This window comes from Frigoribacterium sp. Leaf263 (genome assembly GCF_001422285.1).
Lineage (GTDB): Bacteria > Actinomycetota > Actinomycetes > Actinomycetales > Microbacteriaceae > Frigoribacterium.
This window is the reverse complement of sequence record NZ_LMMO01000008.1, coordinates 1-56147: the sequence shown is the minus strand read 5'-3', so window position 1 is coordinate 56147 and position 56147 is coordinate 1. Positions and strand designations below refer to the sequence as shown.

Sequence of the window (56147 nt, the reverse complement as noted above, 5' to 3'; positions counted from 1 at the left end):
GCAGCGCGGCGATCGACCGCCGCAGCAGCGTCTCGTCGTCGGCCAGCAGCACGCGGATCATGCGCGCCGTCCGGTCGTCGGCGCCGTCGATCGCGAGACCGAGGAGGCGCGGGGCGTCGAGTCCGGCCGCGTCGCCCCGGCGCCCTCCGCCCGAGCCTCGAGTCGGAACACGCCGTCGTGGTGACTGGTGGTCACCGCTCCCCCGATCGCGGCGAAGCGCTCACCGAGGCGGGCGAGTCCGCTGAGCACGCGCGGGGCCTCGGCGGCCCCGTCGTTCTCGATCATCACCGAGTCCGGACGGATCCGGATCGTCGCGTGCTCGGCCTGGGCGTGGCGCAGCATGTTCGTCGTCGCCTCGCGGACGGCGTGCCCGAAGAGGTCGTCGGCGGCGTGACCCCGCGGCGGAGCGCCGTCGACGACGAGGTCGATGCCCGCGGCGCGGATCAGCTCGGTCGAGTTCGCCAGCTCGCCGGCGAGCGTCAGGGCCCGCTCGCCGTACGCGAGCCGGCGGGTCTCGGCGATCGTCTGCACGATCAGCTGCTCGGCCTCGCGGAGGTGGCGCCGCGCCTCGTCCGGGTCGCGGTCGAGCGTCTTGGCGGCGAGCTGCAGCTGCAGTCGGCTGACGTGCAGGGCCTGACCCTGGATGTCGTGCAGGTCCACCGAGAAGCGGTATCGCTCTCGCACGACGGCCAGCTCGGCCGTCGTCTCGCGGGCGGCCTCGATCTCGAGGTAGAGGTCGAACCCGTATCGGTTCAGCCGGTAGACGAGGTAGATCGCCGCCATCGTCACGACGACGACCGCGATCGAGACCGACAGGACGACGGGTCGCCCGCCGGTGGCCGGGACGAGCAGCGGCGCCACCGCGACACCCATGGCGGCGACGAGCCACCGCCACGAGGTGAAGGGCGGGGTCGTGGTCACGAGACCGACCGAGACGCCGAAGAAGAGCAGGAGCGTCGGATTCTGCCCTTCGAGGTGGGCCGCCCACCAGAGGGCGGCGGACGACGTGAGCGACAGGGCCGCGAGCCACCACGGGGCCCCGCGCTCCCAGAAGACCGAGTGCGCTGCCACCGCGATCGAGACCGCGATGACTCCGACGACCAGCCGCACCGGCGCCCCCTCGGTCGTCAGCGCCGCGACGGAGAAGACGGCCAGGAACGCCACGAGAGACACGAACGACCCGGTGACGTACCGCCGCATCCGCGTCAGCGCGGGGAGGCGGTCGGGGGTGCGGCGGGGCATGGGTCCACGGTAGCGACAGCCCCCGACGCCCGTCAGCACGCGATGTCATGCCCCGACGTGACGGATGTCACACCCGGGTGGTGGCACGGTGGCACTACCGGGCGTGCGCCCGCCCCGGCATCGTCGAGGTCATGACGAACTCCACCGACACCACGCCCCGGCCCGCCGTGACGCACGACCCCCGTGACGGGTCGGACGTCGTGATCTCGACCACCGGTCTGACCTGCACGTACGGCGACTTCACGGCCGTCGACGGCGTCGACCTCACGGTGCGGCGCGGCGAGCTCTACGCTCTGCTCGGCACGAACGGCGCCGGCAAGACGACCACCCTCGAGGTGCTCGAGGGCCACCGGGTGGCCGACGGCGGCGCCGTCGAGGTGCTCGGAGGCGACCCGACCGACCGCTCCCGCACGCGACGCCGCCTCGGCATGATGCTGCAGGACAGCGGCCTGGCCCCCGAGCTCACGGTCCGCGAGAGCGTGCTGCTCACGGGCGCGATCTCGGGCCGCGACGACGACGTCGACCGCGTGCTCGGTCTCGTCGGCATCGACCACAAGGCGCGTTCGCGCGTCGCCCAGCTCTCGGGGGGCGAGCGCCGTCGCGTCGACTTCGCGGCCGCCGTCTGGGGCACCCCCGAGCTGGTCTTCCTCGACGAGCCGACCACGGGGCTCGACCCGGCGGCCCGCGACGCCCTCTGGGACGTCGTCACCGAGCTGCGGGAGGCGGGGGTCACCTTCGTGCTGACCACGCACTACCTCGAGGAGGCCGCCGACAACGCCGACCGGATCGGGCTGATGCACGCGGGCACGATCCGCCGCGAGGGCACCGTGGCCGATCTCACCGCCGGCAGCACGACCAGCATCCGCTTCGTCGCCCCCGGACCGCTCGACGAGCTCCCCCTGCGGGTCGCCCGCACCGAGAACGACCTCGTCGTCGTCGAGACCGACGCCCCGCAGCGCGATCTCACCCGGCTGCTGACCTGGGCGGCCGAGGCCGATCGGCCTCTGGAGCGGCTGACGGTGCACCAGTCGGGACTCGACGAGGTGTTCCGCGAGCTGAGCCGCGCCTCCTAGGCCCCCGATCCGACCGACCCTCTCGAAAGGACCACTCATGACCACCGCCACCGCCCCTCGTCCGTCCGAGTCCCCGGCCACGCCGGCGCGTCGCTCGGGCCCGCTCGCCATCGCCGTCGCCGAGCTGCGGATGCTCGTCCGCAATCGCACCGTCGCGCTCTGCGCCCTGCTCCTGCCGCTCGCCTTCGGAGCGCTGACCTTCGCCGTCGGCAGCTACGGCACGGGGGGCATGCTGGCCGGCGTGCAGATCATCGGCATGCTCGGACTCGGCGTCTACGTCACGGCGACGACGACCCTCGCCGCCCGGCGGCAGTCGCTCCACCTCAAGCGGCTGCGCAGCGGCTCCGTCTCGGACGCGGGCATCATCGGCGGGCTCGTGCTGCCGGTCGTCGCCGTCAGCCTCGCGCAGCTCGTCATCGTGCTCGGGGTGCTGGCGATCGAGGAGCCGCCCGTGAACCCCGGTCTGCTCATCGTCGCCGTGCTCGTCGCCGAGGTGATGTTCGCCGCGTTCGCCCTCGCCACGGCCGGATTCAGCACGTCGCCCGAGCACGCCCAGTACACGACGATGCCGATCTACCTCATCACCCTCGGCGTCGCCATCTGGTGGACGATCACCGGCGCCGACGATCTGCTCTGGCTCAAGCGGATCCTGCCGGGCGGTGGCCTGATGGAGCTCATCGTCCTCGCCTGGAACGGTGGCGACCTCGGGCTGCTGCCCGTGCTGCTCGCCCCGACGCTGCTCTGGGCGGCCGTGGCCGTCGCGGGCGCGGTGCGGTTCTTCCGCTGGGAGCCCCGCCACTGACGCTCCGCCGGGGTTCGGGTCGAGCGTCGGCGCCGCACCTGAGCGGGGCCGGCCGGCCTAGTCCCGGGGACGCGCCACGGCGGGCACCCCGACCGCGATCGAGCCGGGCGGCACGTCCCTCGTGACGACGGCGTTGGCGCCGACGATGCTGCCCGCACCCACCGTGACGCCGCCGAGCACGGCGGCCCCGGCGCCGATCATCACGCCGTCGGCGAGGGTGGGGTGACGACGGCCGAGCGCGCCTCCGCGGCCCTTGCCCCCGAGGGTCACGCCGTGGAACAGCGTGCAGTCGTCACCGACCACCGCGGTCTCGCCGATCACGACGCCCATGCCGTGATCGATGAACAGGCGGCGGCCGAGTCTCGCCCCCGGGTGTATCTCGACCCCGGTCAGCGTGCGGCTCAGCTGCGACACGACCCGGGCGAGGGTGCGGGCGCCGAGGAGGCGCGGCGCACCCTCCGCACGCCACAGCCGCGAGGTCACGCGGTGCGCCCACACCGCGTGCAGCCCCGAGTAGACGAGGGCGGTCTCGAGGCGCCCCCTGGCCGCGGGGTCGCGCCGGCGGACGGTCTCGAGGTCCTCCCGCAGGCGGGCGACCAGGCGCATGCTAGGCGCCTGCGAGGTCCTGGAAGAGCACCGTCGACAGGTAGCGCTCGCCCGTGTCGCAGACGATCGCGACGATGCGCTTGCCGGCGTTCTCGGGGCGCTTGGCGATCTCGAGGGCTGCGTGCATGATCGCGCCCGACGAGATGCCCGAGAGGATCCCCTCGTGCGTCGCCAGGTCGCGGGCGACGCGCAGAGCGTCGTCGAGCTGCACCGGGAACACCTCGTCGATCTGCGAGCGGTCGAGCACCTCGGGCACGAAGTTCGCGCCGATGCCCTGGATCTTGTGCGGGCCGGCCTTGCCCTCGCTGAGCAGCGGCGAGTCGGCGGGCTCGACGGCGACGACCTGCACGCCGGGCACCTGCTCGTGCAGCACGCGGCCGACACCCGTGATGGTGCCGCCGGTGCCGACGCCGGCGACGAAGAAGTCGATGCGGCCGTCGGTGTCGCGGAGGATCTCGGGCGCCGTCGTCGTGCGGTGGATCTCGGCGTTCGCCTCGGTCTCGAACTGCTGGGCCCAGATCGCGTTCTCGGTCTCGTCGACGATCTGCTTCGCGCGCTCGACGGCTCCCCGCATGCCCTCGGGCCCGGGGGTCAGCACGATCTCCGCGCCGTAGGCCTTCATGACCGTGCGGCGTTCGACGCTCATCGTCTCGGGCATGGTGACGATGACCTTGTAGCCGCGAGCCGCGCCGACGAGGGCGAGCGAGATGCCGGTGTTGCCGCTCGATCCCTCGACGATCGTGCCGCCGGGCTTCAGCGCGCCCGACTTCTCGGCCGCGTCGACGATGGCGACGCCGAGGCGGTCCTTGACGCTGGCGCCGGGGTTGTAGAACTCGAGCTTGGCGAGGACGTCGGCTCCGCCCTCGCCGGCGAGGCGGTTGATCTTGACGAGGGGCGTGTCGCCGAAGGCGGACGTGATGTCGGCGTGGATTCCGGGCATGAGAGTCTCTTCCGTGAGCGGTGTCTGTGCGTTCGAATCGAACCCTCATCCTAGGTCGGCCCCCTGTGCCGCCGCCCCGCCGAAACGCCACCGATTCGACAACCCGCCACGTGATCTCGTGGCGGGTTGTCGAAGATGTGGCGTCGTGACGACGTCTAGGCGCCGCGCCGCAGGGCGACGGCAGACGCGTGGGAGACGATCGTGCCCGGAGAGAGTCCAGCCAGGAGCGCTCGCAGGGTGACGAGATGACGCGCGGTCGAATCGAAGCGAGCCCGATCCTCAGCCATGACGAAGGCCCCTTGGCAGACCCTCTGAGCCAGTCCGCGCCGAGCATCGCGCCTCAGCGCCTCGGCCTCGCGGCTCCTGCTGCCGAGCGCCGCCGCGAAGATGATGGAGGAGAAGATCCGGCCGACCATGACATCCACCGTGTCCGACGTCGATGCGCGATCCGCACCTCCTCGGCTCCGCTGTGGACAGGCAGACGGCGTCGCGGTCTGGGGAGGGAGAACCGGCACGCAATCCGCCACGGAATCGACACGCCGCCAGCGGATCCGGTGGCGGCGTGTTGAATCGGTGGCGGATCGCCCTGGCGTCGAGGGCGCGGGCGCGGGTGTGCGCGGGCGGGCGTTACGCGCCGGTCACCTTGCCGGGGTTGAACACCCGCCCCGGGTCGGCGGAGTCGAAGAGCCCCTGCATGACGGCGACGCCCTCGGGCGAGACGTCCTGGGACATCCACGGCTGGTGCTCCAGGCCGACGCCGTGGTGGTGGCTGACGGTCGCGCCGGTGTCGATGAACGCCTGCTGGATGGCGTGCTTGACGACGTCGTACTCGGCCTCGGCGTCGGAGCCGTGCTCGAAGGCGAACGTGAAGTACAGGCACGCCCCCGAGTGATACGAGTGCGACAGGTGGCCCATGATCCAGCCCTGCTTGCCGATCTGGTCGAAGGCCTGGTTGGCGGCGGCGTACACGCGGGACGAGACGTCGCGCAGCTTCGACCAGGGGGCGGCGGTCTCGCTGACGTCCGCCGCGCCTCCGTGGTCCATGAAGAAGTCGCGGAGGTAGGGCGTGTCGAACTTCTTCTGGTCGTAGAGCTTGCCCGGGCCGGTGCCGACGCTCATGCCGCGGTTCGCCTTGACGATGTTCGCGACCGTCTTCTGCGTGCGTGCGACGTGCTCGGGGCTGCCCTCGTAGCCGATGAACGACAGGCACATCGCGTCGACGTCCCAGCCCTTCGCCTTGAGCAGGGTCGGCAGCAGATCGGTGATCTTCTGCGAGATGCCCTTGCCGGGCTTCGAGGTCGCGAACGAGAAGGCGGTCTCGTGCGCGTCGCTGACGCGGGTCACCGAGGGGTGCGCGTCGCTCTCGGCGATCGCCTGCATGGCGGCGAGGCCGTCGTGCCACGACGGGAAGAGGTAGGCCAGGATCTCGCGCTTCTCGGGCAGGCGGTGCACCTGGGCGGTCACCTCGGTGATGACGCCGAGGCGCCCCTCCGAGCCGATGATCATCTCGCGGAGCGACGGCCCCGTCGAGGCGCTCGGCACGGCGCGGATCGCGAGCACGCCGCCGGGGCGCACGACGCGCAGCCCCTTGGTGATGTCGGCGATGTCGCCGTACTTGTCGCTCTGCATGCCCGACGAGCGGGTGGCGACCCAGCCGCCCATGGTCGAGTGGGTGAAGCTGTCGGGGAAGTGCCCGAGGGTCCAGCCGCGGGCGTTGAGCTGCGCCTCGAGGTCGGGGCCCTGGCCGCCGGCCTGGATGCGGGCGAGACCGCTGTCTTCGTCGATGTCGAGCACCCGGTCGAGACGACCCATGTCGAGCGAGATGACGGTGCGGGTCTCGGTGGTGATCGGCTCGAGGCTGCCGACGATGTTGCTGCCGCCGCCGAAGGGGATCAGCACGAGATCGGACGCGACGGCGAGGTCGACGATGCTCTGCACCTCGGCCTCGTCGGCCGGGTAGACCACGACGTCGGGCACGCGCTCGAGGATCCCGGCGCGGATGCGGATGAGATCGCGGATGCTCTTGCCGTAGGTGTGGACGACGCGGTCGTGGTCGTCGGTGGCGACGGCCCCGGGTCCGACGATCTGCTCGAGCGACTCGACGACCTCGGGGGCGGCGATCGAGGCCGGGACGACGAGGTCCGCGAAGTCGAGACCGGTGTCGTGCCCCTCCGACAGCTCGACGCCGACGATCTTCTTGACGAACGGCGCGAAAGCGGGCTTGTCGTGGTGGTGGAAGGCGACGCCCTCGACGCCCCAGCCCCACCACTTCATGTGCTTCACGGCTGCGACGGTGTCGCTCTTCTGCTGCTGGACGTCGGTCACCGATGTGCTCCTTCGGACGGGTTGTCAGGCCCCAGGATACGGGCCGTGTTGGCGTCGCGGAGACGCATGACCTCGGCGCGGACGCGCGTCGAGAAGGCCGCGCTGCTCTCGCCCTCGAGCGGCAGCATGGGGTCGCCGAACGCGACCCCGACCGGCAGCCGGCCGGGTCTCGGCCAGTTCGAGCCGCGGGGGTGGGCGATGTTCGCGCCGATCAGCGCGAGGGGCACGACGGGCACGCCGCAGGCCGAGGCGAGGGCGGCGGCGCCGGGCTTGAAGTGCCCCACCGCGCCGTCCTTCGAGCGGGTCCCCTCGGGGAACACGAGCACGGGGTAGCCGCGCTGCAGCAGCGACTTGGCGCTGACCGTCGGGTGCCCGGCGCGTCCCCTCGCCGCGGCACGGGCGGCGGCGCGGCGTCGGGCCGAGCTCTGCGGCGTCGAGCCGGCCGAGGCCCCCTCCGAGGAGGCGCGGGTCGCGTCGGCCGCGGAGGCCGGCGCCCCCGAGCCCCGCTGCACCGGGAACGCGTTGAAGAACAGCTCCGTCAGCTGGCGGCGCCACGGCACGTCGAAGAAGTAGTCGGCCGCCGCGCCCGTCGCCAGGTACCGGGCGAGTCGCCGAGGGAGGGCCCCCAGGATGAGCGGGGCGTCGAGGTGGCTCGAGTGGTTCGCGACGACCACGAACCCGCCGGAGAGACCGTCGAGGCGGTCGCGGTCGATGACGGTGACGTCGGTGATCGACCAGATGGTGGGCTTGAGCACCATGCGCTGGGCGACGTAGCGCGCCATGGCGTGCCGGCGCGAGCTGAACCGGTCGCGGGCGTCGGTGGCGACGTCGCCGGCACGCTGGGCGACGGCGTCGAGGCGGGGGTGCTCCCGCTTGTCTCGGGGAGTCACTGCTCGACGGGCTTCCGCCGACTCGACGAGATGCGTCCCGAGGCGGCGCGGACGGCGCTCCGCGGAGCGTGCCTCACCAACCAGAACAGCACCCGGTACCGAACCGTGGGCATGGAGACCACCTTGCCTTCGTCGACGTCGCGCAGACACGCGGTCACGAGGTGTTCGGCGCTGAGCCACAACGCGTTGGGTATCGACGACGACCGGATGCCGGCGCGCTGATGGAACTCCGTCCGCACCCAGCCGGGCAGCAGGGTCGTCACGCCCACGCCCGTGCCCTTCAGCTCGACCGACAGGCTCTCGCCGAACGACGTGGCCCACGCCTTGATCGCGCTGTAGCCGCCCATGGTCATGAAGCCCGCGGTGCTCGACACGATCACGATGCGACCACGGCCCCGGAGGCGCATGGCCCGTGCCCCGGCGCCCGAGAGCACCAGCACGGCGCGGCACATGACCTCGAACGCCGCGTCGTGCGCGGCGACGTCGGTCGAGGACAACGGGGTGTGCACGCCGAAGCCGGCGTTGTTGACGAGGAGGTCGATGGGCGCCGAGGCGTCTTCGAGGCGGGCCGCGACGCGGTCGACGTCGGCGCGGTCGCCGAGGTCGGCCTGGAGGACCTCGACGCGCCGTCCGAGCGCGCGCAGCTCGGCCGCCGAGGAGTCGAGTCGCGAGAGGTCTCGAGCGACCAGGACGATGTCCCAGCCGCGCGAGGCGAGTTGGCGGGCGAATTCGGCTCCGATGCCGGATGTGCCCCCGGTGACGAGCGCTGTTGCCATGCCGCTTACGATACGGTCTGTAGGGCTCGCAGCGTGCATCGTGCCCGAACCACCACACGAGAGCGTCACGAGAGGATCGCAGGTCTTGAGCACCCGCAGTGACCCCTACGACTCCACCGACTTCGACATCCGCGAGTTCACCCTCACGGCGCAGGGCGCGTTCCGCGACGAGCTGGAGCTCGACTCCTTCGCGACGACGCCCCTCGACGACGACTCACTGCGCCTCCTGCGTCATCTCGGCCGCCTCGAGAGCGCCACGATGGAGCACCTGCGCAACCTGCTCGTGACCGCGACGCACAAGGACGCCCGGGTGACGGCGTTCCTCGTCACATGGGCCTTCGAGAAGTTCTGGATCGCCGACGCGATCGACGCCGTGCTCCAGGCGCACGGGCTCCCCCGCCTGAAGGAGGTCGACGAGGGCCCCCGGCGGCACAGCGCCTCCGACGCCGTCGAGCGCCGGGGCCCGATCACCCGGGCGATCGAGGCCATGGGCAAGGGCGTTCCGATCGTCGCGGTGCACATGACCACGGGTCTCGTCGACGAGTGGGTCCTGGGCGACGCCTACGAAGTCCTCGTCGAGCGCGCCGCCGACCCGGCCCTGTCGGCCGTCGTCGCCCGCATCCGGACCGTCAAGTCGCGTCACGAGCGCTTCTTCGACATCGAGTCGCGCTGGCGCCTCGACGACTCGCCCCGCGCGGTCAAGCAGACCCGCGCCTCCCTCGCCACCGCCGTCTGGCCGATCGGCGCCGTCGAGCGCGCCGACGCCGAGCGCACGTTCTTCGACACGATCGTCTACGGCGGGGCCGCAGGTCACGTGCGGGCCGACGCCGTCGGCGACCGCGTCGCCGGGCTCCCGGGGCTCGACCCCTCGATCGGATCCGCCGTCACACGAAAGCTCACCGCATGACCACCGCCCTGCCCTCGTCCGCTCCCGGCTCGACCGAGACGAGCCTCGGTTCGTCGCACGTGCTGCTCACGGGCGGCACGGGCTTCGTCGGACAGGCCATCCTCGAGCGTCTCCTGTCGACGCACCCCGACACGACCGTGACGCTGCTCATCCGCCCCAAGGCGGGCACCCCGGCCCTCGGTCGCCTGCGGCACCTGCTCAAGAAGCCGGTGTTCGCCACGTGGCGCGACCGCGTCGGACCGGCCGAGGTCGAGCGGGCGCTGACCGAGCGCCTCCGGGTCGTCGAGAGCGGGCTCGGATCGCTGCCCGATCTGCCCGCCGACCTCGACGTGGTCATCCACAGCGCCTCGACGGTGTCGTTCGATCCGCCGATCGACCAGGCGTTCGACACCAACGTCGGCGGCGCCGTCGGTCTGTACGAGGCCCTCGGCCGGGCCGGCGGCGACCCGCACGTCGTGCACGTCTCGACGGCCTACGTCGGCGGCATCCGCAAGGGCGTCTTCCCCGAGTCGGCGCTCACGCACGAGGTCGACTGGCGTGCCGAGTACGCCGCGGCGCGCGACGCCCGCGCGCGGGTCGAGGCCGCGTCGCGTCAACCCGAGACCCTCCGCCGGTTCCTGGCCGAGGGTCGGACGGGTCACGGCAAGACCGGCCCGCAGGCCGTCTCGACCGCAGCCGAGGAGGCGCGGGTCGCCTGGGTCGCCGCCCGTCTCGTCGACTACGGGCGCACCCGAGCCGAGACCCTCGGCTGGACGGACGTCTACACGCTGACGAAGGCCTTCGCCGAGCGCGCCGCCGAGGAGCTCTGGGCCGCGAAGGGCCACCGCCTCTCGGTCGTGCGCCCGGCCATCGTCGAGAGCGCCCTGCGCCATCCCTTCCCGGGGTGGATCGACGGCTTCAAGGTCGCCGACCCGCTGATCATGTCGTACGCCAGGGGTCTGCTGCCCGAGTTCCCCGGGGTTCCCGACAGCGTGCTCGACGTCGTGCCGGTCGACTTCGTGGTGAACGTCATCCTGGCGGTCGCGGCGAACCCGACCCGCGCCTCCTCGGAGTCCGCCGGGTCCGGCTCGGAGCCCGCCGGCGACGCGCAGTACTTCCATGTGGCGTCGGGCAACAGCAACCCGTTCCCGATCCTGCGGATGTTCGAGAACCTCAACACGTTCTTCACCGCGAACCCCCTGCCGCGCGACGAGCACACGTCGATCCCGGTGCCGACCTGGAACTTCCCGGGGGTGCGCAAGGTCGAGGGCGCCATCCGCATGAAGCAGCGCACGAACGACCTGCGCGAGAGGGTGCTCACGCGCCTGCCGTCGAACGCGCGCACCCGCAGCGCGCTGACGGCCGTGCAGACCCGCCGCGGCGATCTCGAGTCGCTGCAGAGCCTGACCGACCTCTACCGGCACTACGTGCAGTCCGAGATCATCTTCGACGACCGTCGCACCCGCGCCCTCCACGCCGGCCTGCCGGCGGGATCGCCGGCCGGCATCGGCTTCGACGTGACCGACATCGACTGGGAGGACTACTTCCAGACCGTCCACTTCCCGTCGATCACGGCGATGACGCGCGCGTTCTCGGTGCGCCCGGCGGCCGCCGGCGCGGTCGCCGACACCAAGGCGCTGCCCCGGCGCGACGACGTCGTCGCCGTCTTCGACCTCGAGGGGACCGTGCTCGACTCGAACATCGTCGAGCAGTACCTGTGGGTCCGCTCGAACGGGTTCCGCAAGGCGGCGTGGCCCGGCGAGGTCGCGAGTCTGCTGACCGGCCTGCCGGCCTATCTGCGGGCCGACGCCCGTGACCGCGGCGAGTTCATCCGATCGTTCCTGCGGCGCTACAGCGGCATGCCCGTCTCGCGGCTGCAGAACGTCGTCTCGTCGAGCGGCTACGCGGAGACGGTGCGACGGCACACCCTGCCCGACGCCCTCGCGCGGATCGCCGAGCACCGGGCCGCCGGTCACCGCACCGTGCTGGTGACCGGGTCGATCGGCACGCTCGCCGCCCCGCTCGCGTCGCTCTTCGACGAGGTCGTCGCGAGCACCATGCACTCGCGTGACGGCGTGTACACCGGGTACCTCGCGCAGCCCCCGCTCGTCGACGAGGCGCGAGCCGCCTGGCTCACGCAGTACGCGACCGAACGGGGGGTCGATCTCGCAGGTTCGTACGGATACGGTGACTCCCACGCCGACCTCGTCTGGCTCGAGCTCCTCGGCAACCCGTCAGCCGTGAACCCCGACGCCAATCTCGCACGCGAAGCGCTCCGAAGAAGATGGAGCATCCGCGACTGGACTCGTGGCGGCATCACAGCGAAAGGAGACGGAGGCAGGGCCTGACGCCCGCGCCTCCTGAACACGGCATGGCATTCGACATCGACAAGTTCGCCGCGACCAGCGAGCGGATCACGTGGGACGACCTCGACCTCGACCACTTCAAGAAGAACCCCCTGTCGGCCGATTCGCTGCGCACCCTGCGGTACATGGCCGACGTCGAGTACCACACGGTCTGCTACACCCGGGACCTGCTGACGACGCCCTCGCACAAAGAGGACGACGTGTCGACCTTCATGACGATGTGGAACCGCGAGGAGTTCTGGCACGGCGAGGCCCTCGCCGCCATCCTCGAGGTGCACGACATCAAGGTCGACTACGACCAGCTGCGGGCGAACCGCCTGAAGCTCGGCTGGCGCGACCGCCTCGACCCCGTCAAGCAGGGTCTGCTCGGCAAGTTCGTCGGCTCCGACTTCGTGGCCGTCCACATGTCGTGGGGCGCTGCCAACGAGTACTCCGCCGTCGCCGCCTACAAGCGCATGGCCGAGCTCGAGCAGGACCCGGTGCTCGCCGAGCTGCTGCGACGCATCGCCAAGCAGGAGGCGCGGCACGTGGCCTTCTACGTGTCGCAGGCCCGAGAGCGCCTGATGAAGAGCAAGAAGGCGCAGAAGCTCACGCGCTTCCTGCTCTCGAAGGTGTGGGCCCCGGTCGGGTCGTCCATCATGGAGCTCGACGACGTGAGGTTCGTCTTCGGTCAGCTGATGAGCGGCGTCGACGGTCGCAAGGCCGCCGCGAAGCTCGACCAGAACATCTCGAACCTCCCGGGGATGAGCGGGCTGACCATCTTCCAGAAGGCGCTCGACGGCCTGGGCGTGCGCGCCGACGGCGCCGCGCCGTCGGCGAACGGGTCGGTCGCCACCGCGTGAAGACGAGTCATCTGAGGCACTTCCTCGTCGCGGCCGAGGTCCTGCACTTCCCCGTGGCCGCCGACAAGCTCGGCATCTCGCGTCAGAAGCTCGAATCGTCGATCGAGGCGCTCGAGCTCGAGTTCGGGCAGCGGCTGTTCGATCGCGACGCGGCGCCCTACCGCCTGACCAAGGCCGGGCGGGCGGCGATCGAGGTGGCCGAGGCCGAGCTGGCGAGCCCGTCGACGCCACCCGCGCCTCCTGCACCCCCGGCGGGCGGCAAGGCCAAGGCGAGCAAGGGCAAGGGTCGCACCCCGGCGGTCAAGGGCCAGCCCAAGCCCTTCAAGAAGCGTCAGGGGCGCTGAGGCGCTAGCGGGCCGCGAGTCGTCCGGCCGCGTCCGACGCGTCGGAGTCGTCGCCCGGACGGATCCTCAGCTCGCGCTGCACGGCGAGGGCCAGCTCGCGCAGCAGCACCAGATCGACGCCCTCGGAGCCCCGGGGCTCGGCGTCGACGACGCAGAGGGCGCCGATGCGCACCCCGTCGTCCGTCTCGATGGGGTGCCCGGCGTAGAAGCGGATCGCCGGATGCGAGACGAAGCGGTCGTCGCGCCAGGCGTCCGGCACGACCAGGGGCCTGCCGCTGCGGATCGTGTGGGCGCAGAACGAGTCGGCCAGGGGCAGCTCGATCCGCGACGATCCCGAGACGGCCTTGTTCCAGTGCCGATCGTCGGTGATCAGAGAGAACGACGCGCCCTGCGTGCCGAGGAGGATCCTCGCCCGGTCGACGATGTCGTCGAACCTCTTCTCGGCCGGGCTGTCGAGCAGACCCAGCGCGCGGATGGCCTCCACCCGCCGCTCGTCGCTCTGCGGCGCGTGCCGGGAGGCGCGGGCGCTCCGCCCGTCGGCCAGCGCCGAGTCGACGAGCGGTGCCGCGACCTCGGCGAGCGCGGAGCCCCAGGCCTGGTACCGCCCCGCGTCGCGGGAGAGAGCGTCGGTGGCGTCCGGCATCGCGGGCGCCGGCATGACGTGCGTGGTCGGCCGGGTCGCGCAGAGCGCACGGGTCGTCTCGTTGAGAAGCGCGGCGTGCCGATCCACGAGGCCCCCGGGCACGGCGCCGAAACCGGACACGCTGCTCGGCGGCTGGATCCCGGCGACGATGATGCTCGCCGTGGGGCTCGTCACCTGCTCGACGGCGTCGAGCAGGTGAGAGAGCGATCGACGCCACTTGTGCGCCGGCAGCAGGGTGAGGGCGTCGCTCATGCCCACGACGACGACCACCACGTCGTAGCCGCAGAGCTCCCGGTCGGGGAGGTGGTCGGCGGCGTGCTCGATGGTCATGTCCGGGTCGGCGACGACGTCCACGTCGGCGCCGCGGCCGGTCAGCGTCGAGAGCCGCCGGGCGAGATGCCCGGGGATCGCGAGGTCGTGGCATCGGACGCCCCAGCCCACGGCGGGGCCGTTGCCGAAGACCAGCACGCGGTCGGGGTCGACGCCGGGGGCGTGGACGTGCGGGTCGTCGTCGGGGCGGGGCCGCATCCTGAGGTCGTCGACGACCCTGTACCGACTCCTGAGGAAGGCGCGGAGCACCCGCTGCCTGATGCTGGTCATGGTCTGATCTCCCGATCCCCAGGGCGCCCAGGGCGGTCTCGGCGCGACGAGGCGGTCTCCCTCGTCGTCTGAACGACCAACTATCCGCCGTCGCGGGGGCGGCCTCAACCCCCCGTCGGGGGCGTGGTCGATCGCGCGGCGAGGGCGGCGAGGTCGTCGCCGAGGCCTGCCAGCCGGGACTGCTTGTCGTCGCGGTAGTCGTCGTCCACGACGACCTGTCTCGCACGGACGCGGGTGACGACGGCCGAGCCGACGTCTCCCCAGGCCCGCTCGACCGCCGCCGCGACGATGCCGTCGACGTGGTCCGGGTCATCCCGCAGGGCGTCGAGACGGTCGGCGACGGTGACGTAGGCGTTCTCGCGGAACCAGAGGGTGTCGTCGTCCCCCGGCCGGTAGTCGTGCTGGTGACGGGATCGACCGCGGGCTCGGAGGGCCTTCGCCCGCTCGCCGGCGATCCGCGTGTTCTGCGCCCGCTGCTCTTCGGCGAGGCGGTGCAGGGTGCGCCGGACGGCCGCGGCCGTCTCGTCGTGGTCGAAGACCTCGTTGTCGCGCAGGGCGTGCACGACGATGCGATTGGCGACCGTGACGACGGCGGCGGCCCGGGCGATGAGGAGCGCCTCGACGACGGCCCTCTCGAGGGCGGCGGGATCGACCGGCGCCGGCGTCGGCGTCGGCGTGTCGCTGCGCTTCTTCCCCCACATCATCGCGGGACTCCCTCTCGTGGCGGTGCCTGGCTTCGTGCCGCGTCGATCGCAGACGGCGTCCTCACATTAAAGACCTCCCGTCCCGGGGCCGACGAATCGGCGCGGGACGGGAGGCTGCGGGTCGCGATGCGGGAGGCGCAGGTCGCCCTCGCGCCCTCGCCACGGGCCCTCAGGACGCGGCGGGCTCCTGCGACGCGGCGGCCGTGGTCGTCTCGCGGACGAAGTCGTCGAGATCATCGGGGGTCCGCGACGTGACGAGGGTGAAGCCCTCCTCGACGTCGGTCACGACCGAGCGGTCGGTCCAGGACCCTCCGGCGTTGCGGATGTCGGTGGTCAACGAGGCGAACGAGGTGAGCTCCTTACCCTTGACGAGGTCGGCCTCGACGAGCAGCCAGGGCCCATGGCAGATCGCCGCGATGGGGCGGCCGCTGCTCGCGAACGCGGACGCGATCGAGACGGCGCCGGCGTCCTGGCGGAGGGTGTCGGCGTTGATCGTGCCGCCGGGGACGAGCAGGAGGTCGAACTCCGAGGCGTCGACCTCCTCGATGGTGGTGTCGGGGAGGACGGACTCGCCCGGGTCCTTGTCGCCGACGAGCGTCTCGACGGGGGCGGTCGACTGCGCGGCGACGACGACGGTCGCGCCCGCGTCGCGCAACGCGCGGGTCGGGACGACGAGCTCGTCCTGCTCGACGCCGTAGTTCGTGACGATAGCGAGGACGCGACGTCCGGTGAGATCGGTGCTGGCCATGAGGACCCTCCTTCTGGCCCGTCGGGACGGGCCGGTCGACTACCCGTCCCGTCTACGCCCCGAGGCTGGGTCCGCCCTCCGCGGGCTGTCCCCCGGGGTCGACCCGCGCCTCCCGGGTCCCGTCAGCTGGCGAGCAGGGCGCGCGCGGTGCCCTCGTCGATGATCAGGTCGGTGACGAGGCCCGCGGCCAACGTGCCGCGGACGGCCGCGACCTTGGCCGTGCCGGCCACGACGCAGACGCGACGGGGCACCCGGCGGATGGTGGCGAGGTCCGGTCCGCTCCCGCGCGCGTTGAGCGCGATGTCCACCGACGAGCCGTCCTCGCGGAAGAACACCGTCGCGACGTCGCCCACCACGCGGTCGCGCTCGAGGCTCGCCTGATCGCTCTGCTCCAGGTACGCGCCCGAGTAGACGTGGCTGGGCACGAGCGCGCCGCGGGCGCCGACGCCGAAGACGACGAGGTCCATGCGCTCGTGGAGCTCGAGCACGCGCCGGGTGCTGCGTTCGCGCCACAGGGCGCGCTTCGTGGCCGGGTCGTCGAAGAACGCCGGCACCGGGAACTGCTGGATGACGGCGCCGTACGCGTGGCCGAAGCGTCGCAGGATCTCGCTGGCGTACTCGATGCCCGACGTGCGGGTGTTCGCGGCGCCGTTCAGCTGGACGACGATCGAGTTGTGGGTCGCCTTGGGCACGAGGCACCGGCTGACGGCGCTGAGCGTCGAGCCCCAGGCGACGCCGATGACCATGTTCGAGTCGACGTACGGCGTGAGCGTCCGTGCAGCGGAGAGGGCGACGCGATCGAGGCGGTCGACGTCGCTGGCCTGGTCGGGCACGGGCACGATGTGCGCCACGACGCCGAAGCGGTGCCGCAGGGCCTCGCCCACCACGGTGGCCTGATCGAGCGGCGACTTGATCTGGATGTCGACGAGTCCGGTGTCGCGAGCGGACTTCAGGAGGCGCGAGACGGACGAGCGGGACGTCCCCAGCTCGTGGGCGATCGCCTCCATCGTGAGGTCCTGCATGTAATAGAGGTGGGCGGCGCGCAGGGCGTCCTGGGTCTTGTCGGCTGAGAGCAGATCGGTCACGACGGCCTCCGTGCACGTTTGTGCAGTTACGTTGCACCCTTGGGAACATGGGTCGACGATAGACGATACCGGCGAGAGCTGCCGGCCGACATCGTCGGACACACGCAACGCGAAAGAAGCTCCCAGTGACTGCGTCAAAGAAGACTGAACCCGCACGACCCAACGTCGCCCGCATCATGGACCGCCCCACGGCCAAGGTCCTCGTCGTCGGCGGCGGCATCAACGGCATCGCGACGTTCCGGGACCTGGCGCTCCAGGGCGTGGACGTCGTGCTGGTGGAGCGCAACGACTACGCCTCCGGCGCGTCGGCCGCCTCGTCGCACATGATCCACGGCGGCATCCGCTACCTCGAGAACGGCGAGTTCCGCCTCGTCCGCGAGAGCGTCGAGGAGCGCAACGGCCTCCTCAGGATCGCGCCGCACTACGTCAAGCCGCTGCAGACGACGATGCCGATCTTCTCGACGTTCTCGGGCATCCTCAACGCGCCCCTGCGCATGCTGACCCACAAGCAGCGCTCGACGAAGGAGCGCGGTGCGCTCCTCATCAAGGTCGGCATGACCCTGTACGACTCGTTCTCGCGCGACGGCGGCTCGGTCCCCCGCCACCAGTTCCGCACGGGCAAGGCCGCGCTGAACGACATGCCCGCCCTGAACAAGGACGTCAAGTACACCGGCACCTACTACGACGCCTCGGTGCACGAGCCCGAGCGTCTCGCGCTCGACGTGCTGAAGGACGGACTCGCCGCCGGCGAGCACGCCCGCAGCGCGAACTACGTCGAGGCGATCGGCTCGCGAGACGGCGGCTTGCTGCTGCGCGACGTCGTGAGCGGCGCCGAGTTCGTCGTGACGGCCGACGTCGTCATCAACGCCTCCGGCCCCTGGACCGACCTCACCAACGCCGCGTTCGGCGGGGAGTCCGCGTACATGGGCGGCACCAAGGGCTCGCACATCGTCGTCGACAACGCCGAGCTGCTCGAGGCGACCCGCGGTCGCGAGATCTTCTTCGAGAACGACGACGGCCGCATCGTGCTCATCTACCCGCTCAAGGGCCGCGTCCTGATCGGCACGACCGACATCGACGCCGACCCGTCGCAGCCGGCCGTCTGCACCGAGGAGGAGGTCGACTACTTCTTCGACCTCGTCAAGCACGTGTTCCCGCAGATCGACGTGACGCGCGACCACATCGTCTACCGCTACTCGGGCATCCGCCCGCTGCCGCGGCACGAGGACACCGCGCCCGGGTTCGTCTCCCGGGACTACCGCATCGTCGAGACGCCCATCGCCGGCCTGCCGTCGTCGACGGTGCTCAGCCTCGTGGGCGGCAAGTGGACCACGTTCCGGGCCCTGTCGGCGCACCTGTCGACCGAGGCCACCACGCGGCTCGGCGTCACGCGGACGGTCGACACGACGGGCATGGCGATCGGCGGTGGCAAGGACTTCCCCGCCACCGACGCCGCTCGCACCACCTGGGTCGCGGCGCACGCCGACGGCCTGGACAAGGCGCAGGTCGACCGGCTGCTGACCCGCTACGGCACCCGCGCCTCCTCGGTGATCGACGTGCTGCTCGACCAGCCGTCGGAGCCCCTGGCCAGTCACCCGGAGCTGACGCGCGCCGAGATCGCGTACTTCGCCGAGCACGAGGACGCGGTGCACCTGTCGGACGTCGTCCTGCGGCGGACCAACCTCGCCTTCGTCGGCGGGGTGACCATCGAGCTCCTCTCGGAGATCGCCGACGTCCTCGGCGAGGCCCTGGGCTGGGACGCCGACCGTCACGAGTCCGAGATCGAGGCGACCCTCGAGGTGCTGCGGACGTCGCACGGCGTCGAGGTCCCCTCGCAGCACGTCCCGAGCTCGACCGGCACCCCGGCCGCCTCGTGACCCCCGCGCGTCGGGTCCCCTGAACCGGTCCGACGCGCCCCCGAGACCCACCCTCCGCGAACTCGCGGCGGGTGGGTCTCGTGCGTCCGGGCGTCGGAGGACTCGGTTAGAGTCGTTCCCACACACCTGTGATGAATGGAGCCCGCATGCCGATCCCCAGTTCGCCCCCGGCAGCCGAGCGGCAGCTGCTGCGCGACACGGTCCGGGCGCGCATCCGCGACGCCATCATCGACGGCACGCTCGAGCCCGGCGAACGCCTGCACGACGACGAGCTCATCACCTGGCTCCAGGTCTCGCGCACCCCGATCCGCGAGGCCCTCGGCGACCTGGTCCGGGCGGGCCTGGTCGAGATGGCCCCCAACCGCTACACGCGGGTGGCCACGCCGAACGCCGACGAGGCGGTCGAGGCGGTCCAGACCCTCGGCGTGCTCTACGGCGGCGCCGTCCGCCTCGCGGTCCCCCGACTCTCGGCTTCGGTGCTGAAGCAGATCACGACCGCCATCGACGGCTGCCTCGTCGATCTCGAACGCGAGGACGGCCCCGCCCTCAACGCCCACGCCGTGGCACTCTTCGCCCTGTACGTCGAGCAGTGCGGCAACAGCGCGCTCCAGCGGGTCTGCCGCGACGTCACCGACGGCCTCGCCTACAAGCTCCGCGTGCCGAACATCGTCGAGGTGCTGCAGTGGTCCGACATGCCCGAGTCGTTCCGGCTCCTCCGTCAGGCCACCATCGACCGCGACCCGATCACGGCCGAGCTCGCGGCGGAGGCGCTGCACGAACTGCCCGGGGCGAGACCCGTCCGCTGACCGGTCCGGGGCGTCCACCGCGCCGACTACTCTTGTCCCGACCGATTGGACACCACCGCCGTGACAGACATGAGCCTCCGGCTCCCGACGACCCGGTTCCGGGCCGTCTTCGCCCTGGGCCCGCGGCCCGCTGCCGCCCTCCCGGTGCCCACCACGCTCGGCAAGCCGAACCTGTACGGCGAGTTCGACGACGAGACGGGGCAGAGCACCCTCTACGTCGGGTTCGGCACCGGGCAGATCCATCTCGAGTCCGACGGCACGGGCATCGCCTTCCACTATCACGACGTCTCGGGCGACGACACCGACGTCAGCCCCTGGAACACCGCCGACACGCGCGCCCTGGTCGCGTGGTCGAGTCAGCTGCTGACCGACTTCCACCGACTGCTGCCCGCCGTGCTCGACGACGTCGACGACGCGGCCGCCTGGCATGACGCCGGCTTCGACCTCTGGGTCTGCGAGATCGAGGAGCCCACGAAGCTCGACCTGATCGAGGTCGACATCGAGGGCGAGCTGCTGACCCTCCCCTGGCTCGGCGCGGGCCACGTCGAGCACGACCACGTCGAGGAATCACCCCGCGGCGCGCGCGACGACTCCGCCGACGACGACCGCGAGCACCCCATCGCCCTCCTCTGGACCGCAGACCCCGGCACCGAGCCCGATCGCGCCATCGCCGAGGCCTGGTTGCGGCCCGGCACCGAGCAGCCCGTCACCCGGGCGCTGCCGGGCGTCGACTGGGAGGCCGTCGGCTGGCCGGCGGAAGAGGTCCTGTCGTGGCTCGAGGGCATCTACCTGAACCACCACGTGCTGCCCGACCCGGCGGGCACGATCCTCACGGGCGTGCTCGAGCGGCTCGGCGGCATCGACGGCACCGACTGACGGGCCACGGCAGGCCGGTTCGTCGCGACGCGATCCGCCCCACCCCTGCCTGAAGTCCGGAATTCGAGCCGCCGAACTTCTCTGATCAGGGCTTTCTCGCCTCTGAGGGCTCTCGGGGCATGGCAGGATCAGGACGTCCGTCGGCACCGCAGCCGCGCCTCCTCGTCTCCATCGCGCCCGGCTGCGCGAGCACGTCCGCGTGCGCCCGCTGAAAGGTCGTGCCTCCATGTCGTTCTGGACCCTCCTCCTGATCGCCGTCGGCGTCTCCGCCGACGCCTTCGCCGTGGCGCTCGGCAAGGGGCTGCACATGCGGCGCTTCTCGCTGCGCGACGCGGTCGTCATCGCCGTGACCTTCGGAGCCTTCCAGGCGGCGATGCCGCTCGTCGGCTGGCTGCTCGGGTCGGCGTTCTCGTCGTCCATCCGCGACGTCGACCACTGGGTCGCGTTCGGGCTGCTCGGACTGATCGGCGGGAAGATGCTCTACGAGGCGTTCTCGAAGAAGGCCGACGATGACGAGGACACCGACCGCCTGCGGCTCCGCGAGCTGATGGTGCTCGCCGTCGCGACCAGCATCGACGCTCTCGCCGTGGGCGTCACGCTGGCCTTCCTGCCGGTGTCGATCGGCGGCGCGGTCGCCCTCATCGGGGTGACGACCACGATCGTGGCCTTCGTCGGAGTCGTCATCGGGCGTCGCGTCGGTTCCCGCTTCGGGCGGCCCGCCGAGATCGCCGGCGGGGTTATCCTCATCCTGATCGGCCTGAACATCCTGCTCGACCATCTGGGCGTCCTCGGCTGATCCGCCCGCTCATCGTCGGCACGGCACCCCGGCCGACGCGAGCACGGCCCGCAGTCGTGCGGGCTCGCGGAGATCGGACCAGACGCAGCGCACGAAGCCGGCCACGTCGGGATGCGCCCGGATGGCGTCCTCACGCAGCCGCTCGTCGACGGCGACCTGCTCGGGCGTCCGGGGTCCGACGTGCCGACTCCGTGTGAAGCGCGCCGCCCCGTCGAACTCGAGCACGACGCCGTGCTCCGCGAACCAGAAGTCGACCCGGGGATCGAAGCTGCCGTCGGAGTGGAACCGGTGCTGGAGGACGGGCTTCGGCGCTCCGATGCGCGCGAGGACCACCCGGGCCAGACTCTCGCCGGGCGAGTCGGCGAGCGGAGAGGCGAAGGCGAGCGCGGTCAGCGCGGCCACCCGCGACCGCGCCCGGGGCCGAGCCCTGATCAGGGCCTCCACATCGGCGACGGCCACGAGATCACGCCGGAGGAGATCGTCGAGGACGACCACGGTCTCGGCATGCTGCTGCGAGAGCGCCAGATCCGCCGCGGTCCGGGTCGGCGACGTCACCGGGACGCCCGACACCAGCCACGTGTCGAGCGGATCGAGCGTCTGGGCGTGCTTGACGACGTGCGCGGTGGCCTGCGCGCGGATCCGCGCCGGATCGGTCACGTGCACGCGCGGCGGCCAGCCCCGCAGGCCCGGACACCGGTGGAGGGCCGCGGCCGTCTCGTGACTCGCGACCAGTCGTGCGCCGAGCCGGGGCATGGCCGCCAGCGCCTTGACGACGTGTCGTCGACGCGGCGTCAGACGGGTCCACTCGCCGTGGGTCACGTAGACGCCCGGGTGGACGGGACGGTAGCCCCCTGCGCCGACATGCTTCCTGAGGGCAGCGGCCTCGCGAGGCTCCATCTCGCTCACTCGATACAGGGTCGGAAACATTTCAGATGTCATGCATAGAGATTGTCCAATTGTCGCGAGCCACGCCACCGTCCCGACGCCCGGATCTCCGCTGAAACCAGGCAAAAGACGTCAAACCACCGACGGGTGCTCTCGGACCGGACGCGGACGGCGCCCCTCGGCGACTCCCGGACGACGGACGGCCCGCACCCCTGCCGACGAGACGACGAGGAGGTGCGGGCCGGGTGCCCGAGGAGGGCCTACTTCGCGAGGAACGCGAGCACGTGCTCGTTCCACTCGTCGCGGTGCGACACGGTGAGGCCGTGGGGTGCGCCCTCGATGACGACGAGCTCGCTGCCCGCGATGGCCTCGTGGGTCCGCTTGCCGCTGACCTCGAAGGGGACGATCGCGTCCGAGTCGCCGTGGATGACGAGGGTCGGAACGGTGATCTTCGTGAGGTCGTCGCGGAAGTCGGTCGTGGCGAAGGCCACGGTGCAGTCGAGGGTGCCCTTCGGCGATGCGCTCTCGGCGATGGCCAGGTTGTAGGCGAGCTGCTCGTCGCTGACCTTGGGCTTGTTGATCAGAGACGGGCTGCCGGCCGTGAAGAACATGGTCAGGAACTGCTTGAGGAACTTCGGGCGGTCGCTCGTGATGCCGTCGTGGAACCACGCTGCGAGGTCGTCGTCCACGCCGCCGTCGGGGTTGTCGGACGCCTTGTAGAGGTAGGGCGGCACGGCGCTGGCGAAGACGAGCTTCGAGATGCGGTCCTGGCCGTAGAGGCTCACGTACCGCGCGAGCTCCCCGCCGCCCATGGAGAAGCCGACGAGCGTCACGTCGGTGAGGTCGAGGGTCTCGAGGAGGGTGTTCAGGTCGGAGGCGAACGTGTCGTAGTCGTAGCCGCTCCACGGCTGAGACGACTTGCCGAATCCGCGGCGGTCGTAGGTGATGACCCGGTGACCCGCCTCGACGAGCGCGGGCACCTGCCCCTCCCAGGAGCGGCCGCTCAGCGGCCAGCCGTGGATGAGGACGACGGGCTTCCCGGTGCCCGCCTCTTCGTAGTACAGCTCGACGTCGGTGCCGGACGGGTCGGAGACGGGGAGGAGGGGCATGGGATTCCTTCGGTCGGTCGGATGAGACGTGTCTCGACCCAACACCCCGATCCTGAGGCGGGGCCGAGGCGACTCAGCGACGCCACCAGGTGTCGAACGGCGACGCCGGCACCCGGCGCTTGTGCTCGGTGGCGAGATACCGCGCCTCGATGACCTCGGCCACGTCGTCCGCCACGTCGCCGCCCTCGAGATACGCGTCGATGTCGGCGTACGTGAGCCCGAGGTTGGCCTCGTCGGTCTGACCGGGGGTCTCGTCGAGGAGGTCGGCCGTCGGCGCCTTCTCGTACAGGCGCGCAGGGGCCCCGAGGTGCGCCAGCAGCGCCTTGCCCTGTCGCTTGCTGAGGCCGGTCAACGGCACGAGGTCGACCCCGCCGTCGCCGTACTTGGTGAAGAACCCGGTGAGCGCCTCGGCCGCGTGATCGGTGCCGACCACGAGCAGCCCGCGCTCGCCCGCCAGCGCGTACTGCGCCACCATGCGGGTGCGGGCCTTGACGTTGCCCTTCGTGAAGTCGCTGAGCGCCGCCCCGGTGGCGTCGGCGTAGTCACGTGCGATGCCGTCGACGCCGTGCTGGATGTTCACCGTCACGCCCTCGGCCCCGGCGATGAAGCTCAGGGCGAGCTGGGCGTCGTCCTCGTCGGCCTGCACCTTGTAGGGCATCCGGACGGTGACGAGCTCGGCGCTGCCCCCGTCGGCGCGGACGCCCTCGACCGCGAGCTGGCAGAGCCGTCCGGCGAGCGTGCTGTCCTGGCCGCCGCTGACGGCGAGCACGAAGCCGGCGGCGCCGGTCTTCTCGAGGTAGTCGCGCAGGAACGCGACGCGCGTCTCGACCTCGGCGGCCGGGTCGATGACGGGGCGGACGGACAGCTCGGCGATGATCTCGGCCTGGAGTGCTCTCATGCCAGAACGATACCCATCGCCGCCGGAGATGGGCAGACCGGGATCCGGTGCACCGGCCGAGGAGGCGCGGGTCAGCTGGACCGGCCCAGCGCGATGAACGCCGCGGCGACGAGTCCGAGTCCGGCGACGGTCATCGCGCCGATGAGGATGGTGAAGAAGAGCTCGGTCATGGGGGCCTCCGTGCGATCGGGTCCGGGTTCGCGGACGATCCTGTCATGGGCCGCATGGTAGAACGGTGGCCGGACCACCGAGAGGCACCTGTGCAGTCGACCCGCACCTCCTTCCGTACGATGCTCGGGCTCGCCGCGATCATCGTGGCCGGCGTCGGGCTCGGGGGCTGCGCCGACTCCGCGGGCCCCGACGGACCCCGGGGCAGCGCCGGGGCGTCCGAGCTCGAGAGGCTCCTGCCGGAGCCCGGCGACGTCACCACCGCGAGCGGAGACGACGGCGGCGCCTGGGAGCTCGCGCAGGCCGCGTCGTCCGACGGCTCGCCCGCACCCTCGGAGCGCGAGTCGAGCTCCGGGTCCGGGATCGACGACGGCCTCGGCGTCTGCGCCATGGACTTCCGCAGCTTCACCGAGTCCGAGACCCTGCCTTCGGCGTCCGCCGTCTTCACGCGCGACCGGCAGCAGTTCACGACCGGCGTCGTGTCGCGCGACGACGCCGACGAGTACGTGGCGGCGCTCCGCGACGAGCTGGCGGGCTGCCCCGAGACGACGACCGCGGGGGTCAGCGGCACCGAGAGCACCTTCGCGCTGACGCCCTTCGACGAGACCCTCGCGGGCTCGGCGGGCGCCACGGACGGCGACGCGGTCTGCTTCACGTACGCCGCCTCGTTCGGCGGGGCCCCCGGCCGCGGTCACGCCTGCCAGGTCGCGCAGGGCGATCTCGTGACGCTGTCGTGGGTGCTGGCGCCGACCGACCGCGAGGCCCTCGACGCGGCCGCCTTCGCGCGCCTGGTCGACCTGTCGGTGGCGACCGCCGCCTCCTGAGGCACGCCGCGCCGTCGCGGTCCGGGTGGCGCGAGATGCGCGCACCCGCTTGACTGGGGGTCGACGACGCGCGACGCGTGTCGTCCAGGTCGAGCAGCGAGGCCCGGTCCCGTGAGCTCGACGTTCGACGACGAACGATCCGAGAGGACCCCATGGCCGCCAGCCCGGACGCCCCGCGCACCGACGACCTGACCACCCCCGTCTCCGCCAGGCGGTGGCGCATCATCGGACCCGGCCTCGTCGTCGCGGCCACCGGGATCGGGGCGGGCGACCTCGTCGCCACCCTGGTCGCGGGGTCGCGCTTCGGCTACGCGCTGGCCTGGACGGTGGTCATCGGCGTGGTCATCAAGATCGCGCTCGTCGAGGGGGCCGGCCGGTGGTCGCTGGCGACGGGGCGGACGATCTTCGAGGGCTGGCGGTCGCTCGGCCGCTGGACGAGCGTCTACTTCGGCGTGTACATCGTCGTCTGGGGCTTCGTCTACGGCGCCGCGGCCATGAGCTCGTCCGCGCTGCCGTTGCAGGCGCTGTTCCCCGAGGTCGACCTGAAGGTCTTCGCCATCGGAGCCGGGGTGCTCGGCGGCGTGATGGTCTGGTTCGGCCGGTACTCGTTCTTCGAGAAGATCATCGCGTTCTTCGTCGGTGTGATGTTCATCACCGTCGTGGGGTCGGCGATCGTGACCCTGCCCAACCTCGGCGACATCCTGGTCGGTCTCGTGCCGACCATCCCCGAGAACGGCCTGGTCGTGGCCCTCAGCGTCACCGGCGGCGTCGGCGGCACGATCACCCTCGCCGCGTACGGCTACTGGCTGCGCGAGAAGGGCTGGAACAGCCCGGGGTGGATGCGCGTCATGCGCCTCGACAACGGCGTCGCGTACGTGGTCAGCGGCGTCTTCGTGTTCTCGATGCTGGTCGTCGGCGCCGAGCTGCTGCACTCGGCCGACATCGCCCTGGCCGACGGCGAGGGCGGACTCGTGCAGCTCGCGGCCGTGCTCGGCGAGCGATACGGCACGTTCATGACGTGGTTCTTCCTGATCGGGTTCTTCGCGACGTCGTTCTCGTCGATCCTCGGGGTGTGGAACGGCGTCTCGCTGATGTTCGCCGACTTCGTGGGCGCCCTGCGCGGTCTCGACGCCGACGATCCGCGTCGCCGCATCGGCGGCACGTACTACCGGGCGTTCGTGATCTGGCTGACGGTGCCGCCGATGGCGATCCTGTTCCTCGACCGGCCCATCGGCCTCATCGTGCTCTACGGCGTGCTCGGGGCGCTCTTCATGCCGTTCCTCGCCATCACGCTGCTGTGGCTGCTGAACTCGTCTCGGACGCCCGCCGAATGGCGCAGCCGCTGGCTGAGCAACTCGATGATGACGATCTGCGCCGTGCTGTTCGTCGTGCTGGGGGTGCAGCAGCTCGTGACCGAGGTCGGCAAGTTGTTCGCCTGACCGCACGACGAGCGGAGAAGCCGAGGAGGCGCGGGTCATGTCGACCCGCGCCTCCTCCGTGTTCTGATGCGACTAGTCCGCGGTGTTGAAGCGGATGGTCTCGCTGCCGTTGGCGATGTCGGCGCGCTCGCTCGTGACCGTGAAGGTCACGGGGTCGGTGCCGACCCAGCGGCGCACGGTCCAGGAGCCGTCGTACTGCACGGTCGCGACCGACGGCGCGGCGTTCGTGCCGTCGCTGACGGAGACCTTCGACCAGGTCGTGCCGGTGCCCGTGAAGGTCACGTAGCCGGCCGCGGTGTGGCTCGCGCCGTCGAGGGGCGACGTGACGGTCAGATCACCCTGAGGCACCTGGTCCGAGAACAGACGCAGGGTCTGCTTCGTCTCGTCACCGGTGGTCGGGGTGTGGGTCACCGTGAGGGTGATGAACCCGTTGCCGAGCCACCGCGGGATGCTCCACTTGCCGCGGCTGTCGACCTCGGTCTCGAGCGGCGCCAGACCCGGCGCGGTGATCGTGACCGTGTCACCTGTCGTGCCCGTTCCCGTGAACGCGACGTTGCCCGGGGTGAACGTTCCGCCGTCGGTGTGGCTGCCGATCGTGAAGTCGCCCACGACGTCGCCCACGTTGAACTCGATCGTCTCGCTGCCGTTCGCGATGTCGGCGCGCTCGCTCGTGACCGTGAACGTCGTCGCGCTCGTTCCGACCCACCGGTTGACCGTCCACGAGCCGTCGTACTGCACGGTCGCGGTCGAGGGTGCGGTGGACGTGCCATCGCTGATCGAGATCTTCGACCAGGTCGTGCCGGTGCCGGTGAAGGTCACCCAGCCCGCCTGCTCGTGGCCCGCGCCGTCGATGGGACTCGTGACGGTCAGGTCGCCCATGGGGACCTGGTCCGAGAACAGACGGAGGGTCTGCTGCGACTCGTCACCGGTCACCGGGGTGTGAGTGACGGTGAAGGTGATGAACCCGTTGCCCAGCCACCGCGGGACGGACCACTCACCCGCGGCGTTGACCGTCGCCTCGATGGGCGCCAGACCCGGCGCCGTGAACGTGACCTTGTCACCGGTCGAGCCCTTGCCGCGGAACGTGACGTTGCCGGGGGTGAAGGTGCCGCCGTCGGTGTGACTGTCGAGGCTGAACGCCTGACCCGAGACACCGGTGTTGTACTCGATCGTCTGCGAGCCGTTCTGCACGTCGGCACGTGACGAGGTCACCGTGAAGGTCGTCTTCTCGGTGCCCACCCACCGGCGCGCCGACCAGGTGCCGTCGTACTGCACGGTCGCCGTCGTGGCGGGCACGTCCGAGCCGTCGCTGATCGACACCGTCGACCACGTCGTACCCACACCGGTGAACGTCACCCAGCCCTGCTGACCGTGCCCCGCACCCGCGGCCGGGCTCGTGACCGAGAAGTCCTGCTCGGCGACGGCATCCGAGAACAGACGGATCTTTCCGATCGTGTTCTCACCAGAGGCCGCGACCTGCGTCACCGACATCGTGTACGCGGCGTTGCCGAGGTATCGGACGGCGCTCCACGTGCCGTCCGGGCGGACCTCCGTCGAGACACCCAGGCCCGTGCTCGGCGCGACCGTCACGGTGGCACCGGGCGTGCCGGTCCCTGAGAACGTCACATCACCCGGGGTGAACGTGTCGCCATCCTCGAGGTTGTCGAGAGTCACGTCCGAGTAGTCGAGTTGCCCTGAGCCGAGACACCCGAGAACACGAAGCCCATCTCGTTGCCGGACACGTCGAACGCATCAGCGGCCGTCTCGACCTTGACGGTGTACTCGATGTCCCGGTCCGCTGCGGCGCCGATGGGGCTGTCGGTGTTGTCGAACGTCAGGGTCTTGCCGCCGTTCGAGACGACACCGCCCTTGAGGTCGTAGCCATCCCAGACCCGCCAGTCGTTCTCGGTCAGGATCTTGTACCGGCTCGCAGCGGTCGCCTGCTCGGGGAACGTGGTCCCCTCGGGTGCGGTCAGCACGACCTTCGGCGCGAAGTTCGTGTGAGCCTGGGTGTTGCGGACCATGAACTTCACATCGGAGGTCTCACCACGAACCAGCTCCGTGGCCGGGACCTCGAGCGCGGTGACGGAACCGAGTTGCCCTGAGCCGAGACACCCGAGAACACGAAGCCCATCTCGTTGCCGGACACGTCGAACGCATCAGCGGCCGTCTCGACCTTGACGGTGTACTCGTAGTCACGGTTGGCACCGACCGAGATCCCCTGGCCGGTGTTGTCGAAGGTCAGGGTCCTGCCGTCGTCCGAGACGACGCCGTTGCGCAGGACGTTCTCGTCCCAGCGACCCCAGATCTCACCATCAGGAGCATCGCGGTAACGCGACGTCGCCGTCGCCTGCTCGGGGAATGTGGTCCCCTCCGGCGCGGTCAGCACGACCTTCGGCGCGAAAATCGTGTGAGCCTGGGTGTTGCGGACGACGAACTTCACATCCGTCACGGCACCGCGCACCAACTCGATCGACGGCACCTCGAGCGCCGACACCGAACCGAAGTCACCGGGAATCGAAACAGGGGCGCCGCCCGTCGCTTCAAAGGCACCCTGAGCCGACGTTCCCGAGTAGACGAAACGCATGGTGTTCGCACTGACGTCCAGGGCGTCAGCCGTGGTCTGGACCTTGACGGTGTATTCGTAGTCGCGGTCGGCGCTGATGTTGACCGGGGCCGCACTGTTGTCGAAGGTCAGAGTCCTGCCGCCGTCCGACACGACGCCGTTGCTCAGGTCGAGACCGGCACCCGTGCCCCAGAACCCATCGGGGGCGGCACGGTAGCGAGCCGAGGCGGTCGCCTGCTCGGGGAACGTCGTCCCCTCCGGAGCGGTCAGCACGACCCTCGGGGCGAAACCGGTCTTCGCCTCGCTGTTGCGGACGACGAACGTGACGTCCGACACCTCACCGCGCTTCAACTCGACCGAGGGGACCTCGAGCGCCGACACCGAACCGAAATCGTTCGTCGTGGCCTGGCGCGTCTCACCGACCGAGGCGTCCGAGGTGCTGGCGGGGCTGGTCACGCTGACCGAGGAGGCGGGGGCCGCGACGGCACCGGGCCCGAAAGCGAGTCCCGAGACGACGGTCGCGGTGGCGAGCGCCGCAGCGCCGGCGCGCTGAGAGAGCTTTTTCTTCGACATGTGGTGTGTTGTTCCTTCTTCTGTAGTGGCCCCGAGTTCTCGGAGCGGGGAGTGGGCCGGTCTGCGGACGACCGGACGGAGGAGAGCCTTAGCGGGAACCGACCTCGATGTCGTCGGCTCCGGTGGGCACCTCGGGGGCGTCGCCGCCGTGGGTGACCGTGTTGCCGAACGACAGGTTGGTGATCGTCTCGACGGAGTCGACGTCGATGGTGTTGCCGTCGCTCTCGACGATCAGGTTCGTGACGGGGCCGAGCGTGATGGTGTTGCCGGCGCCGATGATGTCGACCGTCTCGCAGCCGTCGGGCAGTGCGAACTCGGTGTCGTTGTCGACGAAGGTCGCGACGCCGTCGATGCACTCGCCGGTCGGCTTCGGGAACTCCGTGGCCGACGCCGAGGCGGACTCCGAGGAGGCGGGGGTCGGGGTGGACTTCTCGGCCTCGGTCGTGCCGCCGGTGCAGCCGGTGAGGGTCAGCAGGGCGAGACCGATGCCGGCGGAGGTGATGAGGAGCTTGCGGCGCATGATGATCCGTTCTGTCGTGCGGCGGCGGGCCGGGCGGCACGCCGAAGGAGGGGTGGAGCGAGGAGGATGTCGAGGAGGCGCGGCGGAGGGCGCCCGAGCACTCACCGGTCGGCCCCGAGGCGGATCTCGTGGCGGCCGTTCTCGACGTCGGCTCGACCGCTGGTCACCGTGACCGTGATGGGCCCGGCCTCGATCCATCGCCGGACGGTCCACGAGCCGTCGTACTGGACGGTCGCCCCGGAGGGGGCCGCACCGGAGCCGTCGTCGATCGCGACGCGGGACCAGGTCGTGCCGCTGCCGGTGAAGGTCACCCAGCCCGCCTGCTCATGGGCGGTGCCGTCGACCGGGGTCGAGACGACCAGCTCGCCCTGCGGCACCTGGTCGGAGTAGAGCCGGAGCTGCTGCTGGGACGACTCCCCGCCCGTCGTCGTGTGGGTCGCCGTGAAGGCGATCGACCCGTTGCCCAGCCATCTCTGCAGCGACCACCGACCGGCGACGTCGACCCGCGCCTCCAGCGGGGCCAGGCCGGGTGCGGTCAGCGTGACCGTGTCGCCGGTGGAGCCGGTGCCCGAGAAGGTGATCGGACCGGGCGTGAAGGTCCCGCCGTCGGTGTGGCTGTCGAACGTGAAGGGCCGGTCGCTGACACCCGTGTTGAAGGCGACGGTCGCGGAGCCGTTCTCGACGTCCGCTCGCGACGACGTCACGGTGAACGACGTCGGCTCGGTGCCGACCCAGCGTCGCGCCGTCCACGAACCGTCGTACTGAACGGTCGCGGTCGTCGGGGCGATCTCGGAGTCGTCGGCGATCGACACCCGCGACCAGGTCGTCCCGGTGCCCGACAAGGTCACCCATCCCTGGGCCGCGTGACCATCGCCGTCCACGGGGGACGTCAGGGTGAAGTCGCCCTCGGCGACCGTGCTCGAGAACAGTCTGATCGGCCCGATCGTGTTCTCGCCCTCGCCGGAGGTGTGAGACACCGACAGCGTGTACGCGCCGTTGCCCAGGTAGCGCACGGCACGCCAGGTGCCGTCGGGTCGGACCTCGGTCGACACGGGGGCCCCCGAGGCGGGCGCGATGGTCACGGTCGCCCCGGGGAACCCGGTGCCGGTGAACTCGACCTCGCCGGGGGTGAAGCGGTCGCCGTCGACGAGGTCGTCGAGGGTGCCGTCGCGGTAGCGGTCGACGAACGTCAGAGCGGCCCGGCCGAAGACGTGGAAGTCGCCGCTGTTCGCCGTGCCGGAGTGGACGAGGCCGAGGGCGCCGAGGTCGGCGGTGCCGAAGGGGACGCGGACGACGGACTCGAACCGCAGGCGGGACCCGGCGGGCAGACGGAAGCCGCTGGTCGGGGTGTCGGCGTCGTATGTGACGGACGTCGCGTCGCTCGACAGGGCGCCGCGGGTCAGGCGCAGATAGGCCGACTCTCGCCAGTCGTCGTCGCCGGGCCGCAGGTAGGCGACCGCCCGATCATCGGCCGAGGCGAACGTCGTGCCCGCCGGCGCCGTGAGGGTGACCGTGGAGTCCATCGTCGTCAGCTCGGCGGTCGTCTCGACCTGCGCCGTCACCGTGCTGTCACGGCCCCGGGGGATCTCCGTCGACGGGAGCTCGACGATGGTGAACTCGCCGGAGGCCGCGGGGACCTCGACATCGAGCGTCGCCGTGCCGTGCACCGCGCCGCTCGGCAGGGTCTGGGTGACCACGACGGAGGTCACGCCCACCTCGAGACCCGTCAGCGTGAGCGTGTACTCGCCGGTGTCGCCGACGACGACCGACTCGTCGCCGATCGACACCGTCGACCCCGTCGAGGCGACCCCCGAGACGACCGCGGAGCGCTCGATCGCATCCACGTCGGCCGACGCGGTGATCTCCCGTTCGGGTCTCATCGCGCCGTCGAGGGCCATCGGCCGCTTGTAGGTGCCACCGTCGACGGCGTGCACGTAGGTGCCCGCACCCCGTGGTGCGATCGCCCGTGCCGTCGCGCTCGACGGCGAGAGCGCCGTCGAGAAGCCCTGTCTCTCCGTCGTGTCGGTCCACTGCCAGTCCTGCCGGGGCGAGGAGTCGCAGCTCGAGATCGTGACGGTGCCGTCACCGGGCGAGGCCTTGGTCAGACAGCGGTCCGCCTTGTCGCCGACACCATGAACCGGGCCGACCTCACCGACCGCCGGCACCGACCAGTCGTCGGCCTCGGCCTGCGCCTCGGCGAGGGCTCCGCCGCCGCCGGTGCGCATCGTGTCGGCATCGGCTCGGAGACCGAAGGCGCTCGTCTCGGTCTGGATGATCGCGAGAGGCCCGACGAGGCGGGTGGATTCGGAGGCGATGACAACGGGCGTCCGACCCGAGAGGTCGACCGGCGAGCCGCCCTCGGCGACGGCTGCGGCCGACACGTCGACGATCCCGGTGAGGACGGTCGCCGTGGCGACGGCCACGGCCGCGACACGGATCACGGTTCTGCTTCTCATGCGTTCTGGGCTCCCCTGCTGACGTGATCGACCTGACTCGATGACGATGCGTCAAATATTACCAGAGGATTTCGTATATCTAATGCTACGGGTCGTGATGCGCGACGTCACGACGTCTGCCGTTCACCTCGGAGACGCCCGCCGGGACCCGGGACGTCGCCGCGCCTCCCTACCGTCCTCGTGGGCCCACCGGCACCCCTCGTCGCATCCCCGCGACGGGCCGGGGCCCCGCACCCGAAGGATCTCGATGCTCGCCACGCGCCACCTCGCCGGAGCCGCCACCGTCGCCGCCCTCGCCCTGGGTCTCACCGCCTGCTCGGCCGCCGACGCCGGGACCTCAGGAGGCGCGGCGGGCGACACCGACGCCGCCACGGCGACCAGCGCGCAGGACCTCGGCGGCATGGACGCGCTCGTCGACGCCGCCGAGGCCGAGGGCGAGCTCAACGTGATCGCCCTCCCCGACACGTGGGCGAACTACGGGAAGATCATCGACGCGTTCGAGGACGAGTACGACATCACCGTCAACTCCGACAACCCCGACGTCTCGAGCGCCGAGGAGATCACCGCGGCGCAGAACCTGAAGGGTCAGGACGGCGCCCCCGACGTCTTCGACCTCGGCTCGGCCGTGACCCTCGCGAACCTCGACCGGTTCGCCCCGTACAAGGTGGCCACCTGGGACGACATCGCCGACGACCGCAAGGACGCCGACGGCCGGTGGGTCTACGACTACACCGGTCTGATGTCGATCGGCTACGACGCCGACGCCGTCCCCGAGCCCACGAGCCTCGACGACCTGCTCGGCGACGACTACACGGGCAAGGTCGCGCTGAACGGCGACCCGACCCAGGCCGGCGCCGCCGCCGCGGCCGTCCAGTGGGCCGCCCTGCAGGACGGCGGCAGCGTCGACGACATCACCGCCGGAGTCGACTTCTTCGGCGAGCTGAACGACGCCGGGAACTTCCTGCCGACCGACCCGACGCCCGCCACCATCGCCTCGGGCGAGACCCCGGTCGTCTTCGACTGGAGCTACAACAACCTCGCCGCCGCAGCCGACGCGGGCGGACGCGACTGGAAGACGGCCGTGCTGCCCGGCACCGCCCTGGCCAGCTACTACAACCAGGCCATCAACATCGACGCCCCGCACCCCGCGGCCGCGCGCCTCTGGCAGGAGTTCATCATGGGCGACACCGCCCAGAACCTGTACCTCGCCGCCGGCGCCTACCCCGTGCGCCTCGACGCCATGGTCGAGGCCGGCACCGTCGACCAGGCCGCCCTCGACGCCGTCGGCGAGCAGCCCGCCGACACCGTGCAGTTCACCAGCGAGCAGACCGAGGCCGCCTCGGCGGTCCTGGCCGAGCGCTGGGCAGCCGTGATCGGCTGACCGTGACGACCGTGGCGAGGAGGGCCGGGTCGACGACCCGCGCCTCCTCGACCTCCGACGGCGTCGGCTCCCCCGGGGGTCGGCGCCGTCCGCCGGCGTGGTGGGGGCTGACCCCGTTCGCCCTCTACGTGCTCGCCTTCCTGGTGCTGCCGTGCCTGCTGGCGCTCGGCACCGGCTTCGTCGACGGAGACGGCCGGTTCACCTTCGACGGCATCGCCGTGCTCGGCGAACCCGGCGTGCTGCGCGCGTTCGGCAGCTCGGCCCTCGTGTCGGGCGTGACGGCGGTGGTCGGCGCGGTGGTCGGCGCCGTCGCCTGCTGGGGCCTCACCGCCCTCCGCCCCGACGGACTCGTCCGCGGCCTCGTCGACTCGGCGGCCAGCGTGCTCGCCCAGTTCGGCGGCGTCATGCTCGCGTTCGCATTCACCGCCACCATCGGCATCCAGGGCGTCGTCACCCAGCTGCTGCTGACCCGCTTCGGCGTGGACATCTTCGCGGACGGCGTCTGGTTCTATCAGGTGCCCGGGCTCCTGCTGCCCTACATCTACTTCCAGGTGCCGCTCATGGTGATCACGTTCATGCCGGCCGTCACCGGACTGAGACCGCAATGGCAGGAGGCGGTGGCGACGCTCGGCGGCACGCGGCGGCAGCACTTCGCCCGCGTCGTGGTGCCCGTGCTCGCGCCCGCATTCGTCGGCAGCCTGCTGCTGCTGTTCGCGAACGCCTTCTCGTCGTACGCCACGGCGGCGGCGATCATCAGTCAGGGCGCCCAGATCGTGCCGCTGCAGATCCGCGCCGCGCTGGTCAGCGAGACCGTGCTCGGTCGGGAGAACGTCGCCGGAGCCCTGGCTCTCGGCATGGTCGTCGTCATGGTCGTGCTGATGTCGCTGTACTCGCTGCTGCAGCGGCGGACCGAGCGGTGGCAGCGATGACCGCGTCGTCGGCGACCGCCCGCCGTGTCGCGCTCGGCCTGATCGGGCTCGTCTTCGCCGTGCCGATCGCGGCCATGGTCGCGTTCTCTCTGCGGAGCGCCGACGGGAGCGGCCACGACCTGAACCACTGGCTCGCGATCGTCGACCCCGAGAACGAGCGCGCGTACCGCAACCTCGTCGAGGGCGTGACGAACTCGCTCGTGCTGGCCGTCGTCGCCGCCGTGCTGGTCCTCGTGCTGCTCGTGCCCGCCATGGTGCTCGTGCACCTGCGGTACCCGCGACTCGCCCGCCCGCTCGAGCTCGTGTGCCTCGTGCCGATCACCGTGCCGGCCATCGTGCTCGTCGTCGGGCTGGCCCCGGTGTACTCGGTGGTGTCACGCGTCGCCGGCTCGGGCGCCTGGACCCTCGCCCTCGCGTACGGCATCACCGTGCTGCCCTACGCCTACCGTGCCGTGCAGTCCGACCTCGCCGGCACCGACCTGCGCACCCTCACCGAGGCGGCACGCACCCTGGGCGCCGGCTGGCCCCGGATCGCCGCCCGCGTGGTCGTGCCGACCCTGCGACGGGGTCTGCTCGCCGCCGCGTTCATCACCGTCGCCGTCGTGCTCGGGGAGTTCACCATCGCGTCGCTGCTCAACCGCGTCACCCTGCAGACCGCCCTCGTGCAGGTGTCGCGGAGCGACCCGTACGCCGCGGTCATCTTCGCCCTGCTCGCGCTGGCATTCGCCTTCGTGCTGCTCGTCGTCATCGGACGCGTCGGCACGCGCGGCCCCGGTTCGTCCGTCATCTCCCCCGCACCGCTCAGGAAGGCCCGCCCGTGACCGCCACCCTCACCGCCCCTCCCCGGATCGATCGTCAGGCGGGGGCTGCGGTCGAGTTCCGCTCGGTCGTCAAGGACTTCTCCGGGCACCGCGCCCTCGACGGGATCTCGCTGTCCCTGCGACCGGGCGAGCTGGTCGCGGTGCTCGGACCGAGCGGCTGCGGCAAGACCACCGCCCTGCGCGGTCTCGCCGGCCTCGAGAGCGTGACCGGCGGCAGCATCACCATCGACGGCCACGACGTCGTCGACGTCCCCACGCACCGCCGCGACGTCGGCATGGTGTTCCAGGCGTACTCGCTCTTCCCGCACCTGACCGTGCTGCAGAACGTCGAGTTCGGCCTGCGCATGCGTCGCGTCGGCGGCGCCGAGCGCCTCGCCCGGTCGCGCGCCATGCTCGACCTCGTGGGTCTCGCCGACCTCGGCGGGCGCTACGCGCACCAGCTCTCGGGCGGCCAGCAGCAGCGGGTCGCCCTCGCCCGGGCGCTCGTCACCCGGCCCCGCGTCCTGCTGCTCGACGAGCCGCTGAGCGCCCTCGACGCGAAGGTGCGGGTGCACCTGCGCGACGAGATCCGACGCATCCAACGCGAGCTCTCGATCACGACCCTGTTCGTCACCCACGACCAGGAGGAGGCCCTCGCGGTGGCCGACCGCGTCGCCGTCATGCGGGCCGGCTCGATCGAGCAGATCGGCACCCCCGAGCAGCTCTACCGCGAGCCCGCGTCGGCGTTCGTCGCCGACTTCGTCGGGACGAGCAACCGGGTGCGGGCCGAGGTCGTCGACGGTCGCGTGCGCCTGCCGGGCTGCCGCGAGCTCGACGCCGTCGGATCGCCCGATGACGGCGCCGTCTGGGCCTGGGTCCGCCCGGAGGACGTCGTCTTCACCGACGACCCGCATGGCGTCGCGGGCGTCGTCGAGTCGGTGTCGTTCCGCGGCGCCGTCTCGCGGACGACGGTCCGCACCGGGCCGGACGCTCGGCTCGCCATCGACCATCGCCCCGAGGTCGGCCGACCGGTGGGCTCGAGCGTGCTCGTCTCGTTCGTGCCGAGCGCCGTTGCCGTCGCCCCCGTCTAGCCCGACGTCCGACCCATCGTCGAGAGGACCCCGGCGAGCCGCTCGAGCCGCCAGGCCGGGACGGGCTCGAAGGCGCGGTGCATGACGCGGAGCACGATCCCCCGGTGCTCGAGGCGATGCGTGACGACGGTGCCGCCCCGCGCCTCCTCGAGCCGCCATTCGCCCTGCTCGTCCGCCCCCGGGGCGACGAGGCGGTGGACGACCAGGGTCGGACCGACCTCGAGGTACGTGATGCGGCCTCCGACCAGGTCGCGGATGCGGATCGGGTAGGCGCGTCCCACGACGGCCGGACCAGGAGGCGCGGTGACCGACGACAGCGCCGGGTTCCAGTCCGCGACGGTGGACGCCTCGATGAGGACCCGCCGGACGACCTCGGGCGGATGCGGCATCGAACGCGAGGCCGAGTGCGCGACGGGTCTCACGAGGCAGGCCCCTGCAGCTCGACCGCCAGTCGTTCGGCCCGTCGCACACGCGAGGCGTGGTGCGGGTGGCGGTGCGGTGTCTCGAGCACCACCCTGCGCAGCTGGCCGAGCGCACGGGCGGGGTCGCCGAGACGCCGATGCGCCTCGGCGGATGCGAGCGCGGAGCGGGTCGGGTCGGAGGGATCCGTCGCGGCGACCGCGAGGTGCTCGAGCGCCCGGACCGGACCGCCGCCCAGCGCCCTCGGCATCGCGAGGCACCAGCGGCCCAGCAGGTAGTTGACGAGAGGGTGCGCCGGCGCCTCACGGCGGAGGCGCGCGAGGCGCAACCCGACCACGACGGCGGACGCGACACGCGACGGCCCGCGGCGGTTCACCGCCCGCAGCGCCGCGAGGCGGACCCGCTGGACCCGCAGCTCGAGGCCGTGACGCTCGTCGAGGCCGACCACCGTCGTCAGCATGCGGAGGCGGCGCAGCACCGACGGGGCCACGACCCCCTCGTCGCCGAGTTCGTGGACGATGGACGCGTCGACGGCGGAGGCGGCCGAGGGAGCGGCAGACGCGCGGCGGCGACGGGCGTTCTGCCCGGCCCTCTCGACGAGCGCCCCGACGATGTCGCGGCCCGACCCGGCGAGCGCCTCGGCCGCCCGGGGCTTGGGCACCGACGCGTCGACCTGGAGCGGACGACCGATGACGACATCGACCCGGCCGCGCCGGAACCACCGGTCGCCCTTGCGGAGCACGTCGGCCGTGCCGTGCAGCCCGACGGGGATGATCGGGGCGCCGTGCGCGAGGGCGAACCGGAAGGCGCCGGGCTTGAACTCCCGGAGCGGACCGCCGTCGCCGCGGGTCCCCTCCGGGTAGACGCAGAGCCCGTCGCCCGAGGTGAGCACGCGACGCACCTCGCGCAGGGTGTCGGGCGCCGGGACGTCGCGGTCGACGGGGATGCCGTACCAGGCCGTCGCCCACAGCCGGGGGAACCGTCGGGCGAAGCTCTCGCGTTTGGTCAGGAACCACACCGGCCGCCCGCGGAACGTCTGGACGACGACCTGGACGACGAAGTGATCGAAGTAGCTGGCGTGGTTCGGCACCACGACGAGCGGACCGTCGAGCGGGATGTTCTCGAGACCCTCGACGCTGCCGATCCTGCGGCGGACGATGCGCCAGACGACGGAACGCGTCGCCCCGCGGATGACTCTCAGGGCGAGCATCAGTCGCGTTCGGCCGGGGAGTCGGCGGCCTGCTCGGCCCGCAGGCGGACCAGCGCCTCGATGCTCGTCAGGACGAGACCGTGCCGGGCGGCGAACTCGCGGAGGGCGTCGAGACGGAGCATCTCGCCGTCGGGGCCGATGATCTCGACGATGACCCCGGCGGACGAGCAGCCGGCCAGCCGGGCCAGGTCGACGGAGGCCTCGGTGTGGCCGGGCCGTTCGAGCACACCGCCCGGGCGGGCCACGAGGGGGAAGACATGGCCGGGACGGGCGAGGTCGTCGGCGTGGCCCGAGACGGCCAGGTGGATGGTGGTGGCGCGCTCCGACGCCGAGATGCCCGTCGTGACGCCGTGGGCGGGGGTGCCGTCGATGGAGACGGTGAACGCGGTGGACTGGTGGTCCTCGTTCCGCTCGACCATCGGGTCGAGGCGGAGCTCGGCTGCGCGGCGCTCGTCGAGGGCGAGGCAGACGAGACCACGGCCGTGGGTGATCATGAAGTTCACGATCTGGGGTGTGACGTGATCGGCCGCGATGATCAGATCACCCTCGTTCTCGCGGTGCTCGTCGTCGACGACGACGACCATCTCGCCGCGGGCGATGGCGGCCACGGCCGCTCGGGCGTCGCTCAGCGGGGCTGTTCGTCGATCGAGCGATGCGGCGTCGGGGGTGTCGGTCTGCAGGGTCATGAGGCTCCTCGAGAGGTGATCGGTTCGGTGCCGGGCTGCGGCAGCAGCCAGAATGTCAGATTCATGACCCGACAACAAATGTCAGATCATGTATTGCATCGGGATCGCCGAATCGCTTCGTCACCCGATGCGTGATACAACATGCATGTTCCATCATCTACCGGCGTCCTTCGACGCCCGACGGGAGACCGCCATGTCACGACCGCTCAGTCCGCTCCGACGAGCACCCCGACTCGTCCTGACCGCGTGGGTGATCCTGGTCGCCGTGTTCGCCGCCCTCGCCCTCCAACTCGACGGCGCACTGTCCGGCGGCGGCTTCACGGCACCCCGGGCCGAAGCCCTCGTCACCCAGGCCGGCATCGAGCGGGACTTCGGCGACTCCCCCAACCAGGTGGTCGTCGTGCTCGACGCGGGTGAGGCCATCGGCCCCGGAGTGATCGACGACGCCTCGGCCCTCCTCCGCGAGAACGGGGCCGCGAGCGTGACCACTCCGCGCGAACGTCCGGACTACGCGTCGTCGGACGGACGGACGGTGGTGATCGCCGCGGGCTTCGACGGCGACAACACGGTGGCGCAGAATCTGACACCCGACCTGCAGGAGGCGGTCGAAGCGCTCGACGACGGGGTCGACGGGTACGTCACCGGGCAGCCCGCCCTCGACTACCAGCTCAACGCCCACTCGAAGGAGGACGCCCTCCGCGCCGAGCTGATCGTCTTCCCCGTGCTGATCATCGTCCTGCTGATCGTCTTCCGCTCGGTGGCCGCGGCGATCGTCCCCCTGCTGATCGCCGGGTCGTCCCTCGCCGTCGCGCTCGGAGTCGGCTACCTCATCGCCCGCGAGACCGACGTCTCGAACCTGTACTCGAACATCGTCTCGATGATCGGCCTCGCGGTGTCCGTCGACTACTCGTTGTTCATCGTCAAGCGATTCCGCGAGGAGCTCGACCGCGGGCTGAGCGTCCGGGACGCCGTCGACGTCGCCATGCAGCGGGCCGGGCACTCGGTGCTCTTCTCGGGCGCGGCGGTCATCGTCGCCCTCTCGGCCCTGCTCGTCCCGCGCGTCATGGCGTTCACCAGCATCGCCCTCGGCGGGATGATCGTCACCGCCGTGGCCCTCGTGCTCACCCACACCGTCCTGCCCGCCATCCTCGGGCTGCTCGGTCGTCGCATCGACTGGGGCCGCATCCCCCTCCCGACGCGAGGGCGGCGCGCCTCGACCGCGCGTCCGTCGTCGACACGCGCCACCCCTGCCCGGGCGATCTCGGCGATCGTCGCCCTCGTCGGCGTCGCGGGGCTCCTCGCCGTGTCGTCCCCGGCCCTCGGCCTGTCCCTGCAGTCCCCCGTCGCCAGCGCCACCGTCCTGCCCCCCGACGACCCGGCGCGCGTGGGTCTCGACGTGGCCGCGGCACGCATCGGCGTCGACGACCTGTTCCCGTTGCAGGTCGTCGTCTCGGCCGACACCCGCGAAGAGCTCGTCGCCGACGTGACGACGGCCACTCGCGTCCTCGAGTCGCACGACGAGGTCGCCTCCGTCACCAGCGTCGCCACGGCCGGGATCGACCCGGCCGCCCTCCCGGCGCTCCTGACCGACGGGGAGACGCCGGCCGAGCTCGGTGCGCTGTGGACGGAGGGGTCGACGGGACCGGTCGCGCGCCTCCTCGTCACCACCGACGACGGACCGGACTCGGTGGCGGCGCACGACCTCGTCCGCGAGATCCGCGCGGATCTGCCCGACGAGCTCGGCTCATCGTCGACGGTCGCGGTAGCCGGCGCCACCGCGCAGGGACTCGACTTCGACGAGACGCTGATCGGCGCCCTGCCGACGATCGCCCTGCTCGTGTTCGTCGCGACCTTCGTGCTGCTCGTCGTGGCGTTCCGCTCGGTGACGCTGGCCCTGCTGGCACTCGCGTTCAACGCCCTCGTCGTGGGCGCGAGCCTCGGCGCCCTGACGCTCGTGCAGTCGGCGACCAGCGACGTGCCGCTGAACTCGGTGACACCGGTGCTGCTCTTCGCCGTCATGTTCGGGCTGAGCATGGACTACATGGTCATCATCATCGCCCGCATCGCCGAGACGGTCGCCCGGGGCGGGGACTTCGGGTCGGCCGTCGGCGAAGGACTGCGGGCGACCCGCCCCATGATCAACAGCGCGGCGCTGATCATGATCGTGGTCTTCCTGGCGTTCATGACCGGGCAGATCAGCATCGTGCGCGAGATCGGTCTCGGACTCGCCATCGCCGTCGCGCTCGACGCCGTCGTGATCCGAACCGTCGTGCTGCCCTCGGTGCTCCGCGCCATCGGACCCCGCGTCTTCGGACAGCGCGTCCGCCGCCGATCGCAGCCGGTAATCTCGTGACGTGACATCTTCTGGCGATCATCGAGTCGTTCTGGCCCCCTCCGAGCTGCGCTACCTCGTGCTCGCCGCGCAGCGCGAGGGCAATCGGGCGGTGGCCGACGCGCTCTCGCCGGTCGGCCTGACGCCGTCGCAGGCCGAGGTCGTCGGGGTGCTCGACGACTTCGGCCCCGTGACGCTGAAGGCGCTCGGCGAGCTCATCGTCTGCGAGACCGGCAGCCCGAGTCGCATCGTCGACGCCCTCGTCCGTCGCGGTCTGGTCGCCCGCGAGACCAGCCCCGACGACCGCCGGGCCGTCGTCCTCAGCCTGACCGACGACGGCAGGGCCCTGATGCCCCACGTGCGAGCGGTGGACGCCGGGATGGACGACGCGCAGGGCCGGGCCTCGGCCGCTGATCTCGCGGGGCTCGTGACCGTCCTCCGCGGGTTCCTCGCAGGCTCCGCCAGCGCCGAGGTGCTCGACCGCCGATTCGGCGACGGACGGGTCGCCGTCGACGGCGCGGCGGAGCCCTCGACGGGCGCCCCGACGACGAGCTGACATCGCAGGGGTTGCACGTTCACCTCCGTGGTCGACAATGACCCCGTGAGCAAAAAGATCAAGACAGCCCTCAGAGATCTCATCGACGCACTCGAGAAGCATGCGGCCGTCACGGCCGAGCGCCCGACATCGTCGAAACGCGCCGGTCGAGCCACGGCCAAGGTCCGCTCGGCGGCGGCCTCCTACACGGCCATCGTCGCCGCGAAGACTGGTCAGCCGAACCCGTTCGTCGACTTCCTCGACGACGAGACCGTCGCGTCGCTCCGGGCGGAGCGCGACGCGGTCGCCCGCAAGCACGACGACAAGAGGTCGGCATCGGGCGAGACGGGCCGGGGGGAACGGGCCGACGAGAAGAAGTCGGACTCGAAGAAGTCGGACGGCAAGAAGTCCGACTCGAAGAAGTCCGACGGCAAGAAGTCCGACTCGAAGAAGTCCGATTCGAAGAAGTCGGACGCCAAGAAGTCCGACGACGAGAAGTCCGACAAGAAGAAGTCGGATGAGAAGTCGAAGAAGTCCGACGAGAAGAGGTCCGGCGCGGACTCGGACTCCGGGGCCACCTCCGCCGCCGCGTCGAAGAGCCTCCCGCCGGCCGTCTCGTCCCCGCCGTCGTCGCTCTTCGTCCCCCCGCTGCCTCACGCCGTCACCGTCGACGAGGGCGTCGCCGACGACACCGAGACCGACCCGGCACGCGATCTCACCGCGATGACGCTCGTCCAGCTGCGGGAGCTCGCCCGCGAGGCCGGATTGTCCGGGGTGTCGCGGGCGACGAAGGCCACGCTGATCGACCACCTGCACCAGGGCGCCACGCGCTGACCCGGCGACGACGGGAGGCGCGGATCCACAGGACCCGCGCCTCCTTCGTGCTCCCCGCCGTCGACTAGTCGACGCGGATCGTCATCATCCCCTGCTTGTTGCTCTGCAGCACCTGGATGGTCGTGCCCGACCCGGCGACCTCGACCGAGCCCTGCGGGTTCGACGCGTCGTAGTAGGCGAGCGGGTCGGTGTCGTCGAACATCGAGACCGCGGGCCGCGCCGGTGCCGTCAGGGTCAGCGAGGCGCCGCCGAGCTCACGGTGCAGCGTGATCGGGTCGGTCCGCTGGATGCCGAACGTCGAGTCGAAGCTCTGGATCCGGTTGCGGGCGATCGAGCCGTCCGACCAGGTGAGGGCCTTCGGGTTCGCGTCGACGGGCAGCGCCAGACCGGCACCCGGGTGCTGCGCGGTGTTGTTGTCCGACTGCGCGCTGTCCCAGTAGGTGATGCTGAGGCCGTCCTGATAAGGGAAGTGCTCGACGCGGTCGGGCTGCGACTCGAGCCAGCCGAAGTTGTACGGGCCCGTCCGCAGGGTGTCGTCGTAGCCGCCGTACTGACGGTTCTCGGCGAGGTAGAAGCGGGCGTTGCCCTTCTTGTCGAAGGGCAGCGTGACGACGACGGCCTGCGGCTTCTTCGTCGCGTGGAACGACGGGCCGATCTGGTGCGTGGACTTCGCCGCCTTCGGGCCGCCGACCGCGATCTCGTAGTCGAGCCAGCCGAGCTGCAGCTTCTCCCAGGCGCCCATCTGGTTCGGCGTCGTGCCGATCGCCCCGTCGCCGTGACCCAGCCACGAGCCCGAGCTCATCAGGGTCCAGAAGCCGGTGCCGTTCTCGCCCCCGCTCGTGTCGTACAGGTCGGGAAGACCGAGGTCGTGACCGTACTCGTGCGCGAAGACCCCGAGGCCGCCGTTCTCGGGTTCGGTCGTGTAGTCGCGCACCCAGAACTCGCTGTCGCCGATCTTCACGCCGCCGAACGGGTTGACCGCCGGGCCCGCCGTCCCCTCCGAGTCCTGACCGACCGCCCACCGGTGCGACCAGATCGCGCTCGAGTCGGCCCCCGCCTCCTCGCCTTCGCCGGCGTGGATGGCCTGGAAGTGGTCGATGTAGCCGTCGGCCTCGTCGAAGACGCCGTCGCCGTCGTAGTCGTAGCGGTCCCACCGGTCGAAGGTCTGCAGGTACTCGGTGATCTGCGCCGGGGTCCTGCCGCGGGAGATCTGGTCGTCGTACCAGGCGTCGGCGCTGTCCTGCACGAAGCGGGTCATGTCGGCCTGGCTCTCGGTCTCGCCGTAGCTCGCCGACGAGTACGGCACGGTGACCCAGTCGCTCACGTCGCCGTCGACGGTGTACCGGCCGCTCGACATCTCCTCGTAGACGCCCTTCAGCGACTCGCCCTGCGTGTCGAAGAACATGTCGAGGTAGTGGCCGCGGCTGAAGTCGTTCGTCCAGTAGGTGGAGTTGTCGTTCGCCGTGTCGGGCTTCGCGATCTCGTTGTGGATCGGGCCGGCCGGCGCGTCGGGGTAGCGGGGGTCGACCTCGTCGCCGAAGTCGATCAGGAACGACAGGATCTGGTCGCTCGACTCGACGCCGTACTGGGCCCATTGACCGGGCTTGATCTGGACCGACTGCGTGTCGCTGCGCGCGCTGCGCTGCTGAGGCTCGGCCTGACCGGTGACGACGCGCGCCACCGCCTCGCGGTTCAGCTCGCGCTGGGCCTCGGCCGCCGGGTCGGGGCGGTCGTCGCGGCTGCGCGGCGAGAGCTGGCCGTCCGCGCCGGGAGCCGAGGCGATCCCGCCCGTGACGCCGGATGCGGAGGAGCCTGCGGAGGGCGACGTCGGCGCGGCGACGGCCGGCGAGGCGAGCGAGGCGACGAGGAGCGACGCGAGCGCCGCACCCCCGATCGCGCTGATGTGGCGATTCTTCACGAAGTGGACCCCTGTCGTTCAACCGAGAAAACTCTTAGGGAGAACATAGGGAGCCGTGCACCCTGTGCACAGTGGGCACTTCTGGGGGCGAGCGTGTCCCCCGAACGAGGGTGCCGGGAGTCGAGGAGGCGCGGGCCGAGACGGTCAGCGGCCCGCGAGACCCCGCACCAGCGCCAGGGCGACGTCGGCGGACCGACCGGCCGTCAGCGCGAGGTTCTCGTCGTGCACGTCGTGGGCGTCGGGGCCCGCGAGATCGCTGATGCCCCGGACCGACACGAACGGCACCCGGTGCACGTGGCAGGTCTGCGCGATCGCCATGGACTCCATGTCGACGGCGTCGACGTCCACCACGTCGGCGAAGGCGCGGCGCACGCCGATGACCCGGTCGGCGGTCATGAACGCGTCGCTCGACGCGATGAGCCCGGGGCGGACGGCCCAGCCGCCGGGGGACGCGACCGACGCGCCGTACGCGAGCGCCGCCTCCATCAGAGCCTCGTCGGCGTGGAAGCTGGCCGGCATGCCCGGCACCTGGCCCAGGCGGTAGCCGAAGACCCGGGCGTCGGCGTCGAGGTTGACGTACTCGCCGCCGGCGACCACGTCGCCGATCCCGATGCCGTGACCCATGCCGGCCGCCGTGCCCGCGCTGACGACGGTGGGCACGACCCCCTCGAGGGCGCCCGCCCGGACGATCGCCGAGGTCGTGGCCCCGGCGGCGTTGACGAAGCCGATGCCGCCCTGCACGAGCAGCAGCTCGAGGCCGTCGATCTCGACGACGCGCTGCAGCGAGCCGCCGACCGCGACGGCGTCGTCGACCCTCGCGGCGCGGTCGACGAACGGCTGAGCCTCGTCGCTCATGGCCACGACGACGATGACCGGCGGGACGGCGGCTCCGTGGCTCATCGGGTGACGGTCGACCACTGGTCGCGGGCCGCGAGGAACCCGCGGGCGACCTCCTGCGCGGCCTCGAGCGAGTGGTTCGCGCCCCAGCCGCACTGCGTCTCGTTGGCCGCCGGCACCTCGGTCGCCGTCGTGATGTCGGTCAGCGTGCCCTCGACCAGCGCCATGACGTCGTCGATCTCGGGGGTGCCCTGCAGGATCAGGTAGAAGCCCGTCTGGCAGCCCATCGGCGAGAAGTCGATGACGTCGTTCGAGCGGTTGCGCGAATGCTCGGCGAAGAGGTGCTCGAGCGAGTGCACGGCGGGCATCTCGAGGTGCGCCTCGTTCGGCTGCGTGAAGCGCACGTCGAACTTGGTGATCGTGTCGCCCTTCGGCAGCGTCTTGTGGTCGGCGACGCGGATGTAGGGGGCCGCGACGGTGCGGTGGTCCAGGTTGAAGGACTCGACGTTCATCTTGGGCTGGGTCACGATGTCTCCTCTGCGCACGAGGCGCGGTCTCGGGTCGTCCGGCGGGCTGTTCTCGCCTCCGGGTGCAACGCCCGTACGAACCTAGGCCATTCCCGGGCACCGGGACCCGTCATGACGTCGCACTCAGGGGAGGATCGCGTCGACGTAGCCGCCGTCGACGCGGAGGGCGCCGCCCGTGGTCGCCGAGGCGAGACGCGAGCTGAGGTAGACGACCATGTTGGCCCTCATGAGGACATCCTCCCCCCGGGCGGGCTCAGCGGGTGCCGGGGCGCGGCCGGGGGACGACCATCGGCGTGCCGGTGAGGGGGTCGGGCACGACGAGGCAGGGCAGATCGAAGACCTCGGCCACGAGACGCTCGGTCAGCACGTCGGCGGGCGCACCCGTCGCGACGACGTCGCCGTCTCGCATGACGATCAGGTCGGTCGCGTAGCGCGCCGCCTGGTTCAGGTCGTGGAGCACCGCGACCACCGTGGTGCCCTGCGCGTGCAGTCGCGCGAAGAGGTCGAGCAGGTCGTACTGATGCGCGATGTCGAGGTAGGTGGTCGGCTCGTCGAGCAGCAGCACGGAGGTCTGCTGCGCCAGCGCCATGGCCACCCAGACGCGCTGCCGTTGACCCCCCGAGAGCTCATCGACGGGGACGTCGACGAGCTCGGCGAGATCGGTCTCGGCGAGCGCGGAGTCGACGGCCTCGCGGTCCGTCGCCGTCCACTGCCGGAACAGCCCCTGGTGCGGATAGCGGCCGCGGGCGACGAGTTCGGCCACCGTGATGCCCTCGGGCGCGGTCGAGGTCTGCGGCAGCAGGCCGACGAGGCGGGCGGCCTCCTTCGGCGGGACGGTCGCGAGGTCGCGCCCGTCGAGCAGAACCGACCCCGAGCGGGGCCTCAGGAGGCGCGCGAAGGCCCGCAGGAGCGTCGACTTCCCGCAGGCGTTCGGCCCGACGATCACCGTGAACGAGCCGTCGCGGACCACGGCGTCGACGGACTCGCTGACGGTGCGGCGGTCGTAGGCCAGATGCGCGGACCGGGCCTCGAGACGGACCGAAGCATCGGCCGCACCGCTCGCGGGCACCGCGCCTGCCGTGCCGGCCGTGGCTGCCGTGCCGGCCGTCGCTCCCGTGCCGGCCGTGTCGCCCATGTGATCGGTCATGCGGACCTCCGGCTCTCTCCGACGAGCAGCGTGATCAGGTAGACCCCGCCGATGACGAGTGTGACGAGCCCGACCGGCACCGGGCTCGAGGCGATGTGCTGGGCGACCAGGTCCGCGACGAGCAGCAGCACCGCTCCCGTCACCGCCCCGGCGACCAGGGGGACCCCGGCCGACCGGACGAGCCGCCGGGCGAGCTGAGGCGCGGCGAGCGCGACGAACGCGATCGGGCCCGTGCTCGCCGTCACGACCGCGGTCAGGGCGACCCCGACGACGACGACGGCGAGTCGCGAGCCCTCGGCCCGGAGCCCGTGCGAGCGCGCGGCGTCGTCGCCGAGCTCGAGCTGGCGCAGCGGGCGCGACAGGGCCACGACGAGCGGGGTCAGCACGGCGAGCAGCACGAGGGCGGGGACGAGCTGCGACCAGCCGACGAGCGCGAGCGATCCCGCACCCCAGAACGACGCGGTCAGGGCGACCTCGCTCTGGGCTCGGAGCAGCAGCCAGCTGTTGACCGAGTGCAGCAGCGCGGTCACGCCGATGCCGACGATGATCAGCCGGAGCCCCGGGACGCCCCCGCGGTAGGCCAGGAGGTACACGGCGAGCGCCGTGGCGAGCCCCCCGGCGAGAGCGCCGCCGGCGGTGCCGAGCGACGACGAGGCCCCCGACACGATCACGATGATCGCCCCGGTGTAGGCGCCGGTCGAGAACCCGATCACGTCGGGCGAGCCGAGGGGGTTGCGCGTCAGCGACTGGAAGATCGCGCCCGAGGCGCCGAGGGCGGCGCCGAACACGAGGGCGGCGAGCACCCGCGGCAGACGCCATTCGAGGACGATCGTCGACGCGAAGCCGTCGGTGCCGGTCAGGGCGCGGACGACCTCGAGGGGGCTGAGGGGGTAGTCGCCGATGCCGAGCGCGACGAGGGCGACCACGAGGGCGACCCCGGCGAGCGTCAGGGTCGCGACCCCGCGCCTCCTGGCCGTCGTCAGGCGCCGACCGCTCACGGCCGGGCCGCGCGCACCGGCGGTCATGCGCCGACCCCTCGTCGGCGTCGGGCGATCGCGATGAGCACCGGCGCCCCGACGGCGGCGGTGACGAGTCCGGCGGCCAGCTCGCCCGGAGGGGCGACGACCCGCCCGATCACATCGGCGAGCAGCAGCAGCGCGGGGCCGAGCAGGGCCGAGAGCCCGGTGATCCAGGGCTGACTCGGCCCGACCAGACCGCGGGCGGCGTGCGCCACGATCAGCCCCACGAACGCGATGGGACCGACCACGGCGGTCGCGCCTCCGGCGAGCAGGGTGACGACGATCAGCGAGACCAGCCGGACGGCCGGCACCGACACCCCCACCGACGAGGCGTGCTCGTCGCCGAGAGCGACGGCGTCGAGGGGACGGGCGGCGAGCAGGGCCACCACGAGCCCCGCGCCGACGAACGGCAGCACGGTGAGCACGGGCTCCCAGCCGCGGTCGGCGAGCGAGCCGACCTCCCAGGCGCGCACGGCGTCGAAGCGGCGCGGGTCGGCCAGCACGATCGACGAGGTGATGCCGGCGAGGACCGAGCCGAGCGCGAGACCGGCGAGGGTCAGACGGGCCGGGCCACCGCCTCCTCGGCCCGCTCCCCCGATGAGCGAGACCGCGACCGTCGCGAGACCGGCCCCGACCAGCGAGAACCAGACCCAGCCGCTCGCGGACGTCACCCCGAGGAACCCGACGGCGAGGGCCACCGCGAACGCGCTGCCGGAGGTGACGCCGAGGATGCCCGGGTCGGCCAGGGGATTGCGGGTCACGGCCTGCACGACGGCGCCGGCCACCCCGAGACCCGCTCCGGCGACGATGGCCGCGACGGTGCGGGGCAGACGGAGATCGAGCACCGCGACGGCGTCGGCGGTGTCACGCGACGTCGCGCCGACGAGGATCCGCACGACCTCGTCGAAGGCGACCGGACGGGCGCCGACCGCGAGGCCCAGGACGACGGCGACGACGAGGAGCGCGACGGCCGCTGCGAGCGCCGCGACCCGATTGCGTCGTCGTCGGAGCGCGCCGGCCGGCCGGGGGGCGCGGTCGACCCCGAGCGTCCGGGACATCGCCATGCGGATTAGCTTAGGCTAACCTCACCTCTTGGCCGCGCGGTCGAGCCGCTGCCGGCTGACGGCGGGGCGGACGACCCTCCGCCGACCGCCCCGCGGGTCGTCCGCATCACCCCGGTCGCCCACCTCGTCCTCCACCCCACCACCCCGATCTCCCTAGGAACCCATGCGCCGCACACTCCCCCTCGTCTCCGTCCTCGCCGTCGCCGCCCTGGCCCTCGCCGGATGCTCGGCCGACTCCGACTCCGACTCCGGCTCGGGCTCCGGCTCGGGCGGAGGAGGCGCCTCCGGCGGGTTCCCCGTCACGGTCGAGACGGCCTTCGGGGACGTCCGGATCGACGAGAAGCCGCAGCGCGTCGTCGCCCTCGGCTGGGGCGACGCCGAGACCGCTCTCGCCCTCGGCGTGCAGCCCGTCGGAGCGTCGGACTGGCTGGCCTTCGGCGAGGAGAACGACGGCGTCGGGCCGTGGGCGCAGGGCCTGTACGACACGTCGCCCGAGATCATCGGCACCCTGGAGCCCTCGTACGAGGCCATCGCCGCCCTCGAGCCCGACATCATCCTCGACACGAAGGGCTCGGGCGACCAGGAGCGCTACGACCGTCTGTCGAGCATCGCCACGACCATCGGCGTGCCCGAGGGCGGCGCGAACTACCTGACCGACTTCGAGGACCAGATGGACCTCGTCTCCACCGCCCTCGGCGAGGAGGCCGAAGGCGACCGGCTCGTCGAGCGGAGCGAGGCGGCCGTCGAGGCCACCGCCGACGCGCACCCCGAGTGGGACGACCTCACCGTCACCGCCGCCACGAAGACCAGCGAGGGCTGGGGCGCCTACATCGAGGGATCCGAGCGGGTCGACCTGCTCGAGGAGCTCGGCTTCGACCAGAACCCCGAGATCGCCGCCCTCACCCCGAACTCGAGCGGCTTCTCGGTCAGCATCTCGTCGGAGCAGCTCGACCTGATCGACGCCGACGTGATCGTGGCGTTCCCGATCTTCATCGACACCACCGAGATCACCGACGACCCCCAGTGGAAGCAGCTCGACGCGGTGACGGCCGGACACGACGTCGTCATCGACGGCGACATCTCGTCCGCCTACTCGCTCGGCACCTCGCTCGCCCGCGACTACGCCCTCGAGCAGCTGGTCCCGCTGCTCGAAGCGGCGACCACGCGATGACGACCGGGGACTCCGCGACCGGAGGGGCGGCGGTGACCGGCACCGCGCCTCCTCGGCGGCCGGCTCGGACGCAGCACGTCTTCGTCGTCGACCGGACCGAGCGGGTGTCGCCGCACCTCGTGCGCGTGCACCTCGGCGGGCCGGCCTTCGACGAGTTCGCCGACGCGGGCGGCGAGCAGCTCGCCGCGACCGACCGCTACGTGAAGCTCCTGCTGGCACGACCCGGACTCGGGCTGCAGCCGCCGTTCGACCTCGACGCCCTGCGCTCCGAGCTGTCGCCCGGCGACCTGCCCGTGCGGCGGACGTACACGATCCGGCTCGTCGATCGCGTCGCCCGCACCATCGCGATCGACTTCGTCGTGCACGGCGACGAGGGGGTCGCCGGCCCGTGGGCCCTCGCCGCGAGACCGGGCGACCGGCTCTCGATGTCGAGCCCCGGCGGACTCTGGTCTCCGAGCGACGACCCCGAGGTGGGGCATCTGCTGCTCGCCGACGACTCGGCCCTGCCCGCCGTGGCCTCGGCCCTCGAGTCGATGCCCGAGCACGCGCACGGGCTCGCCCTCGTCGAGGTCGACACCCCCGACGACGAGCTCGACCTCGCCCGCCCGTCGGGCGTCGAGCTCCGCTGGCTGCACCGACGAGGCGCCGCGACGCCCGGGTCGCTGCTGATCGCCGCCCTGCGCTCGCTCGAGACCCCCACGGGGCCGGTGACCGTCTTCGCCCATGGCGAGCGGGGAGCCATGAAGGAGGTGCGGGCCGTGCTGCAGGACGACTGGCGACTCGACCGCACCGTCCTCTCGCTGTCGGCCTACTGGGCCCTCGGACGCGCCGAGGATCGGTTCCAGGCCGAGAAGCGGGAGCCCGTCGGAGCGATCTTCACGGACTGATCCGACGGTCGTGGTGCGCGGACGGTCGGCGACAGGCGCAAGATATCTTCGTGCAGAATGTGCAGAACGACCTGATGTCGCCCGAGAAGAACGTCCAGCGGATCATGTGGACGGGGACCCTGTGGTTCATGGCCGCGGTGGGGAGCGTCGCCGTCGGGCTCGGCCTGCTGGTCTCGTCGGGCTGGCGACCGAGCGTGCTGCCCACCGGGCTCGCCGTGCTGTTCTGGGCCGCGTTCGGCCTCGTCGCCCTCAGCATCGGGCTGATCGGCTGGTCGGGCTGCCCCATCCTCGAGGTCGACGTGCCCACGGCGGACCGCAACAAGACGCTGACCATGCAGGGCGGCACGCTGTTCTTCATCGTCGGCATGACGGCGGCGACCGTCGCGGTGCTGCTCGGCCCGGCCTCGTGACGGCATGACCGTCGCGCCGGGCGCTGGCGACGATCGGCCGACCATCGGCCCGACGCCCGCGCCCGATCTGCACGTCATGACGTTCAATCTGCGGCGGCGGCTGCCCGCTCTGCGACCCGGCGGCCCCGATCGCTGGAGCCGGCGGGCCCCGCTGGTGGCGCGCCTCCTGGAGTCCGAGTCGCCCGCCGTCCTCGCCGTGCAGGAGGTCATGCCCGACCAGTCGGCGGAGCTCGCCGCGATGCTCGGCGACCGCTACACGGCGATCGGCAGCGGACGCGATCGCCGCCGCGGTGACGAACGGGTCGAGATCCACGTCGACGCCGAGCGGTCGAGCGTGCTCTCGTCGCGCATCTGGTGGATGTCGGATCGACCCGACGTGCCGGGGTCGCGCGGGCCGGGAGCGCTGTTCCCCCGCGTGGTCGTGCAGGTCGAGCTGTCCGACCGCGCGACCGGGGCGCGGTTCCATGTCATCGCCGTGCACGTCGACCCGTTCTCGCGTCGGGCCGGACTCGACTCGGCCCGTCGGCTGCGCGCCGTCGTGGAGGGTCTCGACGGCCCGGTCGTGGTGCTCGGCGACTTCAACGCCCGCGACGACTCCCCCTCGCACGACGAGCTGACCCGCGGGGGCCTCCTGGTCGACGCGCGGACGGCGGCCGACCACCTCGTCGACCCCGGGTGGGGCAGCTGGTCGCACTACGGCCCGCCGCGGCCCGGAGGCCGCCGACTCGACTGGATCCTCGTCAGCCCCGACGCCGAGGTCTCGACCGCCGGCGTGGGCGCCCCGCGCTACGGCGGGGCCGCCGCCTCCGACCACGACCCGGTGCACGCCGTGCTGCGCTGGCCGGCCGGGCGAGAGGCGGAACGTCCCCCGGAGGCGCGCTGACGGGGGACGGATCGGCAACGATCCGGCGTCGGAGTCCCCGTCGACTCGAACAGGGGGCCGTGCGGCCACCCCCGCATCACCTAGGTTCGGACCGACGCGCCCGCTCGAGGTGCACGACCGTTCCAGGGGGAACACGCATGCCCAGATCACACCGCCTCCGCTCGGGAGCCGGCGCCGCCGCGCTCGTCGCCGCGATGGTCCTCGCCCCGACCGCCGCCCTCGCCGCCGAGACGCCCACCGCCGAGGCTCCGACCGACGTCGTGAGCGTCGACCCCACGACGACCCCGGTCGCCGTGCCGACCGATCCGGGCACCGTCGCCCCGGCCGACCCCGCCGCCCCGGCCGACCCGGCCGCCGACGCCGGCGACACGACCGGCGGCACGGTCGTCGTCGGGCAGCGCCCCGCCGCCGCAGCACCCGCACCCGCCGCCACCCCGAGCGCCACGCCCGCGCCGAGCGCGACGCCCGCGCCGACCCCGTCGGCCACGCCGACGCCCACGCCCGGTTCGGTCGTCGTCGTGCCCGGCGAGGACTCGGAGCCGACGGTCGAGGTCTTCAGCTCCGTCGCCACGCCCGGCGAGACCGTGTCCGTCTACGCCTACGGCTTCGCGGACGACGACGCCGTCTCGGTCGACGTCACCGGCCCGGCCGTGACCCCGTCGACGTCGTTCACCGTCTACTCGTACGAGGAGGACTTCGTCTTCGACTCCGCGGGCGAGGTCTCCTTCGACATGGACATCCCCGAGGACCTCGACCTCGGCGTGATCACCGTCACCGTCTCCGATGCCAGTGGCGCTTCGGAGTCGGCCGAGATCGACGTGCGCGAGCGCGTCCCCGCCCCGACCCTCTCCGTCCCGACCGGCGCGACGGCCGGCATCGTGACCATCACCGGCGCGGACGCCGTCCCCGGGTCCGCGGCCGGCGTGCTGGTCGCCGACGGCGAGATCGTCGATCTCCTGGCGTCCTTCGACGAGGAGGACGCGGTGCGCGAGAGCGTCGCCGCGGCCTCGGGCGACACGGAGGACATCCCCTTCGACACCGCGCCCGTCGCCTACGACCCCGACGAGCAGGTCGCGGTCGCGATCGTCCCCGTGGCCGCCGACGGCACCTTCACCGCGCAGTTCATCCTGCCCGCGGGGGACTTCGCCGCGCTCTCGCAGCTCGTGCTCGACGACGAGCAGGCCTACTTCTCGGACTCGTCGGAGTTCGCGCCGTTCTCGGTCGCCGAGGCCGCAGCCGCCGAGCCGACCCCGAGCGCCACCACTCCCCCGGCCGTGGTGCCGGCGGGAGGCGGCACCACCGTGGTGCAGCGCCCGGACGGGACGCTGGCCTACACGGGCGCCGACCAGGGCCTCTGGATCGCCGGCGCCGCTGCGCTGCTGGCGCTCGGCACCGCGCTGGTCGCCGTTCCGCGCCTCCGTCGCCGCTTCGGCCGCTGAGTCCCCGCGACCGCTGAGTCGAGCCGACCCACTCCGCGCCGTCCCGCTCCTCGCGGCGACCCGACCGACCCGCTCGGTCGGGTCGCTGCGAGGTGAGGGCGGCGCGTCGTCGTCTCACGATCCGGGCACGATGCGGGCCGGGATCGGGCGCGACGCCGCGAGGGCGAGTCCAATGGACTCATGATCGACACGTTCGTGCAGCGCCCGACCCGCCCGATGGAGTGGGTGGCCGACGCCGTCCGCGCCCTGGCCGCGCTCAGCGTCGTGGTCGTCGGGATCGGCTGGGGGTTCGTCGAGATCGCCGTGCTGATGCTGGCCCTCGCCGCCGTGCTCGTCCCGAGGTTCCTCGGTGTGCGCGCCGGATTCGACGTCATGGTCGGCGTGACCGTGCTCGTCGCCGCCTGGAGCAGCGTGTTCGAGCTCTACACCCGCGTCGACGGGTGGGACATCGTCGTGCACGTCGCCCTGAACGGCGTGCTCGCCGCGCTGGCCGTCATCGTGGCGCAGCTCGTCGGCTTCCTGCCGTCGCACGGGCACCGCGCCGGTCTGATCGTCGCGACGGTCGCCGTCGGCCTCGCCACCGGGGTCCTCTGGGAGATCGGCGAGTGGTGGGGGCACAACATCGTGGACGACGCCATCTACGTCGGCTACGACGACACCCTCGGCGACCTGGTCTCGGGCGGCGCCGGCGCCCTCGTCGCGGGCCTCGCCCTGCCGTTCCTCACCGCACGGAGCCGGCTGCGCACCGCCGATCGTCCGCTCGGCGACGCCGCATCGACGACGCGGCACCCGGGCGCCTCCGTCAGCGGCTGACGTCGCGGGCGGACCCCTCGCGCTCGGTGCCGTCGCGGGGGCCGTCCCGCTGCTCGTCGCGACGGGCGCGATCGGCCGAGGCCGCGCCTCCTCGGGAGGATGCGGGAGGCGCGGCTCTCTCGTGCCGCGTCACCTCCGTCGGCAGGTGCCCCCCTCCTGAGACGACGTCGATCGCGTCGACCTTCCGCGTCAACCCGAGACGCCGGAACAGACCGGCCGGATCGGCCCGCAGCCAGCGCCACCAGGGCCGCCCGTCGACGCCGTGCACCGAGAAGGAGTGCAGCGCGCGGTAGGTCCGCAGCCAGGGGTCGTTGCGGACGCTCAGGGGCCGGGCGGAGATGCCGGTGACCACGTCGTGCCGATAGGCGATGCGCCCCTGCCCGGCGAGCTGGAGATCACCGAGGTGCACGGCCAGATCCATGTCGTCGTGGAGCATGACGTCGTGACGGTGCACCACGTCGCGCACCCGCAGCCAGGCGGAACGGCGCATCATCATCGTCGATCCGAAGAGCGGCCAGTGCGCGAGCCCCGCCCCGACGATCAGGTGGTACGCGCCCACGTAGAACGTCGACAGAGCGGCACCGGTCAGGATCGGAGCGTCGTAGAAGCGGGCGTTCGTGCTGACGGCCAGCACGTCGTCGTCGCTCTCGAAGGTCGCGACGAGCTCGGCCACCCAGTGGCGCGGCAGGACGCTGTCCGCATCGCAGCGACCGATCAGATCGGCCGTCGTCGAGTCGTACCCCGTGCTCGACGCGGCCGCGATGCCGACCTCGGACTCGGTGACGACCCGGGCGCCGTGACGGAGGGCGACCTCGACGGTGTCGTCGGTGCTGCCGTTGTCGACCACGACGACCTCGTCGGGGACGCGGGTCTGCCGCGCCAGCGACCTCAGGCACGCGTCGAGCAGGGCGCCATCGTCTCGAACGGGGACGACGACGCAGACGAGCACCCGCCCAGTCAACCCCGTCGGAGGCGATCCGGGGCGAGCGCCGCGCGGTGGCCGCCCGACCTCGGGCCGTCTGACCCGGGCGAACCGGGGCGGCCGGTCGCGGGCGGGTACGGGAAAACCCCACCCTGCCGGCCTGGTGAGGGCTGGCGGGGTGGGGTTCCACCGGGAACAGGGGTCCCGGCACGGGGCCGGGGCCCCTG

The 56147-nt window shown here is 71.9% G+C and carries 55 protein-coding genes (1 of these 55 running past the window's edge); 25 read left to right on the top strand and 30 right to left on the bottom strand.

Going from position 1 to position 56147, the window contains the following annotated elements; all coding sequences use genetic code 11:
• Together ASF17_RS14780 and ASF17_RS14775 are read right to left on the bottom strand one after the other, a co-directional pair.
• Window positions 1-61: the 5' end (the start) of a response regulator transcription factor gene (locus ASF17_RS14780; RefSeq protein WP_055801934.1), read on the bottom strand. It extends 542 nt beyond the left edge of the window; only the first 61 of its 603 coding nucleotides appear in the window; it begins with the start codon at window positions 59-61; its stop codon lies off the left edge, out of view.
• A complete protein-coding gene (locus ASF17_RS14775; RefSeq protein WP_055801931.1) occupies window positions 58-1242 on the bottom strand; it encodes a sensor histidine kinase in 1185 nt (394 codons plus the stop codon). The genes ASF17_RS14780 and ASF17_RS14775 overlap by 4 nt, the downstream gene beginning before the upstream one ends.
• 131 nt (window positions 1243-1373) lie before the next feature.
• Here ASF17_RS14775 and ASF17_RS14770 point away from each other — a divergent pair, with 131 nt between their 5' ends.
• Together ASF17_RS14770 and ASF17_RS14765 are read left to right on the top strand one after the other, a co-directional pair.
• Window positions 1374-2315 carry an ABC transporter ATP-binding protein gene (locus ASF17_RS14770; protein WP_082475443.1) on the top strand — a complete coding sequence of 314 codons (942 nt, stop codon included), beginning with the start codon at window positions 1374-1376 and terminating at the stop codon, window positions 2313-2315.
• A 37-nt stretch (window positions 2316-2352) separates the two neighbouring features.
• Window positions 2353-3117 (top strand): ABC transporter permease, encoded by a 765-nt coding sequence (locus ASF17_RS14765; RefSeq protein ID WP_235476671.1) that lies wholly within the window; start codon window positions 2353-2355, stop codon window positions 3115-3117.
• Window positions 3118-3174: 57 nt separating this feature from the next.
• On the opposite strand, the gene epsC is transcribed toward ASF17_RS14765, so the two are convergent.
• The 6 genes from epsC to ASF17_RS14735 all read right to left on the bottom strand — a co-directional run bounded on the left by epsC (window position 3175) and on the right by ASF17_RS14735 (window position 8654).
• Window positions 3175-3723 carry a serine O-acetyltransferase EpsC gene (epsC, locus tag ASF17_RS14760; RefSeq protein WP_055801928.1) on the bottom strand — a complete coding sequence of 183 codons (549 nt, stop codon included), beginning with the start codon at window positions 3721-3723 and terminating at the stop codon, window positions 3175-3177.
• Window position 3724: 1 nt separating this feature from the next.
• A complete protein-coding gene (gene cysK, locus ASF17_RS14755) occupies window positions 3725-4663 on the bottom strand; it encodes a cysteine synthase A (protein WP_055801925.1) in 939 nt (312 codons plus the stop codon).
• 155 nt (window positions 4664-4818) lie between these two features.
• On the bottom strand, window positions 4819-5079 hold the full coding sequence (locus tag ASF17_RS14750; protein ID WP_156357473.1) for a hypothetical protein: 261 nt from the start codon (window positions 5077-5079) through the stop codon (window positions 4819-4821).
• 211 nt (window positions 5080-5290) lie between these two features.
• Entirely contained in the window at window positions 5291-6988 is a 1698-nt protein-coding gene (locus tag ASF17_RS14745; protein ID WP_326934207.1) for an FAD-binding oxidoreductase, read from the bottom strand.
• Entirely contained in the window at window positions 6985-7878 is an 894-nt protein-coding gene (locus tag ASF17_RS14740; protein WP_082475438.1) for a lysophospholipid acyltransferase family protein, read from the bottom strand. The genes ASF17_RS14745 and ASF17_RS14740 overlap by 4 nt, the downstream gene beginning before the upstream one ends.
• Window positions 7875-8654 (bottom strand): SDR family NAD(P)-dependent oxidoreductase, encoded by a 780-nt coding sequence (locus ASF17_RS14735; RefSeq protein WP_055801922.1) that lies wholly within the window; start codon window positions 8652-8654, stop codon window positions 7875-7877. The genes ASF17_RS14740 and ASF17_RS14735 overlap by 4 nt, the downstream gene beginning before the upstream one ends.
• An 85-nt stretch (window positions 8655-8739) precedes the next feature.
• On the opposite strand from ASF17_RS14735, the gene ASF17_RS14730 reads away from it, so the two are divergent.
• Genes ASF17_RS14730 through ASF17_RS14715 form a run of 4 tightly spaced genes read left to right on the top strand, consistent with a single transcriptional unit; the run spans window position 8740 to window position 13092 of the window.
• Entirely contained in the window at window positions 8740-9561 is an 822-nt protein-coding gene (locus ASF17_RS14730) for a hypothetical protein (RefSeq protein ID WP_055801918.1), read from the top strand.
• Complete coding sequence (locus ASF17_RS14725) at window positions 9558-11888, top strand: SDR family oxidoreductase (protein WP_055801915.1); 2331 nt, start codon at window positions 9558-9560, stop codon at window positions 11886-11888. The genes ASF17_RS14730 and ASF17_RS14725 overlap by 4 nt, the downstream gene beginning before the upstream one ends.
• Window positions 11889-11911: 23 nt before the next feature.
• A complete protein-coding gene (locus ASF17_RS14720) occupies window positions 11912-12748 on the top strand; it encodes a hypothetical protein (RefSeq protein WP_055801912.1) in 837 nt (278 codons plus the stop codon).
• Complete coding sequence (locus ASF17_RS14715; protein ID WP_055801909.1) at window positions 12745-13092, top strand: LysR family transcriptional regulator; 348 nt, start codon at window positions 12745-12747, stop codon at window positions 13090-13092. The genes ASF17_RS14720 and ASF17_RS14715 overlap by 4 nt, the downstream gene beginning before the upstream one ends.
• 4 nt (window positions 13093-13096) lie before the next feature.
• Here the strand turns inward: ASF17_RS14715 and ASF17_RS14710 are convergent, their stop codons facing one another.
• From ASF17_RS14710 to ASF17_RS14695, 4 genes are all read right to left on the bottom strand, one after another.
• A complete protein-coding gene (locus ASF17_RS14710) occupies window positions 13097-14335 on the bottom strand; it encodes a GAF domain-containing protein (protein ID WP_156357472.1) in 1239 nt (412 codons plus the stop codon).
• Window positions 14336-14439: 104 nt separating this feature from the next.
• Complete coding sequence (locus tag ASF17_RS14705) at window positions 14440-15039, bottom strand: hypothetical protein (RefSeq protein ID WP_055801902.1); 600 nt, start codon at window positions 15037-15039, stop codon at window positions 14440-14442.
• Window positions 15040-15208: 169 nt separating this feature from the next.
• Window positions 15209-15787: a type 1 glutamine amidotransferase domain-containing protein gene (locus tag ASF17_RS14700; protein WP_055801899.1), complete on the bottom strand. Its 579-nt coding sequence runs from the start codon at window positions 15785-15787 to the stop codon at window positions 15209-15211.
• A 122-nt stretch (window positions 15788-15909) separates the two neighbouring features.
• Entirely contained in the window at window positions 15910-16809 is a 900-nt protein-coding gene (locus tag ASF17_RS14695; protein ID WP_082475442.1) for a sugar-binding domain-containing protein, read from the bottom strand.
• A 188-nt stretch (window positions 16810-16997) separates the two neighbouring features.
• Between ASF17_RS14695 and ASF17_RS14690 the strand changes: the two genes are divergently transcribed.
• From ASF17_RS14690 to ASF17_RS14675, 4 genes are all read left to right on the top strand, one after another.
• Window positions 16998-18749 (top strand): glycerol-3-phosphate dehydrogenase/oxidase, encoded by a 1752-nt coding sequence (locus tag ASF17_RS14690; protein WP_055801893.1) that lies wholly within the window; start codon window positions 16998-17000, stop codon window positions 18747-18749.
• A gap of 146 nt (window positions 18750-18895) precedes the next feature.
• The gene (locus ASF17_RS14685; RefSeq protein WP_055801890.1) at window positions 18896-19555 is read left to right on the top strand and encodes a GntR family transcriptional regulator; all 660 of its coding nucleotides are present in this window, start codon (window positions 18896-18898) and stop codon (window positions 19553-19555) included.
• A gap of 60 nt (window positions 19556-19615) precedes the next feature.
• A complete protein-coding gene (locus tag ASF17_RS14680) occupies window positions 19616-20431 on the top strand; it encodes a hypothetical protein (protein ID WP_156357471.1) in 816 nt (271 codons plus the stop codon).
• A gap of 226 nt (window positions 20432-20657) precedes the next feature.
• A complete protein-coding gene (locus ASF17_RS14675; protein ID WP_055801884.1) occupies window positions 20658-21227 on the top strand; it encodes a manganese efflux pump MntP in 570 nt (189 codons plus the stop codon).
• A gap of 9 nt (window positions 21228-21236) precedes the next feature.
• Here the strand turns inward: ASF17_RS14675 and ASF17_RS14670 are convergent, their stop codons facing one another.
• The 3 genes from ASF17_RS14670 to nadE all read right to left on the bottom strand — a co-directional run bounded on the left by ASF17_RS14670 (window position 21237) and on the right by nadE (window position 24119).
• Window positions 21237-22133 carry a hypothetical protein gene (locus ASF17_RS14670; protein ID WP_156357470.1) on the bottom strand — a complete coding sequence of 299 codons (897 nt, stop codon included), beginning with the start codon at window positions 22131-22133 and terminating at the stop codon, window positions 21237-21239.
• A 239-nt stretch (window positions 22134-22372) separates the two neighbouring features.
• Window positions 22373-23221, bottom strand: coding sequence for an alpha/beta fold hydrolase (locus ASF17_RS14665; RefSeq protein WP_055801876.1), 849 nt, complete (start codon window positions 23219-23221; stop codon window positions 22373-22375).
• Window positions 23222-23294: 73 nt separating this feature from the next.
• Window positions 23295-24119, bottom strand: a complete 825-nt coding sequence (nadE, locus tag ASF17_RS14660; RefSeq protein ID WP_055801874.1) for an ammonia-dependent NAD(+) synthetase — start codon at window positions 24117-24119, stop codon at window positions 23295-23297.
• Between the two features lie 260 nt (window positions 24120-24379).
• On the opposite strand from nadE, the gene ASF17_RS14655 reads away from it, so the two are divergent.
• Together ASF17_RS14655 and ASF17_RS14650 are read left to right on the top strand one after the other, a co-directional pair.
• Complete coding sequence (locus ASF17_RS14655) at window positions 24380-25111, top strand: hypothetical protein (RefSeq protein ID WP_156357469.1); 732 nt, start codon at window positions 24380-24382, stop codon at window positions 25109-25111.
• 152 nt (window positions 25112-25263) lie between these two features.
• The gene (locus tag ASF17_RS14650; protein WP_055801866.1) at window positions 25264-26550 is read left to right on the top strand and encodes an Nramp family divalent metal transporter; all 1287 of its coding nucleotides are present in this window, start codon (window positions 25264-25266) and stop codon (window positions 26548-26550) included.
• Window positions 26551-26622: 72 nt separating this feature from the next.
• On the opposite strand, the gene ASF17_RS14645 is transcribed toward ASF17_RS14650, so the two are convergent.
• The 5 genes from ASF17_RS14645 to ASF17_RS14625 all read right to left on the bottom strand — a co-directional run bounded on the left by ASF17_RS14645 (window position 26623) and on the right by ASF17_RS14625 (window position 32665).
• Complete coding sequence (locus ASF17_RS14645; RefSeq protein ID WP_055801863.1) at window positions 26623-28224, bottom strand: hypothetical protein; 1602 nt, start codon at window positions 28222-28224, stop codon at window positions 26623-26625.
• On the bottom strand, window positions 28221-28574 hold the full coding sequence (locus tag ASF17_RS14640; protein WP_156357468.1) for a hypothetical protein: 354 nt from the start codon (window positions 28572-28574) through the stop codon (window positions 28221-28223). Before ASF17_RS14640 ends, ASF17_RS14645 begins: the two co-directional genes overlap by 4 nt.
• A gap of 5 nt (window positions 28575-28579) precedes the next feature.
• Entirely contained in the window at window positions 28580-29689 is a 1110-nt protein-coding gene (locus ASF17_RS14635) for a hypothetical protein (protein WP_055801857.1), read from the bottom strand.
• A gap of 88 nt (window positions 29690-29777) precedes the next feature.
• Window positions 29778-30209: a DUF3060 domain-containing protein gene (locus ASF17_RS14630; protein ID WP_055801854.1), complete on the bottom strand. Its 432-nt coding sequence runs from the start codon at window positions 30207-30209 to the stop codon at window positions 29778-29780.
• Between the two features lie 101 nt (window positions 30210-30310).
• Complete coding sequence (locus tag ASF17_RS14625; protein ID WP_156357467.1) at window positions 30311-32665, bottom strand: hypothetical protein; 2355 nt, start codon at window positions 32663-32665, stop codon at window positions 30311-30313.
• A gap of 247 nt (window positions 32666-32912) precedes the next feature.
• Here ASF17_RS14625 and ASF17_RS14620 point away from each other — a divergent pair, with 247 nt between their 5' ends.
• From ASF17_RS14620 to ASF17_RS14605, 4 genes are read left to right on the top strand one after another with little or no spacing between them, the layout of a single operon-like run.
• On the top strand, window positions 32913-34046 hold the full coding sequence (locus ASF17_RS14620; protein ID WP_055801848.1) for an ABC transporter substrate-binding protein: 1134 nt from the start codon (window positions 32913-32915) through the stop codon (window positions 34044-34046).
• 2 nt (window positions 34047-34048) lie between these two features.
• A complete protein-coding gene (locus tag ASF17_RS14615) occupies window positions 34049-34975 on the top strand; it encodes an ABC transporter permease (RefSeq protein ID WP_369814565.1) in 927 nt (308 codons plus the stop codon).
• On the top strand, window positions 34972-35796 hold the full coding sequence (locus ASF17_RS14610; RefSeq protein ID WP_055801843.1) for an ABC transporter permease: 825 nt from the start codon (window positions 34972-34974) through the stop codon (window positions 35794-35796). Before ASF17_RS14615 ends, ASF17_RS14610 begins: the two co-directional genes overlap by 4 nt.
• Entirely contained in the window at window positions 35793-36866 is a 1074-nt protein-coding gene (locus ASF17_RS14605; protein WP_055801841.1) for an ABC transporter ATP-binding protein, read from the top strand. Before ASF17_RS14610 ends, ASF17_RS14605 begins: the two co-directional genes overlap by 4 nt.
• Here the strand turns inward: ASF17_RS14605 and ASF17_RS14600 are convergent.
• Genes ASF17_RS14600 through ribB form a run of 3 tightly spaced genes read right to left on the bottom strand, consistent with a single transcriptional unit; the run spans window position 36863 to window position 39182 of the window.
• Entirely contained in the window at window positions 36863-37288 is a 426-nt protein-coding gene (locus ASF17_RS14600) for an SRPBCC family protein (RefSeq protein ID WP_055801838.1), read from the bottom strand. The two genes, ASF17_RS14605 and ASF17_RS14600, sit on opposite strands and share 4 nt — an antisense overlap.
• Window positions 37285-38496 (bottom strand): lysophospholipid acyltransferase family protein, encoded by a 1212-nt coding sequence (locus tag ASF17_RS14595; protein WP_055801835.1) that lies wholly within the window; start codon window positions 38494-38496, stop codon window positions 37285-37287. The genes ASF17_RS14600 and ASF17_RS14595 overlap by 4 nt, the downstream gene beginning before the upstream one ends.
• Entirely contained in the window at window positions 38496-39182 is a 687-nt protein-coding gene (ribB, locus tag ASF17_RS14590; protein ID WP_055801832.1) for a 3,4-dihydroxy-2-butanone-4-phosphate synthase, read from the bottom strand. The genes ASF17_RS14595 and ribB overlap by 1 nt, the downstream gene beginning before the upstream one ends.
• A gap of 193 nt (window positions 39183-39375) precedes the next feature.
• On the opposite strand from ribB, the gene ASF17_RS14585 reads away from it, so the two are divergent.
• The 3 genes from ASF17_RS14585 to ASF17_RS15690 are packed head-to-tail and all read left to right on the top strand — an operon-like array spanning window position 39376 to window position 42883.
• On the top strand, window positions 39376-41535 hold the full coding sequence (locus ASF17_RS14585) for an MMPL family transporter (protein ID WP_156357466.1): 2160 nt from the start codon (window positions 39376-39378) through the stop codon (window positions 41533-41535).
• A gap of 1 nt (window position 41536) precedes the next feature.
• Window positions 41537-42070 carry a MarR family winged helix-turn-helix transcriptional regulator gene (locus ASF17_RS14580; RefSeq protein ID WP_200913510.1) on the top strand — a complete coding sequence of 178 codons (534 nt, stop codon included), beginning with the start codon at window positions 41537-41539 and terminating at the stop codon, window positions 42068-42070.
• A 45-nt stretch (window positions 42071-42115) separates the two neighbouring features.
• Complete coding sequence (locus ASF17_RS15690) at window positions 42116-42883, top strand: Rho termination factor N-terminal domain-containing protein (RefSeq protein ID WP_156357465.1); 768 nt, start codon at window positions 42116-42118, stop codon at window positions 42881-42883.
• 64 nt (window positions 42884-42947) lie between these two features.
• Here the strand turns inward: ASF17_RS15690 and ASF17_RS14570 are convergent, their stop codons facing one another.
• From ASF17_RS14570 to ASF17_RS14545, 6 genes are all read right to left on the bottom strand, one after another.
• A complete protein-coding gene (locus ASF17_RS14570) occupies window positions 42948-44801 on the bottom strand; it encodes an immune inhibitor A domain-containing protein (protein ID WP_082475436.1) in 1854 nt (617 codons plus the stop codon).
• 144 nt (window positions 44802-44945) lie between these two features.
• Complete coding sequence (mtnN, locus tag ASF17_RS14565) at window positions 44946-45701, bottom strand: 5'-methylthioadenosine/S-adenosylhomocysteine nucleosidase (RefSeq protein WP_055801956.1); 756 nt, start codon at window positions 45699-45701, stop codon at window positions 44946-44948.
• Window positions 45698-46150, bottom strand: a complete 453-nt coding sequence (locus tag ASF17_RS14560; protein WP_055801953.1) for an S-ribosylhomocysteine lyase — start codon at window positions 46148-46150, stop codon at window positions 45698-45700. Before ASF17_RS14560 ends, mtnN begins: the two co-directional genes overlap by 4 nt.
• 268 nt (window positions 46151-46418) lie before the next feature.
• Window positions 46419-47312 carry an ABC transporter ATP-binding protein gene (locus ASF17_RS14555; protein ID WP_082475435.1) on the bottom strand — a complete coding sequence of 298 codons (894 nt, stop codon included), beginning with the start codon at window positions 47310-47312 and terminating at the stop codon, window positions 46419-46421.
• Complete coding sequence (locus ASF17_RS14550) at window positions 47309-48337, bottom strand: FecCD family ABC transporter permease (protein WP_082475434.1); 1029 nt, start codon at window positions 48335-48337, stop codon at window positions 47309-47311. The genes ASF17_RS14555 and ASF17_RS14550 overlap by 4 nt, the downstream gene beginning before the upstream one ends.
• Entirely contained in the window at window positions 48334-49395 is a 1062-nt protein-coding gene (locus tag ASF17_RS14545; RefSeq protein ID WP_156357464.1) for a FecCD family ABC transporter permease, read from the bottom strand. The genes ASF17_RS14550 and ASF17_RS14545 overlap by 4 nt, the downstream gene beginning before the upstream one ends.
• Window positions 49396-49558: 163 nt before the next feature.
• On the opposite strand from ASF17_RS14545, the gene ASF17_RS14540 reads away from it, so the two are divergent.
• From ASF17_RS14540 to ASF17_RS14515, 6 genes are all read left to right on the top strand, one after another.
• The gene (locus tag ASF17_RS14540; RefSeq protein WP_055801823.1) at window positions 49559-50566 is read left to right on the top strand and encodes an iron-siderophore ABC transporter substrate-binding protein; all 1008 of its coding nucleotides are present in this window, start codon (window positions 49559-49561) and stop codon (window positions 50564-50566) included.
• Between the two features lie 32 nt (window positions 50567-50598).
• Window positions 50599-51453, top strand: coding sequence for a siderophore-interacting protein (locus ASF17_RS14535; protein WP_235476669.1), 855 nt, complete (start codon window positions 50599-50601; stop codon window positions 51451-51453).
• 50 nt (window positions 51454-51503) lie between these two features.
• Window positions 51504-51863 (top strand): hypothetical protein, encoded by a 360-nt coding sequence (locus ASF17_RS14530; protein WP_156357463.1) that lies wholly within the window; start codon window positions 51504-51506, stop codon window positions 51861-51863.
• Between the two features lie 4 nt (window positions 51864-51867).
• Window positions 51868-52746 (top strand): endonuclease/exonuclease/phosphatase family protein, encoded by an 879-nt coding sequence (locus ASF17_RS14525; protein WP_055801814.1) that lies wholly within the window; start codon window positions 51868-51870, stop codon window positions 52744-52746.
• Between the two features lie 137 nt (window positions 52747-52883).
• A complete protein-coding gene (locus tag ASF17_RS14520) occupies window positions 52884-54185 on the top strand; it encodes a hypothetical protein (protein WP_055801810.1) in 1302 nt (433 codons plus the stop codon).
• Between the two features lie 180 nt (window positions 54186-54365).
• Window positions 54366-54998 (top strand): hypothetical protein, encoded by a 633-nt coding sequence (locus ASF17_RS14515; RefSeq protein ID WP_055801807.1) that lies wholly within the window; start codon window positions 54366-54368, stop codon window positions 54996-54998.
• Here the strand turns inward: ASF17_RS14515 and ASF17_RS14510 are convergent.
• Window positions 54988-55947, bottom strand: coding sequence for a glycosyltransferase family A protein (locus ASF17_RS14510; RefSeq protein WP_055801805.1), 960 nt, complete (start codon window positions 55945-55947; stop codon window positions 54988-54990). The two genes, ASF17_RS14515 and ASF17_RS14510, sit on opposite strands and share 11 nt — an antisense overlap.
• Window positions 55948-56147 lie beyond the last annotated feature (200 nt).

What these genes read in the sequence shown, in the direction of transcription:
- ASF17_RS14585 (WP_156357466.1), top strand. Translation starts at nt 39,376, where the DNA reads ATGTCACGACCGCTCAGTCCGCTCCGACGAGCACCCCGACTCGTCCTG.
- nadE (WP_055801874.1), bottom strand. Translation starts at nt 24,119, where the DNA reads ATGAGAGCACTCCAGGCCGAGATCATCGCCGAGCTGTCCGTCCGCCCC.
- ASF17_RS14705 (WP_055801902.1), bottom strand. Translation starts at nt 15,039, where the DNA reads ATGATGTGGGGGAAGAAGCGCAGCGACACGCCGACGCCGACGCCGGCG.
- ASF17_RS14725 (WP_055801915.1), top strand. Translation starts at nt 9,558, where the DNA reads ATGACCACCGCCCTGCCCTCGTCCGCTCCCGGCTCGACCGAGACGAGC.
- mtnN (WP_055801956.1), bottom strand. Translation starts at nt 45,701, where the DNA reads ATGAGCCACGGAGCCGCCGTCCCGCCGGTCATCGTCGTCGTGGCCATG.
- ASF17_RS14555 (WP_082475435.1), bottom strand. Translation starts at nt 47,312, where the DNA reads ATGACCGATCACATGGGCGACACGGCCGGCACGGGAGCGACGGCCGGC.
- ASF17_RS14700 (WP_055801899.1), bottom strand. Translation starts at nt 15,787, where the DNA reads ATGGCCAGCACCGATCTCACCGGACGTCGCGTCCTCGCTATCGTCACG.
- ASF17_RS14540 (WP_055801823.1), top strand. Translation starts at nt 49,559, where the DNA reads ATGCGCCGCACACTCCCCCTCGTCTCCGTCCTCGCCGTCGCCGCCCTG.
- ASF17_RS14770 (WP_082475443.1), top strand. Translation starts at nt 1,374, where the DNA reads ATGACGAACTCCACCGACACCACGCCCCGGCCCGCCGTGACGCACGAC.
- ASF17_RS14560 (WP_055801953.1), bottom strand. Translation starts at nt 46,150, where the DNA reads ATGAACGTCGAGTCCTTCAACCTGGACCACCGCACCGTCGCGGCCCCC.
- ASF17_RS14775 (WP_055801931.1), bottom strand. Translation starts at nt 1,242, where the DNA reads ATGCCCCGCCGCACCCCCGACCGCCTCCCCGCGCTGACGCGGATGCGG.
- ASF17_RS14620 (WP_055801848.1), top strand. Translation starts at nt 32,913, where the DNA reads ATGCTCGCCACGCGCCACCTCGCCGGAGCCGCCACCGTCGCCGCCCTC.
- ASF17_RS14750 (WP_156357473.1), bottom strand. Translation starts at nt 5,079, where the DNA reads ATGGTCGGCCGGATCTTCTCCTCCATCATCTTCGCGGCGGCGCTCGGC.
- ASF17_RS14520 (WP_055801810.1), top strand. Translation starts at nt 52,884, where the DNA reads ATGCCCAGATCACACCGCCTCCGCTCGGGAGCCGGCGCCGCCGCGCTC.
- ASF17_RS14735 (WP_055801922.1), bottom strand. Translation starts at nt 8,654, where the DNA reads ATGGCAACAGCGCTCGTCACCGGGGGCACATCCGGCATCGGAGCCGAA.
- ASF17_RS14635 (WP_055801857.1), bottom strand. Translation starts at nt 29,689, where the DNA reads ATGTCGAAGAAAAAGCTCTCTCAGCGCGCCGGCGCTGCGGCGCTCGCC.
- ASF17_RS14710 (WP_156357472.1), bottom strand. Translation starts at nt 14,335, where the DNA reads ATGACCAGCATCAGGCAGCGGGTGCTCCGCGCCTTCCTCAGGAGTCGG.
- ASF17_RS14610 (WP_055801843.1), top strand. Translation starts at nt 34,972, where the DNA reads ATGACCGCGTCGTCGGCGACCGCCCGCCGTGTCGCGCTCGGCCTGATC.
- ASF17_RS14765 (WP_235476671.1), top strand. Translation starts at nt 2,353, where the DNA reads ATGACCACCGCCACCGCCCCTCGTCCGTCCGAGTCCCCGGCCACGCCG.
- ASF17_RS14550 (WP_082475434.1), bottom strand. Translation starts at nt 48,337, where the DNA reads ATGACCGCCGGTGCGCGCGGCCCGGCCGTGAGCGGTCGGCGCCTGACG.
- ASF17_RS14640 (WP_156357468.1), bottom strand. Translation starts at nt 28,574, where the DNA reads ATGGTCCGCAACACCCAGGCTCACACGAACTTCGCGCCGAAGGTCGTG.
- ASF17_RS14525 (WP_055801814.1), top strand. Translation starts at nt 51,868, where the DNA reads ATGACCGTCGCGCCGGGCGCTGGCGACGATCGGCCGACCATCGGCCCG.
- cysK (WP_055801925.1), bottom strand. Translation starts at nt 4,663, where the DNA reads ATGCCCGGAATCCACGCCGACATCACGTCCGCCTTCGGCGACACGCCC.
- ASF17_RS14695 (WP_082475442.1), bottom strand. Translation starts at nt 16,809, where the DNA reads ATGCAGGACCTCACGATGGAGGCGATCGCCCACGAGCTGGGGACGTCC.
- ASF17_RS14515 (WP_055801807.1), top strand. Translation starts at nt 54,366, where the DNA reads ATGATCGACACGTTCGTGCAGCGCCCGACCCGCCCGATGGAGTGGGTG.
- epsC (WP_055801928.1), bottom strand. Translation starts at nt 3,723, where the DNA reads ATGCGCCTGGTCGCCCGCCTGCGGGAGGACCTCGAGACCGTCCGCCGG.
- ASF17_RS14650 (WP_055801866.1), top strand. Translation starts at nt 25,264, where the DNA reads ATGGCCGCCAGCCCGGACGCCCCGCGCACCGACGACCTGACCACCCCC.
- ASF17_RS14595 (WP_055801835.1), bottom strand. Translation starts at nt 38,496, where the DNA reads ATGCTCGCCCTGAGAGTCATCCGCGGGGCGACGCGTTCCGTCGTCTGG.
- ASF17_RS14685 (WP_055801890.1), top strand. Translation starts at nt 18,896, where the DNA reads ATGCCGATCCCCAGTTCGCCCCCGGCAGCCGAGCGGCAGCTGCTGCGC.
- ASF17_RS14630 (WP_055801854.1), bottom strand. Translation starts at nt 30,209, where the DNA reads ATGCGCCGCAAGCTCCTCATCACCTCCGCCGGCATCGGTCTCGCCCTG.
- ASF17_RS14625 (WP_156357467.1), bottom strand. Translation starts at nt 32,665, where the DNA reads ATGAGAAGCAGAACCGTGATCCGTGTCGCGGCCGTGGCCGTCGCCACG.
- ASF17_RS14675 (WP_055801884.1), top strand. Translation starts at nt 20,658, where the DNA reads ATGTCGTTCTGGACCCTCCTCCTGATCGCCGTCGGCGTCTCCGCCGAC.
- ASF17_RS14665 (WP_055801876.1), bottom strand. Translation starts at nt 23,221, where the DNA reads ATGCCCCTCCTCCCCGTCTCCGACCCGTCCGGCACCGACGTCGAGCTG.
- ASF17_RS14720 (WP_055801912.1), top strand. Translation starts at nt 11,912, where the DNA reads ATGGCATTCGACATCGACAAGTTCGCCGCGACCAGCGAGCGGATCACG.
- ASF17_RS14545 (WP_156357464.1), bottom strand. Translation starts at nt 49,395, where the DNA reads ATGGCGATGTCCCGGACGCTCGGGGTCGACCGCGCCCCCCGGCCGGCC.
- ribB (WP_055801832.1), bottom strand. Translation starts at nt 39,182, where the DNA reads ATGACCCTGCAGACCGACACCCCCGACGCCGCATCGCTCGATCGACGA.